Genomic DNA, 57,671 nt, shown 5'->3' on the forward strand with positions numbered 1-57,671 from the left:
AGCGCGCGCAGGTTCGCGCCGAGCCCGGCGTAGTCGAGCTTGTCGGCCCAGCCGGCGTAGTAGAAGAACCATGCGGCGACGAGCGGAACGTCGACGTCGCGGCTCTCCTTGATGGGCTTGCCGTTGTCGAGGCTCTCGGCCACGGCCAGCTCGCGTGCCCGCTCCTGCACGAGGCGCGCGATGCGGAAGAGGTACTTGCCGCGGTCGCGGCCGCTCATCTTCGACCACACCTTGTCGTAGGCGCGACGCGCTGCGCGAACGGCGGCATCGACATCCGCTTCGCTCGCCGATGCGATCGTCGCGATGTGGGATTCGTCGGCCGGGGAGATCGTGGCGAAGGTCTCGCCGGTGCCGGGGCGGAACTCGCCGTCGATGAAGAGTCCGTACTCGTCCTTCAGCGACAGGATCGAGCGGGACTCGGGTGCGGGGGCGTATTCGAGGAAACTCATGTCTGTCCTAGTCGATCGTCACGTAGTCGGCGCCGGTGTAGTGGCCGGTCGCGAGCTTCTGCCGCTGACGGAGCACGTCGTTGAGCAGGCTCGACGCACCGAAGCGGAACAGGTGCGGCTGGAGCCACTCCTCCCCCGCGATCTCGGCCACCGTCACGAGGTATTTGATGGCGTCTTTCGACGAGCGGATGCCGCCGGCGGGCTTCACGCCGATCTTCTCGCCGGTCGCGCGGTACCAGTCGCGCACGACCTCGAGCATCAGGAGGGTCGTCGGCAGGGTGGCAGCGGGCTGCACCTTGCCGGTCGAGGTCTTGATGAAGTCGCCGCCGGCGAGGATGGCCAACCACGATGCGCGCTTGATGTTGTCGTACGTCTTCAGCTCACCGGTCTCGAGGATCACCTTGAGCGACGCGTACGTTCCGTCCTCTCGACGGCAGGCCTGCTTGACACGGGCGATCTGATCGAAGACGAGGCCGTACCGCCCGGCGAGGAACGCCCCGCGGTCGATCACCATGTCGATCTCGTCGGCTCCGGCCGCGACGGCCTCCGCGGTGTCGGCGAGCTTGATGTCCATCGACGCGCGGCCGCTGGGGAACGCCGTCGCCACGGCCGCGACGCTCACTCCGCCGTCGTCCGGGTCGCCGTGCGCCGAGCCGAGGGCCTCGACGGCGTACGGCACCATGTCGCCGTAGACGCACACGGCGGCCACCCGCGGACACGCGGGGTCGGAGGCATCCGGGTTCAGCGCCTTCGCGACGAGCGAGCGCACCTTGCCGGGCGTGTCGGCGCCCTCGAGCGTGGTCAGGTCGATGAGCTCGATGATCTTGTCGAGAGCCCAGGCCTTGGACGTCGTCTTGATCGACCGGGTGCCGAGGTCAGCGGCGCGCTGCTCGAGACCCACGGCGTCGACGCCGGCGAGTCCGTGGAGGTAGCGGCGCAGCGTGGTGTCGTCGGGCTCCCCGCCGAGCAGCGCGACCGCCCGCTCGGGCAGCGTCTGCAGATCGGTGCGACTCATGGATTCCCCTCTGTCGGAAGCGGGGTGATCCCCCGCGATTCGCCCATGGCGGGCGGATGGCTCGCGTGTCGCAGCAGCACCACGACGCCGATGGCGACGACGACCGCGAAGGCGATCGTCAGCGCGAAGAATGCGAACCAGTTCGCATCGAGCGCCAGCACGATTCCGGCTGCCACGACCGCGATGGCCGCTGCGGCCAGTTTCGAGCCGAACTTCAATCCTACCGCCGGAGTCAGCTTTCCGGCGGGCGCGTCGTCCCGGGCGAGGATGAGGTCGGCGAAGGCGTCGAGGGTGGCGAGCAGCGCCGCCGAGTACGCGACCGCGCAGCCGAGGGCGCCCCAGAGGTTGACCGGCTTGGCCGTCGCGGAGACGTCGGCGACGAAGGTGACGAAGGCGGCGTCCACGTCTCGATCGTAGAGCGGGCCTCAGCGCGGGTCTACGGGCGTCGTCGGCATCCCGGGCGTCGGCGGTGCCTGCCCGAGGAGCTGGTCGAGCAGCTGGTCGGGCGTCAAGCCGCGGTGGGCGGCTTCGGCCTCGAGGCGCGACACGGCGGCGGACGAGGCCGCCGGACGCTCGCGGGGAGCGCGCAGGAGGAGCGACACGACGGGGACGATCACCGCGCCGAGTGCCGCGAGGATCGCGAACACGCCGACGACGCGGCCGAACGTGTCGCCTCGGATCGTCTCCGACCACCAGATCGCATACAGGGTCAGGCCGAGCACGATCGCGAACAGCGCGAGGGTGGCGACGAGGCCGATCCGGACGGCCGGCTGGTCGCGGTCGGCGAGCAGGAGTAGGAGTGAGGCGAACGCGAACGCGACGGTCAGAGCGATCCCGCTCCACGTGAGTTCCAGGAGCGCATCGAAGGGCGGGGTGAACGGGCCGCGATACCAGATCAGCCAGACCACGAGGCCCGCCGACAGCACCGACACGATCGCGCCGACGATCCCGAAGACGCGCAGGCGCCGCCCGGCGAGGGCCGCGCAGCACAGCACGGCGATGCTGAACGCGCCGATGACGGCCGTCGTGCTCAGGACGCGCCAGCCGTCGTCCCCCAGCGAACCGCCGAGCAGCACGACGATGCCGCCGAGGGCCGCGATACCGAATGACGCGATGATCACCGCGACGACGATCCTCCGGAACAGTCGCAGCCGGTCGCGCGGCGCCGAGCCCTCGCGGGTCATGTGAGAGCCCCGCGGACCCGGACGACGTCATCCGCCATCTGCGTCTTCAGCGCATCGATCCCCTCGAAGGCCACCATGCCGCGGACGCGGGAGACGAACTGCACCTCGACGAGGTGTCCGTACAGGTCGAGATCCGTCTCGTCGAGCACGTAGGCCTCGACTTGGCGCGCGACGATATCGTCGAACGTCGGGTTGGTGCCGACGCTGATCGCGGCGGGGTAGCGGATGCCGGGGCGCAGGCCATCGGCCGAGCCCTCGTCGATCAGCCATCCGGCATAGACGCCGTCGGCCGGGACGAACCCCTCGAGATCGACGGACAGGTTGGCGGTCGGGTAGCCGAGCTCCCGCCCGCGCTTCAGGCCATGGACGACCTCGCCCCAGACGTACGGCGCGCGGCCGAGCAGCTTCGCCGCCGTCGTGACGTCTCCGACGGCGAGAAGCTCGCGGATCCACGTGGACGACACCCGACGGTCGGCGTCGAGCGAGCGCACGTCGCCGACGACGTCGACGCGGAAGCCGAACTCGGCTCCCAGCTCGCGCAGCACGTCGGGGGTTCCCGCTCCGCCGCGGCCGAAGCGGAAATCCGCTCCCACGAGCACGCTGCGCGCTCCCAGTGCGCGGACGAGGATGCTCTCCACGAACTCCCGCGGGGTCAGGTTGGCGAGCGCTTCGTCGAAGCGCAGCAGCAGCGTCGCGTCGATGCCGGTCTCGCCGAGGAGCTGGATCTTCTGCGTCGCGCCGATGAGGCTCTCGGGGCACAGCTCGGGCCTCAGGAGCGCGAGCGGATTGCGGTCGAACGTGACCGCGACGACCTGGGCGTCGCCGGTGGCGGCCTCGACGCGCGCGCGTTCGAGGATGGCGCGATGGCCCGCGTGCACGCCGTCGAACTTGCCGATCGCGACCACCGACGGACCGAAGCCGGCCGGGACATCGGTCGGCTCGCGGAAGACGATCACCACGACACCCGTGCCGCGGGCTCCTCGGCCGGCGCCGCGGCGACGGCCGAGTGCGGCGGATGCGTCACGAGCCACCACAGTCCGAAGAAGGGCAGCACGAGGGGGATGAAGAGATAGCCGTAGCCGAACCACGACCACACCGTCGGGTGCTGGAAGATCGCCGGGAGCAGCAGCGACAGGGTGCCGATGATGAGCACTCCCGCGAGCTCGAACGAGATCGCGATCCACGCGACGAGGTACCACGTGCGCGACCCCGCGAACACGAGGGCGAGGGTCGCGACGATGTACACGACGGCGGCCACCGCCGAGAGCGTGTACGCGAGCGGCGCCTGGTCGAACTTCTCGACGATCTGGACGAACGAGCGCCCGGTCGCGGCGAGCGCCATGATGGCGTAGACGATCACGAGGACGCGGCCGATGCCGGACATGCGGCGGCGCGGAGCAGGGGGTGTGGAGGAGGACATCGCCTCACCAGCTTAGGACGGATGCCGTCGCCGGGGAGCGCCGGTCAGGCGACCTGGACCGTCCAGATGGCGTGCATCCGCCACACCATGACGGCGACCGCGAGAGCTGCGACACCCATGATCACCGTGCTCCAGCGGCTGCGCTCCAGAAGCGCCCAGACGACGGCCGCCGGGGGAAGCAGGGCCGCCGACACGAGGTAGACCCAGAACTCCAGGAGCGATCCGGTGGGCGGGTTCCCGGCGAGCGGGGCGACGATCGCGACGACGATCTGGGTGAGCAGCAGCACTTCGACGAGCCCGAGCGCCCCGACCGAGAGGTCGCTCGGACGCCGACCGGCGAATCCGAGGATGAGACACAGGAGCCCGGCGGCGACCGCGACGCCGACCTGGGCGATCGTGAACCAGAGGATCATCCGGATGCCTCCTCGGGCATGTTCATGGCGCTCTTGACGTCGTCCCCGCGCTTCTCGACGATTCCGACGAGGACGCCTGCGGGATCGACGGCCGCGGACGGCACGGACGGCAGCCTCGCCGCGGCACCGGCCAGTCGCTTGCCGTGGCGGAGATCCCGCGCCTCGTCGGCGGTCACCGCCAGTCGTCCCAGCACGGCCGTGGCAGCGTCGGCGGGGGCCAGTCCCTCTGCGACGGCGAGGTCGTCGAGGGATGCCGCATCCTGCACGTCGAATGGACCGATGCGCGTGCGCCGGAGGGCCGTGAGGTGCCCGCCGACACCGAGCGCCGCACCCAGGTCGCGGGCGAGGGCACGGATGTAGGTGCCGCTGGAGCAGTCCACGACGACGTCGACATCCACGACGTCACCGGCATCCGCCCGCACGTCGAGCACGTCGAACCTGGTCACCTCGACCTCGCGGGCCTTCAGCTCCACGTCTTCGCCGGCTCGCACGAGGTCGTAGGCGCGTCGCCCCGCGACCTTGATGGCCGACACGCTGCTGGGCACCTGGGAGATGCGGCCGCGGAGCGGAGCGATCGCGGCCTCGATCCGGTCCGTGGTGAGGGCGGAGACATCCGTCCGCCTGGTGATCTCGCCCTCGGCATCGTCGGTGTCGGTCGCCACGCCGAGGCGGATCGTCGCCTCGTAGGTCTTGTCGAGGCCCACGACGTAGGTCAGCAGGCGGGTCGCGCCCTCGACCCCGAGCACGAGGAGCCCCGTGGCCATGGGATCGAGCGTGCCGGCGTGGCCGATCTTGCGGGTGCCGAGGGCTTTGCGCGCGCGGGCGACGACGCCGTGACTGGTGATGCCACCCGGCTTGTCGACCAGGAGCACCGAGGCTGCGGCCATCAGCAGAAGTCCCGGAACGTGCGGCGCGGGGCGGCGACGTCGGTGTTGTCGACGATGGCGGATGCCGCGGCCCGCGGATCGCCGTCTCTCAGGTACAGGTCCATCCCGAGCCGGTAGCGGCGGTTCGACTCCGCGAGGAAGTCGGGGTCGCCGCCGTCGCGCGCGGCCATGCGCTCGAACGCGACGTCCGCGGGCGCATCGAGCCAGACCGACCAGTGCCAGATGCCTCGGAGCTCGGGACGGTTCAGGAAGATGCCGTCGACGATGAGCACGGCATCCTCGGGGCCGGTGACCCAGCGGGACTCGACCGGGATGTCGCGCTGCACGTCGAACGCCGCGAGCTGGAAGCCCGTGTCGGGCATCCGCGCCCCTTCGCGGAAGGGGTCGATCAGCACGCGGCGGAAGGTCGCGTAGTCGAACGAATCGCGGTAGAAGCCCTCCGGGCTCGTGCGCCCACGTGCGTAGCGCTCTTCGCGGGGACGGTGGAAGCCGTCGATGGAGGCGTGGAACACCGCCGAGCCGTCCTCCGCGAACACTCGGGCGAACGACTCGGCGAACATCGTCTTGCCCGCCCCGTCGCGCCCGTCCACCGCGACGATGATGCGTCCGCGCGGGTAGTCGCGCCGCACCTCGTCGCGCAGCTCGCGCTGGAGCGTCGTGACGGGGGTCGTGGGCTGGCGCATGCCTCCAGCCTAGAACGCCGGTGCACGTCGCCCGCGCCTAGGCTGATCCCCATGCCCGACCTCGCGACACCGCTCATCGCGTGGTACCGCGACAACGCGCGAGACCTGCCGTGGCGGCGACCCGGGTTCGGTGCATGGGGCACGCTCGTGAGCGAGTTCATGCTGCAGCAGACGCCGGTCGCGCGCGTCATCCCTCATCTGGATGCCTGGCTCGCGCGCTGGCCGACACCGACCGACCTGGCCGCCGACCCGCCGGCGGAGGCGGTGCGTCAGTGGGCGAATCTCGGCTACCCGCGACGGGCCCTGTGGCTCCACCGCGCGGCAGTCGAGCTGCGCGACCGGCACGGCGGCGAAGTCCCCCGCGACGTCGAGGCCCTGCTCGCCCTCACCGGCATCGGCGACTACACCGCGCGCGCCGTCGCCGTCTTCGCGTTCGGCGACCGGCATCCGGTCGTCGACACCAACACCCGACGGGTCCTCGCCCGTGCGATCGACGGGCGCAGCCATCCCTCGCCCCCGGGAAAGCGCGATCTCGCGGCCATGGAGGCGATCCTCCCGGCCGATGACGTCGATGCCGCGGTCGTCAACGCCGCCGCCATGGAGCTCGGCGCCGTCGTGTGCACGGCCCGCGCGCCCCGCTGCGAGGCGTGCCCGCTCGCCGCCCTCTGTGCCTGGCGGGCGGATGGATATCCCGACACGGGTGACGAGCGACGACGCCAGGCGAAGTACGAGGGCAGCGACCGGCAGGCCCGCGGTGCCGTCCTGAAGGTGCTGCGCGACGCCTCTTCGCACGAGGTGCCGCTCGACGACGTGATCGCCGACTGGCCCGATGCCCGCCAGCGCGACCGCGCGATCGACTCGCTCATCGCCGACGGACTCGCCGAGGCTTCGGCGGGAGCCCTCCGACTCCCCCGCTGAGCGCACGCGGAAGGGGCGGGGGGATCGCTCCCCCCGCCCCTTCGACGATTCACGCCTTGTCGGACTCCTCGTCCGTGCCGGCGACGACCTCGACCGGGTCGTCGCCGTCGTCGTCCTCGTCGAACTCGCGCGGCTTGACGTACGGATCGGCGTCTCCCGCGTACTGCGCGCCCGCGGCGAGGCCGGCGACGGCCTCATCGCGCTCGCGCGCTTCGCGCAGCAGGTCGGCGATGTGGCCGGCGCTGTCGGGGATCGCGTCGAGGATGAACTCGAGCGACGGCGTGAGGCGCACGTTCAGGTGCTTGCCCACTTCGCTGCGCAGCATGCCGGTCGCGGCCTTCAGCGCCTGGGCCGACGCGTCGCGCTCCTCGGCCGAGCCGAGGACCGTGTAGAACACGGACGCGTGCTGCAGGTCGCCCGTCACGCGCACATCCGTGATCGTGACGAACCCGAGCCGTGGGTCGCGGAGGCCCTTCTCCAGACGCTCCGCGAGGATGACCCTGATCCGGTCGCCCAGCCGTGCCTGACGTTCGTTTGCCATGACTCTTCCTTTCGACAGGTGAGGGGCGTCCGATGGACGCCCCTCACCGTTGTGCGATCAGCCGCGAGGCTTCTCGATCAGCTCCGTGGTCTCGATCTCGTCGCCGACCTGGATGTCGTTGTACTTGCCGAGGCCGATGCCGGCTTCGTAATCGGTACGCACCTCGGTGACGTCGTCCTTGAAGCGACGCAGCGACTCGATGGCCAGGCCGTCCGCGAGGACCACGCCGTCGCGGATGACGCGCGCCTTCGCGTTGCGCGTGATCGTTCCCGAGCGGACGATGACACCGGCGATGTTTCCGAACTTCGAGGAGCGGAACACCTCACGGATCTCGGCCACACCCGACTGGACCTCTTCGTACTCCGGCTTGAGCATGCCCTTGAGGGACTGCTCGACGTCGTCGATCGCGTTGTAGATGACGGAGTAGAAGCGCGTGTCGACGCCTTCACGCGAGGCGCGCTCGCGCGCCTTCGTGTCGGGACGCACGTTGAACCCGATGATGATCGCGTTGTCGATCGTCGCGAGGTTGACGTCGGACTCCGTGATCGCACCGACACCGCGGTGGATGATGCGCAGCTGCACGGAGTCGTCGACCTCGATCTTGAGGAGCGACTCCTCGAGCGCCTCGACGGCACCCGACACGTCGCCCTTGATGATGAGGTTGAGCGACTCGACCTTGCCCTCCTGGAGAGCGCGGGTGAAGTCCTCGAGCGAGATGCGCTTGCGGGCCTTGGCCAGCTGGGCGTTGCGCTCGGCAGCCTCTCGCTTCTCGGCGATCTGGCGGGCCAGGCGGTCCTCGTCGGTCACGATGAACGTGTCACCGGCGCGGGGCACGGAGTTCAGACCCTGCACCTGCACGGGACGCGACGGCCAGGCCTCGAGCACGGGATCGCCGTTCTCGTCGGCCATCGCACGCACGCGGCCGTAGGCCGTGCCCGCGACGATCGCGTCTCCGACGCGCAGCGTTCCGGACTGGATGAGCACCGTGGCCACCGAACCGCGGCCCTTGTCGAGCTTCGCTTCGATCGCGACACCGCGTGCGGCCTTGTTCGGGTTCGCCGTGAGGTCGAGACCCGCGTCCGCCGTGAGGAGGACCGCGTCGAGGAGCTCCTGGATGCCGAGGCCGTCACGGGCCGAGACATCCACGAACAGCACGTCTCCGCCGTACTCCTCGGCGACCAGGCCGTACTCGGTGAGCTGCTGGCGCACCTTGGCCGGGTTGGCGTCGGGCTTGTCGACCTTGTTCACCGCGACCACGATCGGCACGTTGGCGGCCTGGGCGTGGTTCAGCGCCTCCACCGTCTGCGGCATGATGCCGTCATCGGCGGCGACCACGAGGATCGCGAGGTCGGTCACCTGCGCACCACGGGCGCGCATGGCGGTGAACGCCTCGTGACCCGGGGTGTCGATGAAGGTGATGGCGCGCTCGATGCCGTCGTGCTCGGTCCAGACCTGGTACGCACCGATGTGCTGCGTGATGCCGCCGGCCTCGCCCGCGACCACGTTGGTCTTGCGGATGGCGTCGAGCAGGCGCGTCTTACCGTGGTCGACGTGACCCATGACGGTGACGACCGGCGGACGGATCTCGAGGTCGTCCTCGCTCTCCGCCTCCAGCTCGGCCTCGAGATCGAGACCGAAGCCCTCGAGGAGCTCCTTGTCTTCGTCTTCGGGAGAGACCATCTGGATCTTGTAGCCCAGCTCGGCGCCGAGCACCTCGAACGTCGCCTCATCGAGGGACTCGGTGGCCGTGGCCATCTCACCCAGGTTGAAGAGGATCGTCACGAGCGTGCCGGGCTGCACGGTGTAGCCGGTGATGGCCTCGATCTTGTCGGCGAAGTCGGCGATCGATGCGCCGCGGCGCATGCGGATGATCTCGCCGTTGCCTCGGGAGACGTTGACGCCACCGACGACCGGCGCCGACCGCATCTCGAATTCCTGCCTCTTCGCCCGACGCGACTTGCGCTGCTTCGACTTGCCGCCGCCCTTGCCGAAGGCACCCGCGGTGCCACCGCCGGGACCACGGCCACGGCCGCCGCCACCACCGGGACGACCGGCGAAACCACCGGCCGGAGCACCACCGGGCGCTCCACCGGGACGCTGGAAGCCGCCGCCGGCACCGCCGGGACGACCGGGACCGCCGGGGCGCTGCTGGAACGGAGCGCCCGGACGCCCGCCGCCACCGGGGCGACCCGCGCCACCGGGACGCGGAGCGCCGGGGCGAGGGGCACCGGGACGCGGCGCCTGCGGACGGGGGATGTTGCCGGGAGTCGGGCTGGGGCGCTGGCCCATGCCCTGAGCCGAGGCGAAGGGGTTGTTGCCCGGCCGCGGGCCGGCGGGACGCTGTCCCATGCCCTGAGCCGAGGCGAACGGGTTGTTGCCGGGGCGCGGTGCGCCACCCGGTCGGGGTGCCGCCGGCGTCGCGCCACCGTCACCGGTGGACTGCGCTGCCGCCGGTGCAGCCGGAGCTGCGGGGGCAGGGGCGGGCGCCGCCGGAGCGGCGGGGGCCGGAGCAGCCGGCGCGGGAGCGGCCGGCGCCGCAGCGGCGGGAGCCGGCGCGGGAGCGGCCGGCGCGGGAGCCGGAGTCGCCGCAGGAGCGGCGGGGCGTGCGGGGCCCGGACGGGCGCCCGGGCGTGCGGGCGCTGCGGGGCGGGCTGCAGCGGGCGCTGCGGGCTTCTCAGCCGACTGGCTGGCACCGTCCGCCTCGAGGGCGGCGCGGAGCTTGCGGGCCACGGGGGGCTCGATCGTCGACGAGGGGCTCTTCACGAATTCGCCGAGCTCCTTGAGCTTGGCCAGTGCCACCTTGCTGTCGACTCCGAGCTCCGAGGCGATCTCGTGCACACGGGGTTTGGCGTTTGCCACAATTCTCCTGTCTGGGATCCACCCAGGCAGGGCAGACCGTTAGTCGCGGACGGGACTCATTTCGAGCCGTTCACTTTGATTCCATAGCCGTTCAGCCTTTTCGCTGCAGGTGCCGTTCGATGGTCTGCGTGTCGAGCTGGCCCGACACACGCAATGCACGCACGAAGGCGCGACGCCGGATGGCGACATCCACGCACTCGGACGTCTCGTGCACCCACGCGCCCCGCCCCGAGAGCTTCGCGCCCACGTCGATGACGAGGGCCGAATCCACGGCGACCACTCTCAGGAGAGAGGATCGGGGAGCACGCGCGCGGCATCCGACGCACGTTCGTACAGGGACCATGTTATCACCGGGGCGGTACGCCCCGGACCCCCTTCGTCATCACCGGGGCGGTATGCCCCGGACCTCCTTCGTCATCACCGGGCGCCGCGCGCAGGACGCCCGATCAGGCGTCTTCGAGGATGCTGTCGGGCTGGATGTCGATCTTGGCGCCCGTGAGCTTGGCGGCGAGACGCGCGTTCTGCCCCTCCTTGCCGATCGCGAGCGACAGCTGGTAGTCGGGCACGAGCGCCCGCACGGCCTTGGTGTTCGCGTCGAGGATGAAGCTCGAGGTGACCTTGGCGGGAGACAGCGCGTTCGCCACGAACTTGGCGAGCTCGGCGTCGTAGTCGACGATGTCGATCTTCTCGCCGCTGAGCTCCTCGGTGACGGCGCGCACGCGGCGGCCGAGCTCGCCGATGCAGGCGCCCTTGGCGTTGATGGTCGGGTCGTTGGCCTTGACGGCGATCTTGGTGCGGTGACCGGCTTCGCGGGCGAGCGAGACGATCTCGACGAGACCGTTCGCGATCTCGGGCACTTCGAGTGCGAAGAGCTTGCGCACGAGGCCCGGGTGCGTGCGCGAGACGGTGATCTGCGGGCCCTTGGTGCCCTTGGAGACCGAGGTGACGTAGACGCGGAGACGCGAGCCGTGCGGGTACTGCTCCCCCGCGACCTGCTCCTCGGGGGGCAGGATCGCCTCGACGGTGCCGAGGTCGACGTGCACCATGCGCGGGTTCGGACCCTGCTGCACGACGCCGGCGACGATGTCGCCCTCCTTGCCGCGGAACTCCCCCAGCACGGCGTCGTCGGCGATGTCGCGCAGACGCTGGCTGATGACCTGCTTCGCGGCGAACGCGGCGATGCGGCCGAAGTCCTCGGGGGTGGACTCCTCTTCTCCGATGACGATCTCATCCTCGTCGAGCAGCGGCACGAACACGGCGACGTGACCGGTCTTGCGGTCGAGCACCGCCCGCGCGCCCGCCGGAAGCTCGCCCGTGGGCGACGTGTGCTTGGCGTAGGCGGTCAGAATCGCCTGCTCGATGATGCTGACGAGCTCCTCGAAGGGGATCTCCTTCTCGCGCTCGACCGTTCGCAGCAGACCCAGATCGATGTCCATGGTGACCTTCCCTATTCAGCTCTCGCCCGGCGTTGTCTCCGCCACGGCATCCACACAACGTTACCCGATGCCGGCCCTCGGATCACCGGGAGCGGGTCAGCGCGTGCAGGAGTCGATGTCGGTCGTCGCGGGCGTGAAGCGCAGCTCGGTCCACCGCAGCAGCACCGGCACGAGGGGCGACGACGGCTGCAGGACGTCCTGATGGATGCGGTCGGGGTACTCCGTGGCGCGCAGCGGCTGACCGGCCTCGCAGAGCTTGTCGACGAAGTCGCGCTGCGACGACGGCGGGATGACCTCGTCCTCGGCGCCCCATGCGATGAACAGGGGCGCCGTCCACGGGCCCGTCGGCACGTTCTGGGCGAGGCGGCGCCCCAGGGTTCCGCTGGTGAGGTCGCCGGAGTAGAGCGGGCGGTCCTCCGAGACCCCGAGCGCCGTGAGCGCCGAGACCATCACGCCCGGTTCGCTGAGGCATCGGGCCGTCATCTCGCGCACGATCGTGCGGGCTCCGGGGGTGACGTAGTCGTCGAGGTCGATCTCCGGGTACGTGTCGGCGTACGGGACGAGCACCCACGACACGAGCACCGACAGGAGCGCGCCGGCGTCGCTCTGCGAGAGCTCCTCCGCCAGAGCGACCGGGTCGGCCGCCGGGGCGATCGCGGCGGTTCCCACGACGGTCAGGCGCGGCGCGTACTCCGCTGCGATCTGCGAGGTCCACAGCGCCGCGTGGCCGCCCTGCGAGTGGCCCCACACCGCGATCCGGCTCATCGGGTGCAGCCGCGGCAGCTCGCGCAGCGCCAGCGCGGCATCCAGCGCCGACCGCGCCTCGCCCTCGCCGATGAGGTACGGGAAGATGCCGGGAGCGCCCTGGCCCGAATAGTCGGGGGCCACGACGATCCATCCGCGCGCGATCGCCTCGTCGAGACCGGGGATCGCCCACTGCGTCGCCGTGCCGTCGCTGAGGCTCGGAGCGCAGCCGCGCGCGACTCCGGTGGTGCCGTGGTTCCACACCACCACCGGCTGAAGGCCCTGCTCCGGCGGCTCGGCCGGTGCGATCACCATCGCGCTGCCGACCGCCGGCCGGCCCAGCGCATCCTGCGTCGTGTAGAGGATGCGGCGCACTTCGGCGCCCTGCGGCGCGCGGCCGGTGTAGGCATCCGTCCGGATGATCCGGCCGTGATCCGCGGGCACCTCGCTCGGCGGGTTGTAGAAGCTGTCGACGACCGGCGCGCCGGCCTCCAGCCAATCGCTCAGGAGCCATCCCCCGGCGGCCGTCGCCACGAGCAGCATCGACAGGGCGATGCGGCCGACATCCGCCCAGACGCGGCGTGCGCGGGATGCCGCGCGCTTCGTCGTCTCTGCGGATGACCGACCGACCGCGGCCAGCGCCGTGCCGCCGCGCACGAGGAGCGCCGCACCGAAGACGATCGTGCGCACTCCGAAGACGACGGCGACGACCAGCACGGTGACGTCGGGCCACGTCAGGGCCAGGATGCCGAAGACGATCTGCGACCCGCCCCACGTCGCCGAGAGGATGCGCTGGCTGAACCGCCCCCGCGACACGGCCTGACCGAGGGAGGCGAGCCCCGCGAGCATGAGCAGCACGCCGAGGGTGGGCGGGAGGTTGTCGATGTCGCGGCCGAGCCAGATCAGCAGCGCGATGCCGCCCACCACCCAGCCCGCCGCGAGCGCCCGGCGCCATCTCGATCCTTCGGCGCCGGCGAAATCGAGGACACCGGCGACGATCGCGCTGAGGCCGAGGTACACGCCGAGGAGGGCCAGCGAGGTCAGCGGCCGGAAGACGATCAGGATGCCGAGCACGACGATCACGAACCCGATCGCGATGAGCAGCGGAGGCCTTGCCGTGCGATCGAGCAGCCGCGGCAGCGCGCTCCGTCGCGGAGCGCGCTGATGGGACTGCGCCGCCTCCGTCACTCCGTCATTTTATTCGGCCCCTCCCCGGGAGGACGCCGCGAGCGCGCATGGCGAGGCCGTACGCTGGGTCGCGTGATGCGCACCGAGGCCAAGCGGGCGGCACGCGCGGCCGAATCGTCGGCGACATTCCGCGTCCTGGCACGGTCGGGCTTCGCGGCGAACGGCCTCGTGCACATCCTGATCGGTGTGATCGTCCTGGTCGCCGCCCTCGGCGGGCGCGGCGAGTCGGATCAGGCCGGCGCCTTCAAGGCCATCGCCGCGGCACCCCTCGGGTTCGTCGTGCTCTGGGTGATCGCCGTCGCCCTGTGGGCGCTCGCCGTCTGGCACTTCGCTGAAGGACTGCTCGCGCGTGCCCCGGGGTCCGACGCGACCGACGTCGCGAAGAAGTGGGGCCTGCGGGTGTCGGAGTGGGGCCAGGCCGCCGTCTTCGCGGCACTGGGCGCGATCTCGGCCGCCGTCGCGCTCGGCGCCCGTCCCGACGCTGATGAGGCCGCACAGGTGACCAGCCGCGGCGTGCTCTCCCTCCCGGGCGGGGTGTTCCTGCTGGGCGCGGTCGGGCTGGGCGTCCTCATCGCCGGGATCGCGTTCTTCGTGATGGGCGTCCGCCGCAGCTTCCGCACCAAGGTCGAGATCCCCTCCGGCGGTCTCGGACGCGGGATCGAGGCCCTCGGCGTCGTCGGATTCGTCGCGAAGGGCGTGGCGCTCGCCATCATCGGCGTGCTGCTGCTGATCGCGACGGTGCGTCTCGATCCGGATACCGCGGGAGGCCTCGACGGCGCGATCGATGCGCTCCTCGCCCTCCCGTTCGGACCCGTCCTGGCGGGGATCGTCGGCGTGGGGTTCCTCGCGTACGGCGTCTTCTGCGGATTCCGCGCGCGGTACGCGAAGCTCTGACCCTCGGTCGCTGCGTAGTTCGCGGCATCCGTCTTGTCAATCCCGTGACGTCGCCGCCGGTCGTGGGCGACGCTCGGAGTATGACGGAGATCACAGGAACAGAAGCGGCCGCGAAGGCGAAGGAGCTCGTGGAGGACATCGACTTCACGATGCTGACGACACAGGACGGCGACGGGAACCTCGTGAGCCGGCCCATGAGCACACGCCAGATGGACGAGAACGGCGACATCTGGTTCTTCACCTCCGAAGACACCAAGAAGGTCGAAGAGGCCAAGGCCGACCGCGACGTAGGGCTGTCGTACTGCGACGCGAAGGGGATGCGCTACGTGTCGGTCGCCGGGAAGGCGAGCATCGTGCACGACGAGGCGAAGATGAAGGAGCTCTACACGCCGAGCCTCGACATCTGGTTCGAAGAGGGCCTGGACACTCCCGGGATCGCACTGCTGCGCGTGACGCCGGTCGAGACCGAGTTCTGGGAGCCCGCCCACGGCAAGATCGTCATGGCGGCGGGCATGCTGAAGTCGCTGTTCACGAAGGACACACCCGACGACGACATCATGAATCACGGTCGCATCGTCGGCTGACCGCTTCGTCACTTCGCGAGAGCGCGCCCTCCGGGTGCGCTCTCCAGTGCGTTGACGGCACGGATGAGGTGGAACAGCGAACCGACGTCGAACTGGTCGTACTCCATCACGAGCCGAGGAAGACCGAGGCGGTCGTCGTCACGTCGTTCGGCCGCGAGCGGTCCGCTCCGCTCGATGCGACCGCCCGTCAGCAGGTGACCGAACCGCGCGTTGAGGTCGTCGACCTCGGCATCCGTCGGCTCCGAGCGGAGCCTCAGCACGAGGCGCCTGCCCACCCACCGCAGCGAGTCGTAGTTGCGCCAGAACTCGGTGACGGCGTCGGCCGCGACGGTGACCGAGTCGGTGGTGAGCACGCGATCGAGGTCATCCGGCGAGATGACACCCGAGGGGATGAGCTGATCCTGCACGTACTGCCGGAACCCGGTCCAGAACGTGCCGCCGGGGGCATCGAGCAGCACGATCGGCGTCGGCTCCGCCTTGCCGGTCTGCTGCAGCGTGAGCAGCTCGAAGAGCTCGTCGAGCGTGCCGAAGCCGCCGGGCACGCAGATGAACCCATGGGATTCCTTGATCAGCATGAGCTTGCGGGTGAAGAAGTACTTCATCGCCACGACCTTGTCGCTCTCGGCGATCAGCGCGTTGGGCTTCTCCTCGAACGGCAGCCGGATCGACACCCCGATCGAGAAGGCCGGACCCGCCCCCTCCGCCGCGGCCTGCATGATGCCCGGCCCCGCGCCCGTGACGACCATCCACTCCCGCTCGGCGAGGGCGCGTGCGACATCCGCGGCCGCCCGGTACAGCGCGTCGTCGGGACGCGTGCGGGCGGAGCCGAAGATCGTGACCTTGGGCACGTCGCGGTACGGGGCGAAGAGGCGGAACGCCGCGCGCATCTCCGTGAGAGCGGCGGACGTGATCTTCAGATCGAGCCGCGACGTGGTGTCGAGACCGAGCCCCACGCCGGTGGCGAGGATGCGCGCGACGAGGTCGACCTCATCGGTGATGCCCGCATCGGCGATGAGCCTGCGGATGTCGTCGGTGACCTCGGACGGGATGAGGGAGTTCTCCGGCATGCCTCCAGCGTCGCATGTCCGCACGCGCCGTGGGCGACGGCGCGGTGAACGGATGCCCCGAACGGCCGGAGCCGCTACGCGGTGAGCCGCGCGACCGCCTCCGCCACCGCCACGGTCTCGCGATCGCCGGTGCGACGGTCCCAGAGCTCGACTTCGCCGTCGGCAGCGCCACGGCCCGCGATGACGATCTGCGGAACGCCGATCAGTTCGGCATCCGCGAACTTCACGCCCGGCGAGACCTTCACGCGATCGTCGAACAGCACGTCGCGACCGGCGGCCTCGAGGTCTGCGGACAGCGCCGCGGCGACCTCAGATGCCGCGGCATCGCGGCCCGCCGCGATCACGTGCACGTCGAACGGCGACACCGACGCGGGCCAGATGAGGCCCTTGTCGTCGTTGTTGAGCTCGGCGATGATCGCGAGGATGCGGGTCACGCCGATGCCGTACGAGCCCATCGTGACCGTGACGAGCTTGCCGTTCTCGTCCAGCACCTTGAGGCCGAGCGTCTCGGCGAAGAACCGGCCGAGCGCGAAGACGTGGCCGATCTCCATGCCGCGCGCGAGTTCGACCGGCCCCGACCCATCGGGAGCGGGGTCGCCGGCGCGCACGTTCGCGACCTCGACGAACCCGTCGGCGGTGAAGTCGCGACCAGCGACGAGCGAGTGCACGTGCTTCTCGTCGATGTTGGCGCCCGTGATCCACGACGTGCCGTCGACGACGCGGGGATCGAGGAAGTACCGGATGCCGGTGGCCGACTCCTCGCCGAGGATCGGACCCTGCGCCGACCAGGGGCCGATGTAGCCCTTGACCAGCAGCGGGTGCTTCTCGAAGTCCTCAGGGGTGGCCGCCTCGACCGCGGCGGGCGCGAACGCGACCTCCACGCGCTTGTCGTCGACGTCGCGGTCTCCGGGGATGCCGACGATCACGAGCTCACGCGTGCCGTCGAGGTGCGTGAGCGCGAGGACGACGTTCTTGAGCGTGTCGGCGGCCGAGTACTCGCCGTCGAGGTGCGCGTTGGCGTGCGCGACGAGGGTCTCGATCGTCGGGGTGTTCGGCGAGTCGAAGATCACGGGGTCGGCCAGCCCGTCGAACGGGATCGGCTCGGGCGCCAGCGTCGTGAAGGCCTCGACGTTCGCGGCGTACCCGCCGGCGGAGCGCACGAACGTGTCTTCGCCGACCGGGGTGGGGTGGAGGAACTCCTCCGAGCGCGCGCCGCCCATCAGGCCGTTGTCGGCCGCGACGATGACGTACTCGAGTCCGAGACCGGTGAAGATCCGCTCGTACGCGTCGCGCTGCGCCTGGTACGAGGCATCCTGGCCTTCGTCGGTGTAGTCGAACGAGTACGCGTCCTTCATCGTGAACTCTCGACCCCGCAGGAGCCCTGCGCGGGGGCGCGCCTCATCGCGGTACTTGTCCTGGATCTGGTAGATCGACAGAGGCAGATCCTTGTACGACGAGTACAGGTCCTTCACGAGGAGCGTGAACATCTCCTCGTGCGTCGGAGCGAGGAGGTAGTCGGCGCCGCGGCGGTCCTGCAGGCGGAAGATGCCGTCGCCGTAGGAGGTCCACCGGCCCGAGGCCTCGTAGGGCTCGCGCGGCAGAAGAGCCGGGAAGTGCACCTCGTACGCGCCGGCGTTCGCCATCTCGGCCCGGATGACGGCCTCGATGCGCGCCTTGACCTTGAGCCCGAGCGGCAGCCACGTGAAGATGCCCGGCGCAGCGCGCCGGATGTACCCGGCGCGGACGAGCAGCCGGTGACTTGTGACCTCGGCATCGGCCGGGTCTTCGCGGAGCGTGCGGAGGAAGTAGTGCGAGAGACGGGTGACCACGAGGGTCAAGCTTAGTTCTCGCGCCGCGCGGAGATCGTGCGCAATAGGCTGGCCCCGTGCCCGCCCGTCGCTCGCGCCTGGTCCCGTCGGCCGTGAGCGGTCAGCTCGCCGCCTCCCTGGCCGCCCTGCGCGGCGAGCTCGATCTACCGACCGGGTTCGCACCCGATGTGCTCGCCGAGGCCGAGGATGCGGCCCACCGCGTGTCGACGAACCCGGATGCCGCCCACCTCGCGGATCTGCGCGACATCGAGTTCGTCACGATCGACCCCGCCGGCTCCACCGACCTCGATCAGGCGCTGCACCTCGAGCGCACTCCTGAGGGTGCCGTGCTCCACTACGCGATCGCCGATGTCCCCGCCTTCGTGCGGCCGGGCGGAGCGGTGGATGCCGAGGCCCGCCGCCGAGGGCAGACGATGTACGCGCCGGACGGGCGCGTGCCCCTGCATCCCGAGACGCTGAGCGAGGATGCCGCCTCTCTCCTGCCCGACCAGGACCGGCGGGCCTACGTCTGGCGGTTCCTGCTCGATGACGGAGCGCGGCCCGTCGAGACGACCCTGACGCGTGCGGTGGTGCGCTCTCGCGCCCAGTGGAGCTACCGCGACGCGCAGCGCGCGATCGACGACGGGTCTGCGCCGGCTTCCCTCCGTGCACTCCCCTGGTTCGGCGCCGAGCGCGCGGCGCGGGAGAGCGAACGCGGCGGCGCGAGCTTGAACATCCCCGACACCGAAGTCGTGGCCGAGGACGGAGGCTACCGCCTCGTGCGCGGTCCCTCGCTCCCCGTGGAGGAGTGGAACGCCCAGGTGAGCCTTCTCACGGGCATGGCTGCGGCCGAGATCATGCTGGCGGGCGGCATCGGGATCCTGCGCACGATGCCGCCGGCGTCGGACGACGACCTCGCGGCGTTCCGCGTGGAGACCGTCGCGCTCGGCATCCCCTGGCGCTTCGACATGTCGTACGGAGAGTTCCTCCGCAGTCTCGACCGTGACGATCCCGCCGCCCTGGCGGTGAAGGATGCCGCGGCGGGCCTCTTCCGCGGCGCGGGCTATCTCGCGTTCGACGGAGACGTGCCGGACGACCCCCTGCAGGCGGCGATCGCGGCCCCCTACGCGCACACGACGGCGCCGCTGCGGCGACTCGTGGATCGCTGGTCGCTCGTGGTGTGTCACGCCCTGGCGTCGGGCGAACAGGTTCCGGACTGGGTCCGGGCGAGCCTTCCTGAGCTGCCGAAGCTGATGGCCCGCAGTTCGTCGATCTCCAGTCGACTGACCGGCGCGGCGATCGACCGCGTCGAGGCCGCCGTCCTGAGCGGCCGCGAAGGCGACGTCTTCACGGGCGCCGTCCTCGGGCGGAGAGGGAATGGGGTCAGGGTTCAGCTCGTGGATCCGCCGGCCCAGGTCACCGTCGCGGGCCTCGAGACGGCGTCGGGCTCTCTCGTGCGCCTGAGACTCGACCGCACAGACATCGCGACGGGAACCCTCGATTTCACCCTCGTCGACGGGGCCTGACGCTCAGCCCGCGGGTAGCGTGGGCCCATGACGACCGTGCTCCTCACCGGATTCGAGCCGTTCGGCGGCGACGCCGTCAACCCGTCGGGCGAGGCCGTCCACCTCGCGGCCGCCCAGTGGAGCGGACCGGAGGTGCTCGTGACGGCCGTGCTGCCGGTCACGTTCGATGGTGCGGCCACGGCGCTCGACGAGCTGCTCGACGAGCACGAGCCCGACGTCGTCATCGCTGTGGGGCTGGCAGGCGGACGCTCGGGCATCACCGTCGAGCGCGTGGCCCTCAATCTCGTCGACGCCCGCATCCCCGACAACGACGGCGCGCAGCCGATCGACGAGCCGTCGTTGTCCGATGCCCCCGCGGCGGTCTTCTCATCGCTGCCGGTGAAGGCGATCGTTCAGGATGCCGTCGCCGCCGGCATCCCGGCCAGCCTCTCCACGACGGCCGGGACGTTCGTGTGCAACCACGTGTTCTTCCGCGCGGCGGTGTGGGCGGAGGATTCCGGCCGCCGGGCGGGCTTCGTGCACGTGCCGTGGGGAACGGGTCAGGCCCCCGCCGACGAGCCCGAGCTTGCGGTGTCCGACATCGCACGGGCGCTGCTCATCGCGATCCGCACGACCCTCGACAGCGAGTCCGACGTGCAGGCCGTGGGCGGTTCGCTGCACTGAGCAGCTCAGGTGACGCCCGCGACGTCGGAGATTCTCGCGAAAGTCGGAGGATTCGAGACGAATTCTCCGACCGAAGCGCGTTTCTCCGACCGAACGCGCCAGCGAGCTCGAACAGGTCAGGCGGTGACGACCTGAGCGGTGCCGAGCGGAGCATCCGGGCCCATCTCGTCGGCGAGGCGGTTGGCCTCTTCGATGAGTGTCGCGACGATGTCGGCCTCGGGCACCGTCTTGATGACCTGGCCCTTCACGAAGATCTGACCCTTGCCGTTGCCCGACGCGACGCCGAGGTCGGCCTCGCGGGCCTCGCCCGGTCCGTTCACGACGCATCCCATGACCGCGACGCGCAGCGGGACGGACATGTCCTTCAGGCCTTCGGTCACGTCGTCCGCGAGCGTGTAGACGTCGACCTGCGCACGGCCGCACGACGGGCACGAGACGATCTCGAGCTTGCGCTCGCGGAGGTTGAGCGACTGCAGGATCTGGTGGCCGACCTTGACCTCTTCGGCGGGCGGCGCCGAGAGCGAGACGCGGATCGTGTCGCCGATCCCTTCGCCGAGCAGGATGCCGAAGGCCGTGGCGGACTTGATCGTTCCCTGGAACGCCGGGCCCGCCTCGGTCACGCCGAGGTGCAGCGGCCAGTCGCCCATCTGAGCCAGCAGTCTGTAGGCCTTCACCATCACGACGGGGTCGTTGTGCTTGACCGAGATCTTGAAGTCGTGGAAGTCGTGCTCCTCGAACAGCGAGGCCTCCCAGCGTGCGCTCTCCGCGAGCGCCTCGGGGGTGGCCTTGCCGTACTTCTGGAGGAGCCGCGGGTCGAGCGATCCGGCGTTGACGCCGATGCGCAGCGACACGCCGGCATCCTTCGCCGCCTTCGCGATCGCACCCACCTGGTCGTCGAACTTGCGGATGTTGCCGGGGTTGACGCGCACGGCCGCGCAGCCCGCGTCGATCGCCTGGAAGACGTACTTCGGCTGGAAGTGGATGTCGGCGATCACGGGGATCTGACTCTTCTTCGCGATGATGTGCAGAACGTCGGCGTCGTCCTGCGACGGCACCGCGACGCGCACGATCTCGCAGCCGGATGCCGTCAGCTCGGCGATCTGCTGCAGCGTCGCGTTGATGTTCGTCGTCGGCGTCGTGCACATCGACTGCACACTGATGGGCGCATCGCCGCCGACGAGCACCTTGCCGACCTTGATCTGGCGGCTCTTGCGACGGGGGGCGAGGACATCGGGCACTTTGGGCATCCCGAGATTCACAGCTGGCACTCCCCCAGCCTACGGCCCGCGACGCGCGGACGGCGGGTCCTCACTGTGGATCCGCCGGGTGAGGCAGGGCTCACGTCGTCTTCGCGACCCCGTCGCCGTCTCGGTGTACCTTGGTGCGCCATGAGCCTGAGCCATCGACTCGCCCGCATGACCGGCCGCGACACGAACGAGTCGCACCGGGCCGCGACACCGCTCGAGCTGCTGTTCGACCTCACGTTCGTGATCGCGTTCAGCCAGGCCGGATCCCAAGCCGCTCACCTGCTCGAGCTGGGGCACGTCGGCACCGGTGTGCTCGGGTTCGGCATCTCGATGTTCGCGGTCACCTGGGCCTGGATCAACTACTCCTGGCTGGCGAGTGCGTACGACAACGACGACCTGTTCTTCCGCCTCGCGACGCTCGTGCAGATGATCGGCGTCCTGGTGATGGCGCTCGGCTTCCCGCAGTTCTTCCACTCGCTCGACGAAGGACGCTACGTCGACAACTCGATCATGATCGCGGGCTACGTGGTCATGCGGTGCTCGACGATCGCGCTGTGGCTGCGCGCCGCCAAGCACGATCCGAGTCGGAGGTCGACGACCCTGACGTACGCCGTCTGGCTGTCGATCGTGCAGGTCGGCTGGCTCGTCGTGCTCATCGCCCATCAGTCGACGCCCGTCGCGCTCGCTCTCATGACGCTGCTCGTCGTGGCCGAGATGCTGGGCCCGTGGATCGCCGAGCGGAAGGGCCAGACTCCCTGGCACGCGCATCACATCGCCGAGCGCTACGGGCTGCTCGTGATCATCACGCTGGGTGAGGTGCTGCTCGGCACGATCCTCGCCATCTCCGCCGTCGTCGAGGTCGAGGGGTGGAGCGTGCAGGCGGTGCTGGTCGCGTTCGGCGGCACCGTGCTCGCATTCGGGATGTGGTGGTCGTACTTCGTGCTCCCCTCCGGCAGCATCCTGCATCGCCACCGGGGCCGCGCCTTCTTCTGGGGCTACGGCCACATCGTGCTGCTCGCGGCGATCGCCGGCGTGGGCGCGGGCCTGCATGTCGCGGCGAACGTCCTGTCGGACGAGGCGCACGTCGACGCCGTGTTCGCCCTCCTGTGCGTCGCGATCCCCTTGCTGATCTTCGAGCTGACGCTGTTCACGGTCTACTCGGTGCTCGTGCGGGAGTTCGATCCGTTCCACCTGTGGCTGCTGCTGGGTGCGCTCGTCGTGCTCGCCTCGAGCATCGTCGTCGCGCTGCTGGGCGGCTCGATCGGGGCCTCCATCGTCGGGCTGGCGATGTCGCCGGTGGTCATCGTCGTCGGGTACGAGCTGGTCGGACACCGTCACGAGGAGGAGGTCCTGCGTCGCAACGGCGCGCTGCCGTGAGCGGGGCCTGTGGTAGTTTCGGCGCATGCCCGCGAACATCACCTGGTGGCCCGCCTCCTAGGCGGTCGTTCGCGCGAACACAGACCGCTTCCGGGCGGTCTTCTTCGTTTCCAGGCTGACCGCCCGCCTGACGAAAGAACTTCGATGACCGGGTCCGCACCCCTCCCGATCCGCGAGCTCGCCGCGCGCGGCATCCCGTTCGCCCTCCTCGCCCGCGACGGAGACACCGTCGAGCTGCTGACGGGCGACGTCGTCGACGTCGAGCTCCTCGCCGACATCCCGCTCGTGGATGCCGGCGGAGTCGCCCGCGAGGTCCTCGCGCTCGTGCCGTTCCGTCAGGTGCGCGAGCGCGGGTTCGAGTGCCACGACGACGGCGCGCCGCTGCGGTGCCTCGTGGTCGACGCGCACACCGCGCTCCCGCGCTCCGAGGTCGTGGCGGAGCTCCCCTCGGCACCCGTTCCCCTGGAGGACGCGGGCTTCGACATCGCCGACGACGACTACGCCGACATCGTGCGCCGCGTCATCGCCGACGAGATCGGCCGCGGCGAGGGCGCCAACTTCGTGATCCGGCGCGATTTCACCGCATCGGTCGAGACGGATGCCGTCACGGCCGGCCTCACCTGGTTCCGGGCGCTCCTCGAGCACGAGCGCGGGGCGTACTGGACGTTCCTGATCTCCACTCCGGGTCACGTCGCGGTCGGGGCGAGCCCGGAGGCGCACGTGAGCGCGGAAGGGGATGTCGTGACGATGAACCCGATCTCGGGCACGTTCCGCCACCCCGCGGGAGGCGCGACGGCCGAGACCCTGACGGAGTTCCTGAGCTCGACGAAGGAGACCGAGGAGCTCTTCATGGTCGTCGACGAGGAGCTCAAGATGATGAGCGCCGTGTGCTCGGACGGCGGGCGCATCACCGGCCCCCATCTCAAGGAGATGTCGCGCCTCACCCACACCGAGTACGTGCTCCGCGGCCGCAGCCGACTGGACCCCCGCGACATCCTGCGCGAGACGATGTTCGCGCCGACGGTGACGGGCTCGCCCATGCAGAACGCGTGCACCGTCATCACGCGACACGAACGCTCGCCGCGCGGGTACTACTCCGGAGTGGCGGCGCTGTTCACTCCGCGCCCGTCGACACGCTCGGCGACCGCAGACGAGGGCTCCGGCTCCGATGCCGGATCGGCCGACGCGCCCACGCACGATCTCGATGCCCCGATCCTCATCCGGACGGCCTACCTCGTGGACGGTCGCCTGCGGGTGCCCGTCGGTGCGACGCTCGTGCGCCACTCCGATCCGTACGGAGAGGTCAGCGAGACGCACGGAAAGGCCGCGGGCGTGCTCGGCGCGATCGGCGCAGTCCCCCGCGACCAGCCGATCGAGGTCGACGAGGACGCCCCGGCGGCCGAGCCCGCCGTGCTCGCCGACGACCCCACGATCGCCGCCCTGCTCCACTCGCGCAACGCCCGGCTCGCCCAGTTCTGGCTCAACCCGCAGGACGCGACCGGAGAGGGTCCCTTCGCGGGCCGCTCCGCGCTCGTCGTCGACGCCGAGGACCGCTTCACCACGATGCTCGGCCATCAGCTGCGCCACCTCGGGCTCGACGTCGACATCGTGCACTGGAGCGATGTGACCGACGCCCAGGTGGATGACGCCGAGCTCATCGTCTCCGGCCCCGGCCCCGGAGACCCCCGCGATCCCGGGAGCGCGCGGATGCGCCGGATGCGCGAGGTCGTCGGCCGCCGACGGGAGGCCGGCCGCCCGCTCCTCGCCGTGTGCCTGAGCCACCAGATCCTCGCCGATTCGCTCGGCATCGATCTGGCACCGCTGGACGCCCCGCACCAGGGCCTGCAGAAGACGGTGGACGTCTTCGGCACGCCGGCCTCGATCGGCTTCTACAACACCTTCACGGCCACGGTGCACCCCGGCACCGCAGCGGCCGGGGAGACCGAGATCGCCGCGGACACGGAGACGGGCGCCGTCTACGCCCTGCGCGGTCCCGGGTACGCGTCGGTGCAGGGCCACCTCGAGTCGATCCTCTCGCGGGACGGCATGACGACCCTCGAGCGCCTGGTCGCGCACGCCCTGGCCTGACCGTCGCGGCGGTCACCGCCCCCGCTACGGAGAAGAGTCGACCCGCCGCGCGAGCAGCCGCCGCTCGGCCTCGTTGGCGGTCAGCTCGAGCGCCGCGAGGTCGGCGGCCATCGCGTCGTCGTCGCGCCCGAGGTCGCGGAGCACGGCGGCGCGCACCGCGTGCCACAGGTGGAACCCCGACAGCGCGGCGGCGAGCGCATCCAGCTCGGCGAGAGCGGCATCCGGACCCTCCACCCGCAGGAGTGCGACGGCGCGGTTGAGTCTCACGACCGGTGAACGGTCGTAGGCCAGCAGCATGTCGTACAGGGTCAGGACCTGCAGCCAGTCGGTGTCGGATGCGGAGGCGGCGTCGGCGTGGCATGCCGCGATGGCCGCCTGCAGCTGCCAGCGGCCGGGACGGCGGAGCATCGCCGCCCGCTCCAGGCGCCCGCGGGCCTCGCTCAGCATCGCCTCGTCCCAGCGGCGGCGGTCTTGCGCCTCGAGCAGCACCAGGTCGCCGTCGACCGCGCGGGCGTCCTCCCGCGCGCGGTGGAAGAGCAGGAGCGCGACAAGTCCGTGCGCCTCGGCTTCCCGGGGAAGGGCATCCGAGACCACCCGCGCGAGCCAGAGCGCGTCGTCGGCGAGATCGCGGTCGGCGGCGGCATCCGCCCCGGCGAGAAGATGGGCCTCGCTGTACATCACCGAGACCACCGTGAGCACGATGTCGAGCCGGTCGCGGCGCTCAGCGCCCTCCGGGACGCGGATCGGGATGCCGGCGGCGCCGATCTTGCGCTTGGCGCGCACGATGCGCTGGGCGGTGGCCTGCTCGGTCGACAGCGTCGCGCGGGCGATCTGAGTCGTCGTGAGGCCGCAGATCGCGCGCAGCGTCAGCGCCAGCTGCGCGTCGGCCGACAGCGCCGGATGACAGCATCCGAACAGGAGCGGAAGGCGCTCGTCGGCGTCCGCGGCTGCCGGCTCGGGGGCGACATCCGGTTCGGCGATCAGCACGAGCTTCGAGCGGTATGTCTTCTCGCGCCGCATCCGGTCGAGGGCGTTGTGCCTCGCCGTCTGCATCAGCCAGGCCCCGGGGCGGGGCGGGATGCCGCGCACCCGCCACTCCCGCAGGGCGTCCTCGACCGCCTCGGCCACGGCTTCCTCCGCGAGGTCGAGGCTGCGCAGCGACGCCGTCAACGACGCGACGATGCGACCGACCTCGGCGCGCACGACACGCGCGAGGAGCTGATCGGATGCCGCGGACCCGACCGGCGGGCCGCTGTCCGCGGCATCCGGTCCGCTCACTGCTCGAACTGGCTGTAGTCCGTCACCATCGGACGAAGCTCGACGGAGGTGCCTTCGAGCTCGAGCATCGGCCAGCTCTTGGCCAGCGCGATCGCCGCATCGATGTCGGGGACGTCGATGACGCTGAAGCCGCCGATGACCTCCTTCGCCTCGGAGAACGGGCCGTCCACGACGACCGGGCCGCCCGCCGAGTACTTGACGCTCGTCGCGGTGTCGTGGGGCATGAGCTCGGCGCCGGAGTCTGCGATCACGGCGCCGTGCTCCTCGTACCACTGGAAGATCCGCCCGTAGACCTCCTGCATGCGCTCCGGCGGCACGGCCGCATCGAGCTCAGGGGTCGAGGTGAACATGATGACGTACTTCACGGTCGTGTCCTTTCGTCAGAGGAACCGTTTCACCTCATCAGCGAACGGGCAAGCCCGTTCTCGACACGTCCGGAGAAATCAGTTCAGGATCGACACCGGGTTGAACAGATCGGCGAGGATCAGGACCGCCCCCATGACGATCAGCGCGATCACGACGACGAAGGTCAGCGGCACGAGCTTGGTCGCATCGACCGGCTTCGGCGGCGGCCGACGGAAGACCTTCGCCCACGTCCGCTTGATGCCCTCCCACAGCGCCACGACGACGTGTCCTCCATCGAGCGGCAGCAGCGGCACGAGGTTGAAGACGAACAGCGCGATGTTCAGCGACGCGAGGAGTCCGAGGAATCCCGCGACCCGATTGAGGATCGGCGCATCCACCGACGCCACCTGGCCCGACAGGATGCCGGCGCCGACGACGCTGAGCGGTCCGTCCGGATCGCGCTCCTGACCCGTGAAGAGGTCGACGGCGGTGTCGTACACCTTGACCGGCAGCTGCCAGATGACGTTCGCGACCGCCCCGACGTTCTCCACCGCGGTCTGCGCGCCGACCCAGATGGGCTGGCGGACGTACTCGGCGGTGGGACGGATGCCGAGGAATCCGATGTCCTGCGTCGCGCCGTCCTCCCCCGCCGCCTGGATGGTCGCCGGCGTCACGGTGACGGTGCGCTCGACACCGTCACGGGCCACCACGAGCGACAGCGGACTGCCCGGCGAGGCCTGCACCAGCTCGGAGACCTCGTCGAACGTGGAGACCGGCGTGCCGTCGACCGAGACGATCGTGTCGCCGGGCTCGAGGCCCGCGGCCGCCGCGGGGGCAGGCGCCGCATCCGCCGCGCACTCCGACGTGCCGGCGACCGGCACGCACTCGCTGAGCTGCGACACCGTCGGGACGGCCGTCTGCAGCCCGACTCCGGAGAACAGGATCGTGAACAGCACGATCGCGAACAGGAAGTTCATGATCGGTCCGCCGAGCATGATGACGACGCGCTTCCAGACGGGCAGCTTGTAGAAGACGCGGTCGTCGTCCCGGCCCTCGAGCGTCTCGTCGTTGGCGGACCGTGCGTCCTGCACCATCGTGGCGAAGAATCCGCCGCCGGCGCGGCCGTTCTGGGTGCCGGCGGCCTCTGCGGCGAGCTCCTTCGGCGACGGGGGGTACATGCCCGCCATCGAGATGTAACCGCCGAGCGGAATGGCCTTGACACCGTACTGCGTCTCTCCGCGGCGCTTCGACCACAGCGTCGGGCCGAATCCGATCATGTACTGCCCCACGCGCACGCCGAACTTCTTCGCGGGCCACAGGTGGCCGAGCTCGTGCAGAGCGATGGAGACGGCGAGGCCCACGACCATGAGCAGGATGCCGATGATGAAGGCGAGGACGGTCACACGCACACGCTACCCTCGCGATGCTCCGAACACGCCCAGCGAGGGCTGGGCGTGCGCCCAGCGCGTCTCCCCGCCTCCCGAACGAGAGTCGGGACGCGACGTGGGTGCAGAGCGCGCCGGATGAGATGATGGTTCGGCCATGCCGACCGCCGCACCCTCGAACCTCCCGCCCGTGCTCCGACCGGAGCATCCGCCGGTGCGTTCCCTCGACGATCTCGCCGCCCGCTTCTCCGGAGAGGTGCACGGGGATGCCTCCGGGGTGACCCTGTCGGGCATCACGCTCGCCACCGCCGATCTGCGCGCGGGCGAGGCGTTCGTCGCGATCCGCGGAGCGACCCGGCACGGTGCCGAGTTCGCCGCGCAGGCCGCCGAGAAGGGCGCCGTCGCGATCGTCACGGATGCCGAGGGAGCGGAGCTCGCGGCATCCGCGGGGCTTCCCCTCGTCGTCGTCGACCACCCGCGCGGGCTCCTCGGCGAGCTCTCGGCCTGGGTCTACGGCACCGGCGCCGACGACGAGCTCCCGCTGATGTTCGGAACCACCGGCACGAACGGCAAGACCAGCGTGTCGCACCTGCTCGAGGGGATCCTGGGCCAGCTCGGCGTGGTCACCGGACTGTCGTCGACGGCAGAGCGGCACATCGCCGGCCAGGTCATCGTGTCGCGGCTCACGACACCCGAAGCATCCGAGTTCCACGCGCTGCTCGCCCTCATGCGCGAGCGCGGTGTCGAAGCCGTCGCCGTCGAGGTGAGCGCGCAGGCCCTGAGCCGCCACCGCGTCGACGGACTCGTGTTCGACGTCGCGGGCTTCACCAACCTGTCGCATGACCACCTCGACGACTACGCCGACATGCGCGAGTACTTCGAGGCCAAGCTCCCGCTCTTCCGCCCCGACCGCGCCCGCCGCGCCGTCATCTCGCTCGACTCCGCACCCGGGGCGGAGGTCGCGGCCCGGTCCGAGATCCCGTACGTCACGATCATCACGCCCGACATCGCCGCCGATCCCACGGCGGATGCCGATTGGACCGTCGCGATCGGCGAAGAGCGCCAGAACGGCACGGAGTTCACCCTCACGGCGCGCGACGGTCGGTCGCTGTCGACCGTGGTGCCCGTCATCGGTCCGCACATGGCCGCGAACGCCGGACTCGCGATCGTGATGCTGCTCGAGGGCGGCTACACCTGGGAGGCCCTCGTGGCGGCCCTCGACGGCCGACGGGTCGAGGCCTACCTCCCCGGCCGCACCCAGCTCGTCTCGGGCGACCGGGGTCCCGCCGTCTACGTCGACTTCGGGCACTCCCCCGACGCGTTCGAGAAGACGCTGGCCGCGGTCCGCCGTGTGACGCCCGGCACGGTCGTCATGCTCTTCGGCGCAGACGGCGACCGCGACGCGACGAAGCGCCACGACATGGGTCGCACCGCCGTCGAGGGCAGCGACATCCTGATCGTCACCGACCACCACCCGCGGTTCGAGAACCCCGACACGATCCGCGAGACGCTCGTGGAGGGCGCGCGGCTCGCGCGGCCGGATGCCGAGATCCACGAGTACTCGCCGCCCGAACGCGCGATCATCGAGGCCGTGAAGCTCGTCGGCGAGGGCGACGCGATCCTGTGGGCCGGCCCGGGTCACCAGGATTACCGGGATGTGCGCGGTGTCCGCACCCCCTACTCGGCCCGGGAGCTCTCCCGTCGAGCGCTGATCGCCGCCGGCTGGCCGGCTCCGGATCCGGTCTGGCCCGTTCCCTATCCCGACGACGAGACGCCTCTGTCCGACCCGACGCGCGAGTGGCGCTGAGACCGCCGCAGGCCGTTCCGGCGGTGTGGTGAGGCCACGAAGAGGGGATGCTCCGGCATCCCCTCTTCGTCGTTCCGGAGGGCCTGGGCATGACGGGACCTTCGACCCCTTGCATGTGGTCTGACCACAGGAGTAGCGTGAAGGCGTACTCCCCCGAGGAGGAAGGAAGCGAACCCCATGTCCACCATCATCGAGACCCACGAGGCCGACGCGATGCCCGCCGCCTGGAACGGCTTCACCGCCGGTCCCTGGCAGGACGCGATCGACGTCCGGGACTTCATCCAGCGCAACTACACCCCCTACGACGGCGACTCCGCCTTCCTCCAGGGCGCCACCGCCCGCACGACGCGGATGTGGGACACCCTCTCGGCGATGTTCCCCGAAGAGCGCGAGAAGGGGATCTACGACGTCGACACCCACACGCCCGCCGGCATCACCGCGCACGCGCCCGGGTACATCGCGAGAGACGACGAGCTCATCGTGGGCCTCCAGACCGACGCGCCCCTCAAGCGCGCCATCATGCCCAACGGCGGATGGCGCATGGTCGAAGGCGCACTGGACACCTACGGCTACGAGATCGACGAGAACCTCCGCGAGGTGTTCACGAAGTACCGCAAGACGCACAACGAAGCGGTCTTCGACGCGTACTCGCCGAACGTGCGCGCGGCCCGCTCGTCGCACATCATCACGGGCCTCCCCGACGCGTACGGCCGCGGACGCATCATCGGCGACTACCGCCGCGTCGCTCTCTACGGCGTCGACGGACTCATCGCCGCGAAGAAGCTCGACAAGCTCGAGCTCGACACGACGCCGTTCACGGAAGAGGTCGTGCGCATGCGGGAGGAGCACGCGGAGCAGATCCGCGCGCTCGGAGAGCTGAAGCAGATGGCGGCCTCCTACGGCTTCGACATCTCGCGTCCGGCCGCCACCGCCCGCGAGGCCGTGCAGTGGCTGTACTTCGCGTACCTCGCCGCCGTCAAGGAGCAGAACGGCGCGGCGATGTCGCTGGGCCGCACCTCGACCTTCCTCGACGTGTTCATCCAGCGCGACCTCGAGGCCGGCATCCTGAGCGAGATCGAGGCTCAGGAGATCATCGACGACTTCGTCATCAAGCTGCGCATCGTGCGGTTCCTGCGCACTCCCGAGTACGACGCGCTGTTCTCCGGCGACCCGACGTGGGTCACCGAGACGATCGGCGGCATGGGCGAAGACGAGCGACCGCTGGTCACGAAGAACTCGTTCCGCTTCCTGCAGACGCTGTACAACCTGGGGCCCGCACCCGAGCCGAACATGACGGTCTTCTGGAGTCCGGCGCTGCCGCAGGGATTCAAGGACTACTGCGCCCAGGTCTCGATCGACACCTCCGCGGTGCAGTACGAGTCCGACGAGACGATCCGCTCGGCGTGGGGGGATGACGCCGCCATCGCGTGCTGCGTGTCGCCCATGCGCATCGGCAAGCAGATGCAGTTCTTCGGCGCGCGCGTCAACCTGGCCAAGACCCTGCTGTACGCCATCAACGGCGGCAAGGACGAGGTGTCCGGCAAACAGGTCTCCCCGGTCGCGGCTCCCGTCGCCGACGCACCGCTGGACTTCGACGACGTGATGGAGAAGTTCGACAAGACCATGGACTGGCTGGCCGAGACGTACGTCGAGGCACTCAACTGCATCCACTGGTCGCACGACAAGTACGCCTACGAGCGCATCGAGATGGCGCTGCACGACAAGGACGTGCTGCGCACGATGGCCTGCGGGATCGCCGGCCTGTCGGTCGCCGCCGATTCGCTGTCGGCCATCAAGTACGCCACCGTCACGCCGATCCGCGACGAGCGGGGCATCGTGGTCGACTACGCCACCGAGGGCGACTTCCCGTCCTACGGCAACGACGACGACCGCGCGGACGACATCGCGGTGGACCTCGTCGAGCGCTTCATGGCGAAGATCCGGCGTCACCCGATGTACCGAGACGCCCTTCCGACGCAGTCGGTGCTGACGATCACGTCCAACGTGGTCTACGGCAAGGCGACGGGCAACACCCCGGACGGCCGCCGCGCCGGCCAGCCCTTCGCCCCGGGAGCGAACCCGATGAACGGACGCGACACCCACGGGATGCTCGCCTCCGCCCTGTCTGTGGCCAAGCTGCCCTACGACCAGTCGCAGGACGGCATCTCGCTGACGAACACCGTGGTGCCGCAGGGACTCGGCCGCACCCGCGACGAGCGCATCGCGAACCTCGCGGGGCTCCTGGACGCCTACATCGGCGCCCACGGCTACCACATGAACGTCAACGTGCTGAACCGGGAGACCCTCGAGGACGCCATGGCGCACCCCGAGAACTATCCGCAGCTGACGATCCGGGTGTCCGGCTACGCCGTGAACTTCGTCCGGCTCACGCGCGAGCAGCAGCTCGACGTGCTGTCGCGCACGTTCCACGCGGCGTGACTCCGAAGCACCGAGCCGAACAGAGCCGATGACATGGCCGCGATGATGATCCGGGTGTCCCCGCCCGGGGCGGGGAGCGCACCGCTCCCCGCCGATGCGACGCGCCTCGACGCCCCCGCCTCGCGCGGACGGGGCGTCGGGCGCGCGCCGTCGGCACCGCGCGCCGGCCACGGGCTCGACGGGCTCGACGTCGTCGAGGTGGAGCGCGCTGAGCGCCTCGCCGCGATGCGATCGGGCGAGCTCGGCTCGGTGCATTCGTGGGAGCTCGTCACCGCGGTCGACGGCCCGGGAACCCGCCTCACGACGTTCCTCAGCGGCTGCCCGCTGCGCTGCCTCTACTGCCACAACCCCGACACGTTCGCGATGAAGGACGGCACGCCGGTCACGGCGGAGGAGCTGCTGTCGCGGATGCGTCGCTACCTCGGCGTGTTCCAGGCCACGGGCGGCGGGATCACCCTCTCGGGAGGCGAAGTGCTCATGCAGCCCGCCTTCGCCGCACGGATCCTGCACGGGGCGCACGAGCTCGGCATCCACACGGCGATCGACACGTCGGGCTATCTCGGGGCGAACGCGAGCGACGACCTGCTCGACGACGTCGACCTCGTGCTGCTCGACGTCAAGGCGGGCGACGAGGAGACGTACGCGCGGACGACGAGCCGCGAACTCCAGCCGACGCTCGACTTCGGGCGACGACTGGCGGCGCGCGGACTCACCGGGCACGGCCCGGAGGTGTGGATCAGATTCGTCCTGGTGCCGGGACTCACCGACGCGTGGGAGAACGTCGAGAGGATCGCGGAGTACGCGTCGTCCCTGAACGGCATCCGCCCCGGAACCGTCACGCGCGTCGAAGTGCTGCCGTTCCACCAGATGGGCCGCTCCAAGTGGGAGGCCATCGGGCGGGACTACGAGCTCGACGGCACGGCTGCCCCGAGCGTCGAGCTCACCGAGCGGGTGCGCGTCCAGTTCCGCGCGCACGGCCTCACGACCTACTGACCGCGGCTTCCCCACCCGCGGTCGAGGAGCCCAACGGCGGGCTGTTCCGACCGGCCTGCTCGCGATCGCTTCGTGAGCGGGCCGGTCGATGCTCTCCCGGCCGCGTCAGAGGTGGCGGACGCGAGGCACTCCCTTCGCGATCGCCTGATCCGCCGCATCCCGAGCCCATGTCTCGGCCTCGGCGAGGGACTCGCGAGTGAGCTCACCCGGGGCCTCGTGCTGGTCGACGACATGCTCGACCGCGGCGACGATGCCGAGGAACGGCAGGCGCCCTTCATGGAAGGCGTTGACGGCCTGCTCGTTCGCCGCATTGAACACGGCGGGGTAGGTGCCGCCCGCGCGTCCGACGCGCTTGGCGAGGCGGACCGCGCCGAAGGCATCCTCGTCGAGGGGCTCGAACGTCCACGACGAGGCGATCGTCCAGTCCAGCGGCGCGCCCACCCCGGGCACCCGGTGCGGCCAGTCGAGCCCGAGCGAGATGGGCAGCCGCATGTCGGGCGGAGAGGCCTGCGCGATCGTGGATCCGTCGACGAACTCCACCATGGAGTGCACGATCGACTGCGGATGCACCACGACGGCGATGTCGTCGTAGGGCACGCCGAAGAGCAGATGCGCCTCGATGACCTCGAGCCCCTTGTTCACCAGGGTCGCCGAGTTCGTCGTGACGACCCGGCCCATGTCCCACGTGGGGTGCGCGAGCGCCTCCGCCGGGGTGACGTTCTCCAGCTCGTAGCGCTTGCGTCCGCGGAACGGTCCGCCCGAGGCCGTCAGGACGAGCCGTCCCACTTCGCCGTGGACGCCCGAGCGCAGGGCCTGCGCGATCGCGGAGTGCTCGGAGTCGACCGGGACGATCTGCCCGGGTGCGGCGAGCGCGGTCACGAGATCGCCGCCCACGATGAGGGACTCCTTGTTGGCGAGGGCGAGCGTGCGCCCGCACTCCAGGGCCGCCAGGGTGGGGCCGAGCCCGACGGAGCCAGTGATGCCGTTGAGCACGACGTCGGCCTCGACATCCCGCACCAGCTGCTCCGCCTCGGTTGCGCCGAGCGCCGTGTGCTCGACGCCGAACTCCTCGGCCTGCGCCTGGAGAGCCTCGCGGTTCGATCCCGCCGAGAGCCCGACCACCTCGAATCGATCCGCGTTGGCCCGGATGACGTCGAGCGCCTGCGTTCCGATCGAGCCTGTCGAGCCGAGGATCAGTACGCGTCGCATCCTCCGAGCCTACCGAGCGCGACGATCGAGGCCGCTTCGGGAAGCCGGGCTGTATCAGCGTCCCCGCGACTCCGCTCTTCCCCGTGACGCCCGCGACCGCGCGGACGGATGGGAGACGCAGTCATGGCAACGAGCAGCATCCTCACGGTCCACGTCACGGCGATGGACGGCGCGCCCGTCTCGGGAGCCCGGGTCACGCGCACGGACGCCGAGCGCTCCCGGGTCACCGTGGAGACGGATGCGCGGGGCAGAGCCGTGTTCGACGCGCTGCCGACCACGCCGGCGTCGATCTCGGTCATCGCCGACGGGCTGGCTCCCGATGCGCGTGACATCGGCGGCGGCTATCCGCACCGAGACGACGGCGTGGAGCAGTTCGTGCTCGGCCCGGTCGGATGGCCGTCGTACTTCCGGGGGCGCGTGCGCGTGCCGTTCCGCCCCGTGCTCGACGCGATCGGCGTGCGCACGGTGTCACCCGACGCCGCGGCCCCCGATGCGCCCGGGATCGAGGTCGTCGAGTTCGCCGACCCGACGATCAGGGCGCTGCGCATCGCCGACCTGGAGAGCGAGCCGGATGCCGATGAGCCCGGTGCATTCTCCCGCCGCGCGCGGGCGATCGACGACGCCGTGCGCGACATGATCCGTCGCACGGCCGACGCGCCCGGTGTCGAAGAGGTCGGGGCCTTCGTGCAGCTCTCCGACCGATCGGCTTCGTTCCTCACCGGCACCGTGCACGTGTCCCTGCTCCCGGGCGAGGCCGATGCCGTCGACCTCGCCGCCCGGCACGGGTTCGAGGTCGTCAAGCGCTTCTCGGCCCTGCCGAACACCTACCTCCTCCGCTCGCCGGAGGGCGGAGGCTACGACCTGCTCGCGAAGGTCGAGCGGCTCGCCGCCGAACCCGGCGTGCGCTATGCCGAGCCCGACCTCGCCTCCACGGTGATCCCCGACACGGTCACCCCGAACGACTTCCTCTTCCCGCAGCAGTGGGACTTCCCGCTCGAGGGGATCCCCGATGCCTGGCAGGTCCTCCGCGACCTCGACCCCTCGCGCACGTTCGGCGACCCCGACCTCATCGTCGCCGTCGTCGACAACGGCGTCGACCCCGGACATCCCGCGATCGGGGGAACCGTGTCGGACGGCCGCGACAAGATCGTCCAGCTGTTCGACTTCGGTCTCATGGTCGACAACCACAACGCCACGAACGCCGGCGTCTCCCCCGATCACGGCATGTGCTGCGCATCGGCGATCACCGGCCGCGACGACGACGCCACCGGGATCTCGGGGGTGGCGGGAAACACGCGGCTGCTGGCGACGCGGCACCCGGGAACCGAGGCGCGCTACGCGGAGGTCTACCTGTGGCTCGCCGGGCTCGATGCCGACAGCACGGCGACCGGCTTCCCGGCGCAGCTGGCGCAGGGGGCCGCCGTCATCACCAACAGCTTCGGCTTCAGCGTCGACGCGCCGATCTCCGCGCTCATGCAGGACACGTTCGATGCCGTGACCGACGACGGCCGCGACGGTCTCGGCACGCTCCTGTTCTTCTCGGCCGGCAACGACACCGTCGACCTCGACGGCAGCACCACGGCGGCCTTCGACGGCCCGAACCGCCGACCCTGGAGCATGTACCCGCGCTGCTACGGCGTGGCCGCGGCCTCCATCGAGCCCGACGGTGTCACCCAGCGCAAGACCTGGTACAGCAACTGGGGCTCCACCGTCGACTTCTGCGCCCTCTCGAACGACGCCGAGATGCCCGGCCACAACCCTCCGGGCAGCTGGGGCGCGTTCACCGCGACGCACCGCACGACGCCCGGCGGCACGGCCGTTCCCGGTACTGCCGCCTCCGCCACGACGCTGCGTGCAGCGAGCGCCGCGGGCGCGACGACCATCGACGTCGACAGCGTCGCAGGGGCCGTCGTGGGCGGGTCTGTGCTCGTCGGACCGGCGAGTGCGATGACCTCGCGCGGCCGCACGATCTCGTCGGTCGATGCCGGCAACCGTCGGATCGGGCTGAACATGGCCCTGCCCGCCGGCTTCGCGAACGGTTCCCCCGTCGCTTTCGCCGACCGTGCGTGGCGGACCGACTTCGGCGGCACGTCGTACGCCACCCCCGTCACGGCCGGCGTCGCCGCGCTCATGCTGACCGCGAACCCGCAGCTCGACTGGCAGCAGGTGGGCGACATCCTCAAGGAGACGGCGGTGCACATCGACGCCGCCAACACGGACGCCGACGGCCGCTGGCGCGACGTCAACGGACTCGTCTCGACCGACGCGGGCTACCTCGGTCCGGCCTTCAGCGAGTGGTACGGCGCGGGGCGCATCGACGCGCTGGCCGCCGTCCGTCGCGCGGCCTGGACGGCGGACCTCGTGACGCAGACGCTCGACTTCAACGACATCCCCGAGGGCGAGACCACGTTCCGCGCCGTGCGCGTCGACGTGCACAGCCTCCACGCCTCCACGCTCTCGGTGGTGACGCCGCCGTCGGCTCCGTTCAGCCTCCCGCTGGGCTCCACCGACTCGCTCGCCGGCACCGCTCTCTACGCGATGCTCGAGGAAGGCCTCATCTGGGTCGCCTTCACCGGCACGACCGCGGGAGCCACGGCATCCGGAAGCATCACGGTGCGCCACGATCAGACCGATCAGACGTGGACGATCCCGATCCAGGCGAACACCGTCGCCCCCGTCACGGCCGCGGTGATGCTCGTGCTCGATCGCTCGGGATCGATGGATGCCGCATCCGGGGTCGCGTCGGCGACGCGCATGGACGTGCTGCACTACTCGGCGAACATCCTCGTGGACTACGTGCAGGAGGGGGATGCGGTGGGCATCGTGGCATTCGACACCGATGCCGCGCCCGTGCTCGTGCCGCCCGCAGGACCACTCGCCGCACCCGCGGCGGGCATCGACATCGCTCGCGACATGCTGCGCGACGAGATCGACCTCTTCACCACCAACACCGCGGGGATGACCTCGATCGGCGACGGCCTCGAGCTCGGGCAGAGCGAACTGAACCCGGTCACCGGCTACGACACGAAGTCCACCATCGTCTTCACCGACGGATTCGAGAACCGCGACAAGTTCCTCCGCGACGTCGCGGGCTCGATCACCGATCGCACGTTCGCGGTCGCGCTGGGTCGCGCGGAGAACATCAAGCCGGCCGCCCTCACGACGGTCACCGCAGGCACGGGCGGATACTGCGTCTTGACGGGCGATCTCGGCCCCGACAGCCGCTATCGACTGGCGAAGTACTTCCTGCAGGTTCTCGCCGGCGTCAAGAACCACGAGGTCGTCGTCGACCCGCCGGTCGCCGTCCTTCCCGGTCAGACGGTGGACGTTCCGTTCGCGGTCACCGAGACCGACATCACGCTGGATGTCGTGCTCCTCACGCGGTATCCGTGGCTCGTGTCGCTCACCCTCATCACGCCCGACGGCGACGTCGTCGACCCCGGATTCGTCGACGGACTGGGAGGGCGCAACTACACGCGCGTCGGCGACGAAGTCGTCTACTACCGCGTCACCGTGCCGACGCCGATCGGCTCCGGAGCGCACGAGGGAACCTGGCTCGCCCGTGTGGAGCTGCCGAAGGATGCCGTCCGCCGCGCGACGAAGCACGAAGGCGTCACGCGGGAGGAGCTGGCCGAGATCCGCCGCAGCGGCGTCGAGGGGATGCTCCTCGTGCACGCGTCGAGCAGCCTGCGCATGGCGGTCGACCTCCGGCAGGACTCGTTCGAGCCAGGAGCCAAGCTGCTCCTGCACGCGACGCTGACCGAGTACGGCATCCCCGTCGATGCGAGGGCGACCGTCACGGCGACCGTGACCGACCCCTCCGGTGCCGTGATCACGGTCGGTCTCGCCGAAGTCGCCCCCGGGGTCTTCGAAGAGGCGCTCGGCGCCCCGTTCCCGGGCGTCTGGACGGTGCTGTTCCAGGCGGAGGGCAAGACTCTGCGGGGCTCGCGGTTCACCCGTGAAGGGGTGCGGACCGCGGCGGTCTGGCGGGGCGGTGACACCGAGGAGCCGAAGGAGGGCGAGGAGCCCACGCCGAAGCGCCGGCGCGAACGCGAGGCCCTCCGCGCCCTCTTGCAGGATGCGAAGCTGCAGAGCGCCGTGCGACGCCGACTGACCGCCGTCGGGATCGCCGCCGACGACCTCGTCGACGACTGACGGTCCACAGGCGACGACGGCCCCGCGGATGCCGCGGGGCCGTCGTGGTGCGGTCGGTGACTACTGGGTCGCCGCGTGCTGCACGGCGAGGATGTCGACGACGAAGACGAGCGTCTCGAACTGCAGGGCGTCGCCCTCCTTTTCGCCGTAGCCGAACTCCGGCGGGATGACCACAAGCACCTGGGAGCCGACCTGCTGCCCTTCCAGAGCCTGACGGAATCCGGCGACCACGCCGGTCGTCTGGAACTGCGACGGGGTGCCGCGCTGCCAGCTCCCGTCGAACACGGTGCCGTCCGACCACTTCACGCCCTCGTATTGCACGACGACCGCGTCGCCTGCGGCCACGGTCTCGCCGTCACCCTTCTTGAGCAGTGCGATCTCGACGGTGGCGGGCGCATCGGCATCCGGGATCGTGATGGTGGGCTTGCCGTCCTCGTCGAGCGTGACCGCGGGCATCCCGGCGACGGGCTCCTGGTCGGCGCCGGTCGCGACGGTGGGCAGCGTCTCCTCGGCCTGCGCGACGACTACGACCGAGGCCGCACCTTCGCCGAGCATCGCACCGGGGATGGCGAGCACGGACTGCGATCCGAGCGGCGCACACTCGAGGGCCGCGACGAAGATCGACATCGCCTGCGGGTCGAGCAGCATGGGGACGATCTCGCCGTCGCCCGCGGGGCTGGTGGCCGAGTCCTCGAGCACCTCGCCGGTCGCGGCATCCACGATCTGGTAGGTCACGGTCACGAGGTCGCCGGCGACGATCTCCTCGCCGTCACCCTCCGACAGGACTGTGCGCTCGAGCTCGGCGAACTCCAGATCGGCAGGGACGGTCACGGTGGCCGCGGCGCCGACGCCCTCGACCTCGATGGCGTCGGACGTGGCTCCCGACGGAGCGCCGAACGTGCACTCGCCTGCGGCTGGCGTCTGGGTGCCGGATGCATCGGGCTCGCTCGCGCCGGAGCATCCGGCCAGGAGAAGCACCGACAGGGCGGCGACGGACAGAGCGGCGAGCGGACGGATGCGCACGGTGGAAGACCTCACGAAATGGGGAAGGAAGACTCCCCATCCTGCCGTACGCAACCTCCGTCCCCGCTGGGAGACGTCATGCCGACGAAGGAATGGAATCGGGAGTAGCCTCGATCGGGTGACTTCCGAGGAGACATCTGCCGAACCGGCTCCTCCGGCATCCTCCGCCGCAGCCGATGCGCCCGAGACCGCGATGGGCCTCACGTACTTCGTGGGGCGGATGATCCTCACCCCGCTGGCGCGGCTGGTCTATCGACCCCGCATCGAGGGCAAGGCGAATGTGCCGAAGTCGGGGCCGGTCATCTTCGCGAGCAATCACCTGTCGTTCATCGACTCGATCGCCATCCCCGTCACCGCCCCCCGCCCCGTGCACTTCCTGGCCAAGTCGAGCTACTTCGACGGCACGGGCTTCTCGGGCTGGGTGTCGCGGGAGTTCTTCACCGCGATCGGCGCGATCCCCGTGCAGCGCGGAGCGGGCCAGGCGGCGATGGACGCCCTGGGTCAGCAGCGCCAGCTGCTCGAGGCCGGGAAAGCCGTCGCACTGTATCCCGAGGGCACGCGCTCGCTCGACGGTCGCCTCTACAAGGGCCGCACGGGCGTCGCCTTCCTCGCCCTCCAGACCGGCGCACCTGTCGTCCCGGTGGGTCTGATCGGCACCAACGACGTCATGCCGGTCGGCGCGAAGATGCCGTCGCTGAAGCACCGCATCACGGTGAAGTTCGGCGAACCCCTCGATCTGGCCCACCACGGCCCCGCGGAGTCGGGCAAGGCCCGCCGCCTCGCCACCGACGACATCATGGCCGCGATCCACGGCCTCTCGGGCCAGGAGCTCGCGAACGCTTACAACGAGGTGCCGGCGCAGAACCCGATCGACCGCATCAAGCAGGTCCTCCCGCACGAGCGCCGCTGAGCGGCCGCGCCGTCACTCGGCGACGACGACCGTCGGCTCGTGCCGCACCGGGAAGTTGACCGAGTTCGCGATGAAGCACCACTCGCGCGCCTGCGCATGGGCGGCGGTGGCGGCATCCGTCATCGAGGCGTCGGCGACGGTCACCCGAGGGCGGAGCACGACCTCTCGGAACGCCCCTCCGCCACGGCCGTCTTCGACCATGACACCGGATGCGTCGTCGCGGTACGCGACGACGACGACGCCGGCCGTCACGCACGCGTGCAGGTACGACAGCAGATGGCACTCGCTGAGCGATGCGAGGAGGAGGTCTTCGGGATTCCACCGCGTCGGATCGCCGCGGAACGGCTTGTCGGACGAGGCGAGGAGCGTCGGCTTCCCCTCGACGGCGATCTCCACCGATCGGTCGTAGTCGCGATAGCCGCTCGTGCCGCTCCCCCGGTTTCCGGTCCACGTCGAAGCCAGTGCATAGCGGTGCTCGCCGATCATGCGGTCAGTCTGTCACGCCACGCCGACAGCGGGCCCGGCAGTAGGCTGGACCGGTGCCCGAGACCTTCGCCGTGACGGATGCCGTCGAACTCGCCGTCGTCGATCGCAGCGGATTCATCGAGTCCCGTCACGCCGGATCCGCCCTCGTGCTGAACCCGGCCGGAGAGATCGTGACCCGCCTGGGCGACGTGACCGCGCCCTTCCTCCCCCGCTCGAGCCTGAAGCCCGTGCAGGCGCTCGCCTGCCTGTCGGCCGGCGCCTCGCTCGAGGGCGAGCGCCTGGGCCTGGCCACCGCGAGCCACGCCGGCACCGACCGCCATGTCGCCGTCGTCCGCGACATCCTCGCCGCCGCGCGCCTCGGCGAGGAAGATCTCGCCTGCCCGCCCGCGTGGCCGACCGACACCGCGACCCGCGACGAACTCGTGCGGGAGCGCTCGGAGGTCGCCCGCATCCGCATGAACTGCTCCGGCAAGCACGCCACGATGCTGCTCACGTGCGTCGTGAACGGGTGGGACACCGCCACCTACCTCGACCCGCAGCATCCGCTCCAGCTGCACATCCGCGAGACCGCGGAGCGACTGACGGGAGAGAAGTTCCCCGTCACCGCCGTCGACGGCTGCGGCGCCCCCGTGTTCGCGATGAGCCTGTTCGGCCTGGCCCGCGCCATCCACCGCATCGGCAACTCGAAGGCGAACTCGCCGTTCGCGCTCCACCGCAGCGCCGGCGAGCTCGTGCAGGCCGTGCGCGAGAACCCGTGGACCATCGACGGACCGGGCCGGCCCGACACGATCGCGATCGAGCGGCTCGGCGTCTTCTCCAAGGGCGGCGCCGAGGGCGTGCAGGTCATGGTCGCACCCGACGGCACGACGGTCGCCCTGAAGATGCTCGACGGGTCGAACCGGGCAGCCACCGCGGTCGCCCTGCGGCTGCTCGAGCGCGCCGGCGCCCTCCCCTCTTCCGATGTCGCCGACGCGATGTCGAAGCTTCCGCTGTCGATCTCCGGCGGCGGGCGCGACGTGGGGGCGATCCGCCCCACCGTCTAGAGCGGTTCCCACAAGGAACGGATGCTCCCCCGGGAGCGGAAAGGAGCCATCGATGAGGATCGGCGTCCCCACCGAGATAAAGAACAACGAGTACCGCGTCGCGCTTACCCCTGCGGGCGTGCACGACCTGGCCGCCGCGGGCCACGAGGTGGTCGTGCAGCGGGGCGCCGGTGACGGCTCGTCGATGCCGGATGCCGAGTACGCGGCCGCCGGCGCGGTCATGGTCGAGACCGCCGACGAGGTCTGGGCGACCGCGGAGCTTCTGCTGAAGGTGAAGGAGCCGATCGCCTCGGAATACCGTCATTTCCGCGACGACCTCGTGCTCTTCACGTACCTCCACCTCGCCGCCGACCGGCCCCTCACCGACCGCCTGATCGCCGACGGCGTGACGGCGATCGCGTACGAGACCGTCCAGCTCGTCGGGGGCGGCCTTCCGCTCCTGGCGCCGATGAGCGAGGTGGCCGGACGCCTGGCACCCATGGTCGGAGCATCCACCCTCATGCGCTCGGCCGGAGGGCTCGGCCTGCTCATGTCCGGCGTGCCCGGCACGCGGCCCGCGCGCGTCACGGTGATCGGCGGCGGTGTCGCCGGTGCGAACTCCGCTGTCATCGCGGCCGGCATGGGCGCCGACGTCACGATCTTCGACACCAACATCCAGCGTCTCCGCTTCCTCGACGACCACTTCCAGGGCCGGGTGAAGACGGCGGCCTCGAACCCGCTCGACCTCGACCGCGCGGTCGTGGACTCCGATCTGGTGATCGGCTCGGTCCTGATCCCCGGAGCGAAGGCGCCCAAGCTCGTCACGAACGACATGGTCGCGCGGATGCGTCCGGGATCGGTGCTGGTCGACATCGCGGTCGACCAGGGCGGATGCTTCGAAGACACCCACCCGACGACGCACGCCGATCCGACCTTCACCGTGCACGGGTCGGTGCTGTACTGCGTGGCCAACATGCCCGGCGCGGTTCCGAACACCTCGACGTCGGCGCTGACGAACGCCACGCTGCCCTACATCCGCCAGATCGCCCGCCGAGGGTGGAAGGACGCCCTGCGCGCCGACCCGGCTCTCGCAGCCGGGCTCAACACCGTCGGCGGCGCCGTGGTCAACGCGGGGGTCGCGACGGCCCACGGTGTCGAGGTCGGGTCGCTCGAGGCCGCCCTCGTCTGAGCTCGGACCCGACGACCCGGCAGGGCGGATCCGTCCTGCCGGGTCGTCGTCGGCGATCTCAGACGAGTCCGCCGTCGATGGACCGGCCGAACGTGTCGGTGTCTTCCGGCACGAGCACCGGCGTCTCGCGATTGAGGCTCTCTCCCCGGAAGAATCGCTTGGCCCGCGGGAACAGGAACCAGATGAACATCAGGACGACGCCCAGCAGGAGCGACCCGATGCCGACGACGAACGTGCCGCCGATGCCGAGGAGGACGGTGTAGCCGTAGTCGACGTCGTACATGTCGATCGCGGACTGCACGAAGGCGAGGGTGAGCATGAGCGCCCCGAGCAGCGGCAGGATGCCGCGGTACACGAGGTTGCGGCCCGACGTGAACAGGTCCTTGCGGAAGTACCAGACGCAGGCGTAGCCGGTGATGGCGTAGTAGAACGCGATCGCGAGGCCGAGCGACAGGATCGAGTCCTGCAGGATGTTGTCGCTGATGAGCGACATCCCGACGTAGTACGCGATCGCCACGATGCCCATGACGAGGGTGGAGAACGACGGGGTCTTGAACCGCGGGTGCACGTCTTTGAACTTCGCCGGCAGCGCCCGGTACACACCCATCGCGAGGGTGCCGCGGGCGGTCGGCAGGATCGTGGTCTGCGTGGACGACACCGCCGAGATGAGCACGGCCACGACGAGCACCCAGCCGAAGGGACCGAGCAGACCGTCCTTGATCGCCAGGAAGAAGTCGTCGGCGTTCGCCTCGTTGCCGAGGCCCGTGCCGTCTTCACCGAGACCGGCGTACATCATCGCGGCGACGGTGACGGCGACGTAGGTGAACAACAGGATGACGGTGGTCAGCAGCGCCGCCCGCCCGGGGGTGCGCTTGGGGTCCTTCGTCTCCTCGTTCAGCGCGAGACACGTGTCCCAGCCCCAGTAGATGAAGAGCGCGAGCAGGATGGCCTCGGTGAAGCCCGACCAGTCGGTGAAGGCGGCCGGGTTGAACCACTGCCAGTCGAACGGCGTCGGGTTCGGGGCGGAGCCGGTGAAGTACTGCCACATCGCGGCGACGACGAAGACCGCGAGGGCCAGGTACTGGATCGCGAGCAGGACGTTCTGGATCTTCTCGCCGATCTCGACGCCGCGGTACGACACCCACGTCATCGCGGCGATGAACGCCACGGCGACCAGGAGGACACGCCAGTCGTTGTTCGCGAACGCGAGGCCGAACAGGTCCCAGAAGTAGATCGACGCGATCTGGGCGAGGTTGGCCAGCACGACCATCCCCGCGACCGCGACGCCCCAGCCGCCCATCCAGCCCACCCACGGCCCGAACGCCTTCGTGCCCCACGTGAACGTCGTGCCGCAGTCGGGCACGGCGTTGTTGAGCTCTCGGTACGCGAACGCGATGAACAGCATCGGCACGAAGGCGATGATGAACGCGATCGGGGCCTGGGCGCCGACGGCGAGGACGACGAAGCCGAGGGTCGCGACGAGGGAGTAGACGGGCGCGGTCGACGCGAGGCCGATGACGGTGGAGCCCCACAGTCCGAGCGAGCCGGTCGCCAGCCCCTTGCCGTCGGGTCGGTCAAGGCGGATGGGCGTTGTTGCCATGACGTGACGCTAGCGCACACCGGGCCGCCGTGGCGAGAGGCGCCGAACCGGTCGTATCGGCGCGTCGCGCCCGTCCACGGCCGCATCCGCCACCACTCGTCCGGCGGACGGCTCGCGCGTCATGTCGCGGGCCTGTCGGCGGCGGTTCGACCGGCTCCCGCGGGCAGCGCGATGCGCTCGGGCGCTCCGCCCGCGCGGATGAGCCAGGCGCGTCGCCGCCCCGGTTCGCAGTACGGCGGAATCTGCCTGTCGGCCGCCAGGAGGCGGAACTCGGCGGCGCACCCGGCATCGATCACCAGGGCGTGCTCGTCGCGCAGGAGCCCGAGCAGCCTCCACTGCCTCTGCCACTCGTCGGGATCGCCGACCACGACGAGTGGCCCGTCCGCCGCGAGCGCTCCGACCTCCGCGACGCGTGCGGCGTCATCGACCGAGACCACCCGGACGCCCTGCTCCCCCCACGCCTCGGTCGCCGCACGCAGCGCAGACCGACGCGCGACGAGTCCGGTCACGGACGTCTGCGGCGCCCACTCGATCACGCTCGGGGCCTGAGCCGCGGGGAGCGACCCTGCGACGGCGACCTGAACGGCCCGCCCGGACAATCGTCCACGCCCCGGTGGGGCCGTCGGGGTGTAGTGGTCGGGGTCTCCGCCGAGGGACACGTGGTCGGCCCGTGACGCCACCCCGAGCACGAGGCGGCGCGGGAGGAGATCGGCCAGGCGCGCGGCGGCCCCCGTGAGTCGCTGAGCGGATGCCGCGACGAACAGTCCCGTCTCGCCGGATGACCGGAGAACGCGCTCGAGGCGCTCCAGGACGACCTGGGCGTGATCGCCCGGCAAACGTGCGGCGAGCGCGTCGAGGTCGTCGATCACCAGCATCCCCCCGTCCCCGGGCCACCCGTCCGCCAGACGCGAGACGGCATCCCAGATCCCCTCTCCGTCGGCCGGAAGACGCACGACCCCGCCCACCGCCTGGGTGGCGAGCGTCGCGAGAGCCGTCGTCTTGCCCGATCCCGGGCCTCCCACGACGAGCAGGCCGCGATCGGACGCCTCCAGCACGAGCGCACCCTGATGCTGCCGCTCGGGATCGTCGGCGAGACCCAGAACCAGACCGCGCTCGCCCGGTCGGCGCACGTCGGCCAGGTCGAGCCGGGTCGGCAGATCGGGCAGCCACGGGCGTCGCGGGCGAGGACCCACCGCCGCCGCGCCGATGCGCTCCGGATCGTCGGGGGACGACAGGGCGACGCGCACACGGCGCGGTGAGGAGTCCTGCGCCCGTCGCACGAGGGCGATGCCGGCCCCCGCGGCGCCGCCCGGCAGCGCGGCGGCTTCGTCGGTGCCGACGACGGCCCGACTGTCTCCGGCATCCGTCACGCGCAGGCTCAACCGGAGAGGGCAGTTCGCCAGCAGGGCGTCGCGCACGACGCCGACGATCCGCTGCGTCCCGAGCACGAGGTGCATCCCGAGTGCGCGTCCACGCGCCGCGACATCCGAGAACACCGCCTGCAGCTCGGGATGCTCGCCCAGAAGCGCGGCGAACTCGTCCACCACGATGACGAGCCGCGGGAGCTCGACGCGCGGATCGAGGATGTCTCGGGCGCCCGCCTTCGTCAGCTCGGCCTCGCGCCACCGCACCTCCGCCCGCAGGCTCTCGATCGCCCGTCGGGCGCCGGTGCCGTCGAGATCCGTGATGATGCCCGTGACGTGGGGCAGGCGGGAGAGAGCGTCGAACGCCGTCCCGCCCTTGAAGTCCGCGAGGAGGAAGCTGACCTCGCGCGTCGAGTGGGTGGCGCACAGCGCGAGGATCCAGGTGATGAGCAGCTCGCTCTTGCCGGATCCCGTGACACCGGCGACCACCGCGTGCGGCCCGTCGGCGACGAGGTCGAGCACCGCGCACTCGCCCGCCGCGAGGCCGACGACCGCGGGCAGGCCGCCCCGATACGGCGGCGGGGCCGTCGCCAGGACGGCGCCGAGAGTGACGGGGCCCTGGGCCGTCGTGATCCCGAGCACCCGTTCGGCGCGTTCGGCGAGATCGGCCACGATCGCCGCGACCTGGGACTCCGCGACGCATTCCACGGCGAGTTCGCGCACCTCTCCCCCGTGATCGAGGACCGCCGCACCCGGCGACGACACCGCGAGGACGGCGGCGCACCTCGGTGGCGGGGAGCCTGCGTCGGCCCGCGCGACGACGATGTCGGCCTCCGGCGGCACGGGGTCGTCGGGATCGAGTACGGCGAGGGCGAGTCCGGACGTCGCCCGATGGTGCGGAAGTCCGGCCGTCCACGCCGTGCCGCCCCGCGCGGGACCGACGAGGCGCAGCTCTCCCGGAGGCAGAGCGGAGCAGAGCTGCAGGACGATGCCCCGGACGACGGCTGTCGCGAGGACCGGTGGGCCGGTGACCGCCAGGCCCGCGGTGATCGGGACCGTCACGGGGGCGGCGTCCAGCATCGCGGCACGCGCACGCAGCGCGTCTGCGTCGGGGTCTCCTTCTCCACCCGAGAGGCGAACATCGCACACCGTGGGCCCGGTGCCGACGACGATCGCGCTCGCCCGACCCGGCACCGTGCGCCAGACCTCGCCCGTGCGGGTCACGAAGCGAGCGACATCCGGGTGTCGCGACCGGAGTCGCTCGCGCTCTTCGTCGTGCCGAGCCTCGAGCGCCTCCGCGACCCGCGCACGCGCCGCCGCGGCGTCGACCGCCGCACGTCGGCGCCCCGCACGAGTGGCACGGGCGGAATCCGCCACGGTGGCGACGGCGATGAGCGGCCCCAGCGCGGCCAGCCACAGGGCGAGCATCGACCCCGTGACGGCCCACAGCACCACTGCGCCGATGACGGGGACGACCGATGCCACGAGGGGCAGGGGCGGCCGGGGCGGCGGCGTCCACGCCGGCGGCAGTAGGAGGTCGGCGGTGGCGCGCGCCGGAGAAGGCGCCGCGGACGCAGCGGGCGGGGAGCCCGACGCCGAGAAGACGCGAGCGGCATGCGGGACGAAGGTCGAGGTCACCCCGACATGCAATCCTGCGGAGAGCCGCCGCACGGAGGCGGAGGCGACACCCGCGGAGACCGCGGCTCAGGCCTCGTCTGGGGAGGAACCGTCGGCGTCGAGGTTCGCCGCATCCGATGACCCGCGACCGGCGCCCGGTTCGGTGTCGGACCCGTCGCCGGGACGATGCACGTCGAGCACGATGATCGTGACGTTGTCACGGCCGCCGTTCTCGAGGGCCGCGTCGAGCATCGCCTTCACCGCGTCGGCGGGATCGCTGTTCTCCGCGAGGAAGTGCTGGATCCCGTAGTCCGTGAGCTCTTTCGTGAGCCCGTCGGAGCAGATCACGAAGCGGTCGCCGTCGACGACGTCGAGACGCACGTAGTCCGGCGTCACGCTGTCGCTGGGGCCCACCGCGCGGGTGATGACGTTGCCGTACGGGTGACTCTCCGCTTCTTCGGGGCTGAGCCGGCCTGCGGCGACGAGCTCCTGCACCACGGAGTGATCGGTCGTGATCTGCGCGATCGTGGAATCGCGGAGCAGGTAGACGCGGGAGTCGCCGATGTTCAGCGTGACCCAGTGCGGATCTCCCCCGCTGGTGTCGAGGTACACACCGGTGACCGTGGTGCCGGTGCCGTCATCCGTCGTCTCGGGATGCGACGCGATGTCTTTGACGGCGCGCGCGAGAGCCTTCTCGATGGTCTTCGCGTTCACGATGCCGGCCTCGGCCACGTCGCGCAGACGCTCGACGGTGCTCGCGCTCGCGATCTCTCCGCCGATGTGGCCGCCCATGCCGTCCGCGACGATGAAGAGCGGGAAGGTCGCGAACACCGCGTCCTGATTGGCGTCTCTGCGACGCCCCTTGTCGGTCACTTCCGCCCACGAGAGCTCGAGCGGACCATCGCGCAGAGCGACGGAATGGGTATGAGTGGATGCCTCGGTCATGGCCGCCTCCTCCCCTCAGTCGCGACCCGACGAACCGGTGCACGCACCGTCGTCGACGTGCTCACATCCTAGTGGGTTCCTCTGCGATCCCCTCGGCGGCCCCCTCGGTCGCCAGCAGGATCCCGGCGGTCGGAGGCGTCGGATTCGCGACGACCTGGACGCGTTCCGGCGCCTCCTGCTCCTCGGCCGGCGCCTCGAACTGCGCGTTGTAGAGCCGCCAGTACGCCCCCTTCGCGCGCAGGAGCTCGTCGTGCGAGCCCTGCTCGACGATCGTGCCGCTCTCCATCACGAGGATCAGGTCGGCATCGCGGATCGTCGACAGACGGTGGGCGATGACGAACGCCGTGCGGTCCTCCCGGAGGCGCGACATCGCCCGCTGGATGAGGAGCTCCGTGCGGGTGTCCACCGAGGAGGTGGCCTCGTCGAGGATCAGGATGCGCGGGTCGGCGAGGAACGCACGCGCGATCGTCACCAGCTGCCGCTCCCCCACCGAGAGGCTCGTCGCCTCGTCGTCGAGCAGCGTGTCGTACCCGTCCGGCAGGGCGTGCACGAAGCGGTCGACGTACGCGGCGGTCGCGGCATCCACCATCTCCTGCTCGGTGGCCTCGGGCCGCCCGTACAGGATGTTCTCGCGGATCGTCCCGGAGAACAGCCACGTGTCCTGGAGCACCATGCCCGTGCGCGAGCGCAGATCGTCGCGCGTCATGCGCAGCGTGTCGACGCCGTCCAGGACGATGCGGCCGGAATCGACGTCGTAGAACCGCATGATCAGGTTCACGAGCGTCGTCTTCCCCGCGCCGGTCGGGCCGACGATCGCGACGGTCGATCCGGGCTCCGCCTCGAGGGTCAGGCTCTCGATGAGCGGCTGGTCGGCGACATAGCGGAACGAGACGTCCTCGAAGCGGAGACGGCTCGCCGTCTCCGGCGCCGTCTCGGCCGGGTCGGCGTCGAGCGTCTGCTCGGCCTCGTCGAGGAGCTCGAACACCCGCTCGGCGCTGGCGACACCCGACTGCAGGAGATTCGCCATGGAGCCCAGCTGGCTGAGGGGCTGGGTGAACTGACGCGAGTACTGGATGAACGCCTGCACGCCGCCGATCGAGAGGGCGCCGGTGGCGACCTGCAGACCGCCGACCACGGCGATCGCGACGTAGACGAGGTTTCCGACGAACATCATGGCGGGCATGATGAGGCCGGACAGGAACTGCGCGCCGAAGCTCGCCCGGTACACCTCGGCGTTCTCGGCGCGGAAGTCGGCCTCCACCTCCTTCTGGTGCCCGAAGACCTTGACGACCGAGTGTCCGGAGAACGTCTCCTCCACCCGGGCGTTCAGCACGCCCGTCGCTGCCCACTGGGCGACGAACAGCTTCTGCGAGCGCTTCGCCACCGCCACCGTGATGCCGATCGTCAGCGGGATCGTGACGAGCGCGATGACGGCCAGCACGGGCGAGATGACGAACATCATGACGAGCACGCCGACGACCGTGAGCAGCGACACCACGACCTGCGACAGCGTCTGCTGCATCGTCTGACCGATGTTGTCGACGTCGTTGGTGACGCGGCTCAGCAGCTCGCCGCGCTGCACCCTGTCGAAGTACGACAGCGGCAGCCGGTGGATCTTGTCCTCCACCTGCAGGCGGAGGCGGTTCATCGCGCGCTGCACGACGCCGTTCAGGATACGGGCCTGCAGCCATCCGAAGATCGACGAGAAGAGGTAGACCGCGAGCACCGCGGCGAGGATCCATCCGAGCGTCGTGAAGTCGATGCCCTGCCCCGGCACGACGTCCATCGCGGCGAGCATGTCGGCCTGCTGCGTGTCGCCGCCGGCGATGAGCCGGTCGATGACGTCCTGCTTCGTCGCTCCGGCGGGCATCTGCTGGGAGACGAACCCCGCGAACACGACGTTCGTGCCCTGGCCGAGCGCCCACGGGCCGATCACCGACATCGTCACGCTCAGGATGCCGAGGACGAGCACGGCGATCAGCTGGGCCGTGTCGGCGCGCAGCGTCGAGAGGAGCCTCTTGGCGCTCGGTCCGAAGTTCTGCGCCTTCTCCCCCGGTCCCACCTGGCCCATCGGACCTCGGGACACCGGCATCCGGCGCGGCGAGGGCGTGACGACGGCCCCGGTGCGGGCGCCCGACGATGCCGCGCTCATGCCGCCGCCTCCACCGAGAGCTGAGATTCGACGATCTCCCGGTACGTCTCGCTCGACTCCAGCAGTTCGTCGTGCGTGCCGATCCCGACGATGCGGCCGTGCTCGAGCACGACGATCTGGTCGGCGTGCCGGATCGTCGACACGCGTTGGGCGACGACGAGCCGGGTCGCATCGGGGAGATGCGTGTCGAGGGCGCTTCGGAGCTCGGCATCCGTCTTCAGATCCAACGCCGAGAACGAGTCGTCGAAGATGTACGTGTCGGGGCGCTTGACCAGCGCACGAGCGATCGCCAGCCGCTGGCGCTGGCCGCCCGAGACGTTCGTCCCACCCTGCGCGATGGGAGCCTCCAGCCCTTCGGGCATCGCGGCGACGAAGTCCTTCGCCTGCGCGAGCTCGAGGGCCCTCCACAGCTCGTCGTCGGTCGCATCGGCTCCGCCGTAGCGGAGGTTGGAGGCGACCGTGCCCGAGAAGAGGAAGGCGCGCTGCGGGACCAGGCCGATCCGCCGCCACAGCACGTCGGGGTCGTAGTCCCGCACGTCGACGCCGTCGACGCGCACCGACCCCGCGGTCGCGTCGAACAGCCGAGGGACGAGGCCGATCAGGGTCGTCTTGCCCGAGCCCGTGGAGCCGATGACGGCCGTCGTGGTGCCCGGCTCCACGGTGAACGTCAGATCGTGGAGGACGGCATCGTCGGCGCCCGGGTAGGCGAAGCTCACGGCGTCGAACTCGATCCGGCCGCGCGCGGTGGGCGGTGCGGCCGGATCGGTCGGCGCGGCGACCGACGGCTCGGTGTCGAGCACCGCTCCGATGCGGTCGGCACACACGGCCGCACGCGGGATCATGACGAACATGAACGTCGCCATCATGACGCCCATCAGGATCTGCATGAGGTAGGTGAGGAAGGCGAACAGCGTGCCGATCTGCACGCCGCTGTTCTGCACCTCGAACGCTCCGAACCAGATCACTGCGACGCTCGAGACGTTCATCACGAGCATGACGGCGGGGAACATCAGGGCCATCAGGTTGCCCGCCCGCAGCGCGGTGTCCATGACGCCGTCGCTCGCGGATCGGAAGCGCGCGCGCTCCTCCGTCTCGCGGACGAAGGCGCGGATCACGCGGATGCCGCTCAGCTGCTCGCGCATGATCTGGTTCACGCGGTCGATGCGGGCCTGCATCTGCGTGAATGCGGGCACCATGCGCACGATGATCAGCGAGACGACCACGAGCAGGACGGGGATGGCGACGGCCATGAGCCATGACAGACCGGCATCCTGCTGCACGGCGAAGATCACGCCGCCGATCGCCAGGATCGGTGCCGAGACCATCACCGTCGCCGACATCTGGACGAGCATCTGCACCTGCTGCACGTCATTGGTGTTGCGGGTGATGAGCGACGGCGCGCCGAACTGACCGATCTCACGCTGGGAGAAGGCGACCACGCGGTGGAAGAGGTGATCGCGCAGATCGCGGCCCATGCCCATCGCCAGTCGTGAGCCGAAGTAGACCGCGACGATCGCGCAGACGATCTGCACGAAGCTGATCGCGAGCATGATCCCGCCGGTGCGCCAGATGAAGGCGATGTCGCCCGTCACCACGCCCTGGTCGATGATGTCGGCGTTCAACGTCGGCAGCAGCAGCGACGCGATCGACTGGGCCAGCTGGAAGACGACGACGGCGATGACGAGCGGCCACGCGGGCTTCAGGTATCGCACCAGGAGTGTGCCGAGCAACGGACATCCTTCCCTCGCACGGCGTTGACGACCGGGACACCCGGAGAACCGCGCACGAGATCAGACGCTACGCCCGGTCGCCGCGTGCCGACAAACGGCCACGTGCGCTCTGAGCGAACCGGATGCCTCTCCCCGAGCCGCGGTGGTGCTCTGCGTCCGCGTTGCGCGCATTCGCGCAGCGCGAGCAGGAGACGGACACGCGACCGGCGGTGAGGCCGTGCGCAGCATCCGGTCAGGCGGCGGGATCCGCGGGCAGCGGGAAGAGGGCGTCGATGGCCGCGAGCTCATCGGCCGACGGGGTCCAGGCCGTCGCCGCGGCGGCGTTCGAGCGCACCTGCTCGGGGCTCGTGGCGCCGGCGATGACGCTCGACAGCGACGGACGCGCGAGCAGCCATCCCATCGTGGCCTCGAGCATCGTGATGCCCCGCTCGTCGCAGAAGCCCTGCAGCGCCTCGAGGGCGTCCCAGGGGGCGTCGCGCCACAGGTGCGGGCGCACCGTCATGATGCGGCTCTCCTCCGGGCCGCCGTCGCGGGTGAACTTGCCCGTCAGCAGACCGTTGTGGAGCGGGAAGTACGGCAGGAAGCCCAGACCGAAGCGCTCGACGGCGGGGAGCACGTCGCGCTCGGCGCCACGGCGCAGCAGGCTGTAGTGGTTCTGCGCCGAGACGAAGGGCACAGCGGACCGCTCCTTCGCGACGTAGTGCGCCTCGGCGATCTCCCACCCCGCGAAGTTCGAGTGGCCGAGGTAGCGGACCTTGCCCTCGCGCACGAGGTCGCCGAGCGTGTCGAGGGTCTCGTCCACGGGCGTCGCCGGGTCGGGGAAGTGCAGCTGGTAGAGGTCGATCCACTCGGTCTGGAGACGGGTGAGGGATGCCTCCACCGCCGCCCGGATGTACGAGCGGGATGCCTTCGCTCCGGCCTGGATACCGGCGGGGAAGTCGCGGTGACCGAACTTGGTGGCCAGGACCACCTCATCGCGTCGACCGCGGAGGGCCTCTCCCATGAGCGTCTCGGACAGACCCGGCTCGCGGCCGTAGATGTCGGCGGTGTCGAGGAATGTCACGCCCGCCTCGATCGCGGCGTCGAGAACGGCCTTGGTGCCTTCGAGCGTCTCGGTGCGGGTGCCGGCGCGCCCGAAGTTGTTGCAGCCGAGACCGACGGCGGAGACGAGGAGACCGGAGGCGCCGACGCGGCGGAGGGGAACGGAGGTCATGTCGTCCACGCTAACGGCTGCGGACGGCAGAGACCCCGCACCGTCTCCGGTGCGGGGTCTCTGGGTGCGACGATCAGGCCTTGTCGTCGGACTTCGGCTCTCCGCCGAAGTCGATCGAGGGTCCGTCCGCGGCGGGCGGCGGCGTCACGGTCGGCGCCTGGTAGTCGGCCGACGGCGCCGGAGGGGCGGCCGGAGCGGCAGGAGGCTCGACCGGCGGGGCGGCCGGCGGCGTCACGGGAGGCGCGGCCGCGGCGGGCGGGGGCGCGTACCCCTGCGGCGCGGGCGGCTGGTATCCGGCGGGCGGCGGCGGGTAGGCGCCGGGGGCCTGCGGGTATCCGGGCTGGGTCACGGGGTTGCTCGGGAAGCCCCCCGACGGAACCTGGCTCGGGATGCCGGCCCAGACCGTGCGGTCGCCGAGGAAGGCGTTGCCCGCCCACGGAGCGGCCGGGACGGCCGTGTTCCAGCGCGACTTGTCGAACGCGTTGATGCCGAGCCACACGATGCTGAGGAAGAAGTACAGGATGACCCACACCGCCTCCTTCTGCAGCTTGAGCCCGACGCGCCACGCGGCGAGCAGGGTCACGACGAACGCCGCGACACCGATCAGCTGGCCGATGACAGGGAGCCAGGAGAGCAGGATCGACGCGCCGATGCCGTAGAGCACGAGCCACGGGCTCAGGTCGCCCAGCTTGCAGAACACCATGAAGTTGTAGACCGGGACCCAGGCCCGCCAGCGACCCTGCACCCCCGCCTTGTCGAAGATCTTCATGAGGAACCAGGAGCTGAGGATGTAGAACCCGAAGGCGAAGATGAGGCCGATGATCGTGGCGACGAGAGCCGCGACGAGACCGACGCCGTCGGAGTAGTCAGGTGACATGGGAATCCTTCCCGAGGTCGTGAGACGGCATGACGCCGCACGGGAACGACCGCCCCCGCGCCTCACATGCTAGCGATCTTGACGCCGCGGAGTGCAGAAGGCGCGTCACACTCGCCGACAGCGGGCCCGCATCGCTAGCCTGGCGAGGACGAAGGGACTCCCCATGAGCGATCAGGCACCTCCTCCGCTGCCGCCCCTCCCCCGCACGCCGGCGAGCGAAGCGGCTCGTGCGACGACGCCGGGGCAGACCCTCGACCCGGATGACACGGGCGTTCCCACCCTCACCGGCGACGTCGACGACATCGGCCGGGGATTCCTCGCAGCGCTGTTCGATCTGTCGTTCAAGACGTTCATCACGCGTCGCCTGGCGAGCGTGTTCTACCTCGCGGGACTCATCGTGATCGCGATCGGATTCATCGTCTACTTCGTCGGCGGGATCTGGCGCTCGATCGCCTTCATGCTGGCCTCGAACATCGGCGCGGGGATCGCGCTGCTGATCGCGACGCTGATCATCGTGCCGCTGGTGACCTTCATCTCCATCGTGGTGCTGAGATTCGTGATCGAGTCGGTCGTCGCACTCATCGCGGTCGCCGAGAACACGCAGCAGACCGCGAAGAACACCGACCGAACGGCGCGCTGACCGCGCCCTGCGGCCCCTGAGCCTGTCGAAGGGTCAGGCGAAGAGCTCGAGCTCGCCGTCCGCTCCCGGACGCACGCGGACGCCCGCGGCATCCGCCCACCGCACGAACCCCCGCACCGACGAGACGCGCGGACGGTCCTGAGCCAGCCGCCGGGTCAGCGCGCCCTTCGCATGCTTGTTGAAGTGGTTGAGCGCCCGTACGGCACCGTCCGGGCGCTCGCTCACGACCCGGACGTACACCGAGGCGATGGATGGCGGCACCGGCCCGAGGGCGGCATAGGCCTCGGAGCGGAGATCGAGCACGAACGACGGCGCCTCCGCGGCGAGGGCGGCGGTGACGGCATCCGCCCACACGCGCTGGGGCGAAGGGAGAGCGGGGAGCGAGACGGCGGCGCCGAGCCGGTAGGCGGGGATCTGGTCGAGCGCACCGACGAGACCGAACGGCGCACTGTGGATCGCCGCGTGCCGTCCGAGCCAGCGACGCTCCGTGCCGTCGAGGGATCCCGCATCCAGCGCGTCGAACAGCACGCCCGTGTAGCGATCGATCGCCGGCATCGTCGGCGCCTGGCGCAGCGCCGCGTTGACGGCGATCTCGCCGCGCTGGGTCGCGCCGAGCTTCAGCACGCGCGCCGCGCGGTCTTCGTCAGCCGACAGCGCCACGAGCGCGTCGACCACCGCGTCGCGCTGCGGGGCGAGCGCCGCGAAGGCCAGCGCCGAGGAGTCGAGCGGGCGGCCGCGGCCACCGGGCCGCTTGGTCTCTGAGGGGGGAAGCAGGATCAGCATGGGCATCCGGGAAAGACGGCGCGCCGCCCGGGAGACCCGAGCGGCGCGCGCGTGCGTGAGAAAGCGATCAGGAGATGAGGGCCGCGTTGCCGGCGACGATCGTCAGGACATCGCCTTCCATCGACAGGAACCCGTCCTGCGCGTTGGCGACGATCTTCGTGCCGCTCGGCTCGGTGATGCGGACCTGACCCTCGGCGAGGATCGCGAGCACGGGCTCATGACCCGTCATGAAGCCGATCTCGCCCTCGACGGTCTTGGCGACGACGAGCGACGCCTCCCCCGACCAGACCTCCGCGTCAGCGGAGACGAGGTGCACGTTGAGCGGCATGTCAGCCGTTCTCCTTCTGGATCTTCGCCCACTTCTCCTCGACGTCGCCGATGCCGCCGACGTTGAAGAAGGCCTGCTCGGCCACGTGGTCGAAGTCGCCCTTGACGATGGCGTCGAACGACTCGATGGTCTCCTTGATCGGAACCGTCGATCCCTCGACACCGGTGAACTTCTTCGCCATGTAGGTGTTCTGCGAGAGGAACTGCTGGATGCGGCGTGCGCGTGCGACGACGACCTTGTCTTCCTCGGAGAGCTCGTCGACACCGAGGATCGCGATGATCTCCTGCAGTTCCTTGTTCTTCTGGAGGATCTGCTTCACGGCCGTGGCGACACGGTAGTGGTCGGCGCCGATGTAGCGCGGGTCGAGGATGCGGCTCGTCGACGAGAGCGGGTCGACGGCCGGGTACAGGCCCTTCGACGCGATCTCACGGCTGAGCTCGGTCGTCGCGTCGAGGTGCGCGAACGTCGTCGCAGGCGCCGGGTCGGTGTAGTCGTCGGCGGGGACGTAGATCGCCTGCAGCGAGGTGATCGAGTGACCGCGGGTCGAGGTGATGCGCTCCTGGAGCACACCCATCTCGTCGGCGAGGTTCGGCTGGTATCCCACAGCCGAGGGCATGCGGCCGAGCAGCGTGGAGACCTCGGAACCGGCCTGCGTGAAGCGGAAGATGTTGTCGATGAACAGCAGCACGTCCTGCTTCTGCACGTCGCGGAAGTACTCCGCCATCGTCAGAGCCGAGAGGGCGACGCGCAGACGCGTCCCCGGCGGCTCGTCCATCTGGCCGAAGACGAGCGCGGTCTTCTCGAAGACGCCCGCCTCCTCCATCTCGTGGATGAGGTCGTTGCCCTCACGGGTGCGCTCGCCGACACCGGCGAACACCGACACACCGCCGTGGTCCTGCGCGACGCGCTGGATCATCTCCTGGATGAGCACCGTCTTGCCGACACCGGCGCCGCCGAACAGGCCGATCTTGCCGCCGAGCACGTAGGGCGTCAGCAGGTCGATGACCTTGATGCCGGTCTCGAACATCGTGGTCTTCGACTCGAGCTGGTCGAAGTTGGGAGCCTGGCGGTGGATGCCCCAGCGCTCCGTGATCTCGATCTCCTCGCCGGGCTTGGCGTTGAGCACCTCGCCCGTGACGTTGAAGACCTTGCCCTTGGTGACGTCGCCGACGGGGACCGTGATGGGCCCG

At 70.5% G+C, this 57,671-nt stretch carries 48 protein-coding genes (2 of these 48 running past the window's edge); 15 read left to right on the forward strand and 33 right to left on the reverse strand.

Annotated elements, in window-relative coordinates:
* The 9 genes in view from B0B14_RS09100 to B0B14_RS09140 are tightly spaced (at most 44 nt apart) and all read right to left on the reverse strand, a layout consistent with a single transcriptional unit that may run on beyond the window.
* Positions 1 to 449: the beginning of an aldehyde dehydrogenase family protein gene (locus tag B0B14_RS09100; protein ID WP_076681076.1), read on the reverse strand. The gene continues 994 nt to the left of window position 1, outside the view; only the first 449 of its 1,443 coding nucleotides appear in the window; its start codon is at positions 447 to 449; its stop codon lies off the left edge, out of view.
* A 7-nt stretch (positions 450 to 456) separates the two neighbouring features.
* Positions 457 to 1,464 (reverse strand): deoxyribose-phosphate aldolase, encoded by a 1,008-nt coding sequence (gene deoC / locus B0B14_RS09105; RefSeq protein ID WP_076681077.1) that lies wholly within the window; start codon positions 1,462 to 1,464, stop codon positions 457 to 459.
* On the reverse strand, positions 1,461 to 1,868 hold the full coding sequence (locus tag B0B14_RS09110) for a hypothetical protein (protein WP_076681078.1): 408 nt from the start codon (positions 1,866 to 1,868) through the stop codon (positions 1,461 to 1,463). The genes deoC and B0B14_RS09110 overlap by 4 nt, the downstream gene beginning before the upstream one ends.
* Before the next feature lie 21 nt (positions 1,869 to 1,889).
* Entirely contained in the window at positions 1,890 to 2,648 is a 759-nt protein-coding gene (locus tag B0B14_RS09115; RefSeq protein WP_076681079.1) for a hypothetical protein, read from the reverse strand.
* Positions 2,645 to 3,604 carry a bifunctional riboflavin kinase/FAD synthetase gene (locus tag B0B14_RS09120; protein ID WP_076681368.1) on the reverse strand — a complete coding sequence of 320 codons (960 nt, stop codon included), beginning with the start codon at positions 3,602 to 3,604 and terminating at the stop codon, positions 2,645 to 2,647. Before B0B14_RS09120 ends, B0B14_RS09115 begins: the two co-directional genes overlap by 4 nt.
* A complete protein-coding gene (locus B0B14_RS09125) occupies positions 3,601 to 4,068 on the reverse strand; it encodes a hypothetical protein (protein WP_076681080.1) in 468 nt (155 codons plus the stop codon). Before B0B14_RS09125 ends, B0B14_RS09120 begins: the two co-directional genes overlap by 4 nt.
* 44 nt (positions 4,069 to 4,112) lie before the next feature.
* Positions 4,113 to 4,481, reverse strand: coding sequence for a hypothetical protein (locus tag B0B14_RS09130; RefSeq protein ID WP_076681081.1), 369 nt, complete (start codon positions 4,479 to 4,481; stop codon positions 4,113 to 4,115).
* Positions 4,478 to 5,368, reverse strand: coding sequence for a tRNA pseudouridine(55) synthase TruB (gene truB / locus B0B14_RS09135; RefSeq protein ID WP_076681082.1), 891 nt, complete (start codon positions 5,366 to 5,368; stop codon positions 4,478 to 4,480). The genes B0B14_RS09130 and truB overlap by 4 nt, the downstream gene beginning before the upstream one ends.
* Positions 5,368 to 6,051 carry a nucleoside/nucleotide kinase family protein gene (locus B0B14_RS09140; protein ID WP_076681083.1) on the reverse strand — a complete coding sequence of 228 codons (684 nt, stop codon included), beginning with the start codon at positions 6,049 to 6,051 and terminating at the stop codon, positions 5,368 to 5,370. The genes truB and B0B14_RS09140 overlap by 1 nt, the downstream gene beginning before the upstream one ends.
* Before the next feature lie 51 nt (positions 6,052 to 6,102).
* Between B0B14_RS09140 and B0B14_RS09145 the strand changes: the two genes are divergently transcribed.
* Positions 6,103 to 6,969 (forward strand): HhH-GPD family protein, encoded by an 867-nt coding sequence (locus B0B14_RS09145; RefSeq protein WP_076681084.1) that lies wholly within the window; start codon positions 6,103 to 6,105, stop codon positions 6,967 to 6,969.
* A gap of 49 nt (positions 6,970 to 7,018) precedes the next feature.
* Here the strand turns inward: B0B14_RS09145 and rbfA are convergent, their stop codons facing one another.
* From rbfA to B0B14_RS09170, 5 genes are all read right to left on the reverse strand, one after another.
* A complete protein-coding gene (gene rbfA, locus B0B14_RS09150) occupies positions 7,019 to 7,510 on the reverse strand; it encodes a 30S ribosome-binding factor RbfA (RefSeq protein ID WP_076681085.1) in 492 nt (163 codons plus the stop codon).
* Between the two features lie 57 nt (positions 7,511 to 7,567).
* Positions 7,568 to 10,348 (reverse strand): translation initiation factor IF-2, encoded by a 2,781-nt coding sequence (gene infB, locus B0B14_RS09155; RefSeq protein ID WP_076681086.1) that lies wholly within the window; start codon positions 10,346 to 10,348, stop codon positions 7,568 to 7,570.
* Between the two features lie 112 nt (positions 10,349 to 10,460).
* The gene (locus B0B14_RS09160; protein WP_076681087.1) at positions 10,461 to 10,712 is read right to left on the reverse strand and encodes a YlxR family protein; all 252 of its coding nucleotides are present in this window, start codon (positions 10,710 to 10,712) and stop codon (positions 10,461 to 10,463) included.
* A gap of 103 nt (positions 10,713 to 10,815) precedes the next feature.
* Positions 10,816 to 11,805 (reverse strand): transcription termination factor NusA, encoded by a 990-nt coding sequence (nusA, locus tag B0B14_RS09165; RefSeq protein WP_076681088.1) that lies wholly within the window; start codon positions 11,803 to 11,805, stop codon positions 10,816 to 10,818.
* A gap of 96 nt (positions 11,806 to 11,901) precedes the next feature.
* On the reverse strand, positions 11,902 to 13,737 hold the full coding sequence (locus B0B14_RS09170) for an alpha/beta fold hydrolase (protein ID WP_076681089.1): 1,836 nt from the start codon (positions 13,735 to 13,737) through the stop codon (positions 11,902 to 11,904).
* A 75-nt stretch (positions 13,738 to 13,812) separates the two neighbouring features.
* Between B0B14_RS09170 and B0B14_RS09175 the strand changes: the two genes are divergently transcribed.
* Positions 13,813 to 14,631 carry a DUF1206 domain-containing protein gene (locus B0B14_RS09175; RefSeq protein WP_076681090.1) on the forward strand — a complete coding sequence of 273 codons (819 nt, stop codon included), beginning with the start codon at positions 13,813 to 13,815 and terminating at the stop codon, positions 14,629 to 14,631.
* An 80-nt stretch (positions 14,632 to 14,711) separates the two neighbouring features.
* Complete coding sequence (locus tag B0B14_RS09180) at positions 14,712 to 15,215, forward strand: pyridoxamine 5'-phosphate oxidase family protein (protein ID WP_076681091.1); 504 nt, start codon at positions 14,712 to 14,714, stop codon at positions 15,213 to 15,215.
* A gap of 8 nt (positions 15,216 to 15,223) precedes the next feature.
* Here the strand turns inward: B0B14_RS09180 and B0B14_RS09185 are convergent, their stop codons facing one another.
* Both B0B14_RS09185 and B0B14_RS09190 read right to left on the reverse strand, forming a co-directional pair.
* Entirely contained in the window at positions 15,224 to 16,282 is a 1,059-nt protein-coding gene (locus B0B14_RS09185) for an LOG family protein (RefSeq protein ID WP_076681092.1), read from the reverse strand.
* Positions 16,283 to 16,356: 74 nt separating this feature from the next.
* On the reverse strand, positions 16,357 to 18,111 hold the full coding sequence (locus B0B14_RS09190; protein ID WP_076681093.1) for a proline--tRNA ligase: 1,755 nt from the start codon (positions 18,109 to 18,111) through the stop codon (positions 16,357 to 16,359).
* A 56-nt stretch (positions 18,112 to 18,167) separates the two neighbouring features.
* Between B0B14_RS09190 and B0B14_RS09195 the strand changes: the two genes are divergently transcribed.
* Together B0B14_RS09195 and pcp are read left to right on the forward strand one after the other, a co-directional pair.
* The gene (locus B0B14_RS09195; protein WP_076681094.1) at positions 18,168 to 19,616 is read left to right on the forward strand and encodes an RNB domain-containing ribonuclease; all 1,449 of its coding nucleotides are present in this window, start codon (positions 18,168 to 18,170) and stop codon (positions 19,614 to 19,616) included.
* A 27-nt stretch (positions 19,617 to 19,643) separates the two neighbouring features.
* Positions 19,644 to 20,279, forward strand: coding sequence for a pyroglutamyl-peptidase I (gene pcp, locus B0B14_RS09200; RefSeq protein ID WP_179085279.1), 636 nt, complete (start codon positions 19,644 to 19,646; stop codon positions 20,277 to 20,279).
* Positions 20,280 to 20,395: 116 nt separating this feature from the next.
* On the opposite strand, the gene ispG is transcribed toward pcp, so the two are convergent.
* The gene (ispG, locus tag B0B14_RS09205; protein WP_179085280.1) at positions 20,396 to 21,547 is read right to left on the reverse strand and encodes a flavodoxin-dependent (E)-4-hydroxy-3-methylbut-2-enyl-diphosphate synthase; all 1,152 of its coding nucleotides are present in this window, start codon (positions 21,545 to 21,547) and stop codon (positions 20,396 to 20,398) included.
* Between the two features lie 147 nt (positions 21,548 to 21,694).
* Between ispG and B0B14_RS09210 the strand changes: the two genes are divergently transcribed.
* Entirely contained in the window at positions 21,695 to 22,903 is a 1,209-nt protein-coding gene (locus tag B0B14_RS09210) for a low temperature requirement protein A (RefSeq protein WP_256714317.1), read from the forward strand.
* Between the two features lie 144 nt (positions 22,904 to 23,047).
* Positions 23,048 to 24,991 carry an anthranilate synthase family protein gene (locus B0B14_RS09215; protein WP_076681096.1) on the forward strand — a complete coding sequence of 648 codons (1,944 nt, stop codon included), beginning with the start codon at positions 23,048 to 23,050 and terminating at the stop codon, positions 24,989 to 24,991.
* A 24-nt stretch (positions 24,992 to 25,015) separates the two neighbouring features.
* Here B0B14_RS09215 and B0B14_RS09220 read toward each other — a convergent pair whose 3' ends face one another.
* The 3 genes from B0B14_RS09220 to B0B14_RS09230 form a co-directional block, all read right to left on the reverse strand.
* The gene (locus tag B0B14_RS09220) at positions 25,016 to 26,269 is read right to left on the reverse strand and encodes an RNA polymerase sigma factor (RefSeq protein WP_076681097.1); all 1,254 of its coding nucleotides are present in this window, start codon (positions 26,267 to 26,269) and stop codon (positions 25,016 to 25,018) included.
* Positions 26,266 to 26,634 (reverse strand): YciI family protein, encoded by a 369-nt coding sequence (locus B0B14_RS09225; protein WP_076681098.1) that lies wholly within the window; start codon positions 26,632 to 26,634, stop codon positions 26,266 to 26,268. The genes B0B14_RS09220 and B0B14_RS09225 overlap by 4 nt, the downstream gene beginning before the upstream one ends.
* A gap of 78 nt (positions 26,635 to 26,712) precedes the next feature.
* Positions 26,713 to 28,017, reverse strand: a complete 1,305-nt coding sequence (locus B0B14_RS09230; RefSeq protein ID WP_076681099.1) for a M50 family metallopeptidase — start codon at positions 28,015 to 28,017, stop codon at positions 26,713 to 26,715.
* 139 nt (positions 28,018 to 28,156) lie between these two features.
* Between B0B14_RS09230 and B0B14_RS09235 the strand changes: the two genes are divergently transcribed.
* The 3 genes from B0B14_RS09235 to pflA all read left to right on the forward strand — a co-directional run bounded on the left by B0B14_RS09235 (position 28,157) and on the right by pflA (position 33,238).
* On the forward strand, positions 28,157 to 29,806 hold the full coding sequence (locus tag B0B14_RS09235; RefSeq protein WP_179085281.1) for a Mur ligase family protein: 1,650 nt from the start codon (positions 28,157 to 28,159) through the stop codon (positions 29,804 to 29,806).
* A gap of 177 nt (positions 29,807 to 29,983) precedes the next feature.
* Positions 29,984 to 32,245 carry a formate C-acetyltransferase gene (gene pflB, locus B0B14_RS09240; RefSeq protein ID WP_076681100.1) on the forward strand — a complete coding sequence of 754 codons (2,262 nt, stop codon included), beginning with the start codon at positions 29,984 to 29,986 and terminating at the stop codon, positions 32,243 to 32,245.
* 45 nt (positions 32,246 to 32,290) lie between these two features.
* Positions 32,291 to 33,238, forward strand: a complete 948-nt coding sequence (pflA, locus tag B0B14_RS09245; RefSeq protein ID WP_256714343.1) for a pyruvate formate-lyase-activating protein — start codon at positions 32,291 to 32,293, stop codon at positions 33,236 to 33,238.
* A gap of 105 nt (positions 33,239 to 33,343) precedes the next feature.
* On the opposite strand, the gene dxr is transcribed toward pflA, so the two are convergent.
* Positions 33,344 to 34,447 carry a 1-deoxy-D-xylulose-5-phosphate reductoisomerase gene (gene dxr, locus B0B14_RS09250; protein WP_076681102.1) on the reverse strand — a complete coding sequence of 368 codons (1,104 nt, stop codon included), beginning with the start codon at positions 34,445 to 34,447 and terminating at the stop codon, positions 33,344 to 33,346.
* Positions 34,448 to 34,570: 123 nt separating this feature from the next.
* On the opposite strand from dxr, the gene B0B14_RS09255 reads away from it, so the two are divergent.
* On the forward strand, positions 34,571 to 38,602 hold the full coding sequence (locus B0B14_RS09255) for a S8 family serine peptidase (RefSeq protein ID WP_076681103.1): 4,032 nt from the start codon (positions 34,571 to 34,573) through the stop codon (positions 38,600 to 38,602).
* Positions 38,603 to 38,662: 60 nt separating this feature from the next.
* Here B0B14_RS09255 and B0B14_RS09260 read toward each other — a convergent pair whose 3' ends face one another.
* Entirely contained in the window at positions 38,663 to 39,640 is a 978-nt protein-coding gene (locus tag B0B14_RS09260; protein WP_256714318.1) for an FKBP-type peptidyl-prolyl cis-trans isomerase, read from the reverse strand.
* A 178-nt stretch (positions 39,641 to 39,818) separates the two neighbouring features.
* Between B0B14_RS09260 and B0B14_RS09265 the strand changes: the two genes are divergently transcribed.
* Entirely contained in the window at positions 39,819 to 40,535 is a 717-nt protein-coding gene (locus tag B0B14_RS09265) for a lysophospholipid acyltransferase family protein (protein WP_083710518.1), read from the forward strand.
* A gap of 12 nt (positions 40,536 to 40,547) precedes the next feature.
* On the opposite strand, the gene B0B14_RS09270 is transcribed toward B0B14_RS09265, so the two are convergent.
* Entirely contained in the window at positions 40,548 to 41,021 is a 474-nt protein-coding gene (locus B0B14_RS09270; RefSeq protein ID WP_076681106.1) for an OsmC family protein, read from the reverse strand.
* 53 nt (positions 41,022 to 41,074) lie between these two features.
* On the opposite strand from B0B14_RS09270, the gene B0B14_RS09275 reads away from it, so the two are divergent.
* Positions 41,075 to 42,064, forward strand: a complete 990-nt coding sequence (locus B0B14_RS09275) for an asparaginase (protein ID WP_076681107.1) — start codon at positions 41,075 to 41,077, stop codon at positions 42,062 to 42,064.
* A 52-nt stretch (positions 42,065 to 42,116) separates the two neighbouring features.
* The gene (gene ald, locus B0B14_RS09280; protein WP_076681108.1) at positions 42,117 to 43,232 is read left to right on the forward strand and encodes an alanine dehydrogenase; all 1,116 of its coding nucleotides are present in this window, start codon (positions 42,117 to 42,119) and stop codon (positions 43,230 to 43,232) included.
* A gap of 58 nt (positions 43,233 to 43,290) precedes the next feature.
* Here ald and B0B14_RS09285 read toward each other — a convergent pair whose 3' ends face one another.
* The 7 genes from B0B14_RS09285 to B0B14_RS09315 form a co-directional block, all read right to left on the reverse strand.
* Positions 43,291 to 44,832 carry an APC family permease gene (locus tag B0B14_RS09285; protein WP_076681109.1) on the reverse strand — a complete coding sequence of 514 codons (1,542 nt, stop codon included), beginning with the start codon at positions 44,830 to 44,832 and terminating at the stop codon, positions 43,291 to 43,293.
* Between the two features lie 119 nt (positions 44,833 to 44,951).
* Positions 44,952 to 47,834, reverse strand: a complete 2,883-nt coding sequence (locus B0B14_RS09290; protein WP_083710422.1) for an FtsK/SpoIIIE domain-containing protein — start codon at positions 47,832 to 47,834, stop codon at positions 44,952 to 44,954.
* A gap of 66 nt (positions 47,835 to 47,900) precedes the next feature.
* Positions 47,901 to 48,758 carry a PP2C family protein-serine/threonine phosphatase gene (locus B0B14_RS09295; protein ID WP_076681110.1) on the reverse strand — a complete coding sequence of 286 codons (858 nt, stop codon included), beginning with the start codon at positions 48,756 to 48,758 and terminating at the stop codon, positions 47,901 to 47,903.
* 61 nt (positions 48,759 to 48,819) lie between these two features.
* Positions 48,820 to 50,910 carry an ABC transporter ATP-binding protein gene (locus B0B14_RS09300; protein WP_143733657.1) on the reverse strand — a complete coding sequence of 697 codons (2,091 nt, stop codon included), beginning with the start codon at positions 50,908 to 50,910 and terminating at the stop codon, positions 48,820 to 48,822.
* The gene (locus tag B0B14_RS09305) at positions 50,907 to 52,640 is read right to left on the reverse strand and encodes an ABC transporter ATP-binding protein (protein ID WP_076681111.1); all 1,734 of its coding nucleotides are present in this window, start codon (positions 52,638 to 52,640) and stop codon (positions 50,907 to 50,909) included. Before B0B14_RS09305 ends, B0B14_RS09300 begins: the two co-directional genes overlap by 4 nt.
* A gap of 232 nt (positions 52,641 to 52,872) precedes the next feature.
* A complete protein-coding gene (locus tag B0B14_RS09310; RefSeq protein ID WP_076681112.1) occupies positions 52,873 to 53,853 on the reverse strand; it encodes an aldo/keto reductase in 981 nt (326 codons plus the stop codon).
* 73 nt (positions 53,854 to 53,926) lie between these two features.
* Entirely contained in the window at positions 53,927 to 54,730 is an 804-nt protein-coding gene (locus B0B14_RS09315) for a DUF5684 domain-containing protein (RefSeq protein ID WP_076681113.1), read from the reverse strand.
* Positions 54,731 to 54,893: 163 nt separating this feature from the next.
* Here B0B14_RS09315 and B0B14_RS09320 point away from each other — a divergent pair, with 163 nt between their 5' ends.
* Positions 54,894 to 55,370, forward strand: coding sequence for a DUF4282 domain-containing protein (locus tag B0B14_RS09320; RefSeq protein WP_076681114.1), 477 nt, complete (start codon positions 54,894 to 54,896; stop codon positions 55,368 to 55,370).
* A gap of 33 nt (positions 55,371 to 55,403) precedes the next feature.
* Here the strand turns inward: B0B14_RS09320 and B0B14_RS09325 are convergent, their stop codons facing one another.
* The 3 genes from B0B14_RS09325 to atpD all read right to left on the reverse strand — a co-directional run.
* Complete coding sequence (locus tag B0B14_RS09325; RefSeq protein WP_076681115.1) at positions 55,404 to 56,153, reverse strand: YaaA family protein; 750 nt, start codon at positions 56,151 to 56,153, stop codon at positions 55,404 to 55,406.
* A gap of 67 nt (positions 56,154 to 56,220) precedes the next feature.
* Positions 56,221 to 56,481 carry a F0F1 ATP synthase subunit epsilon gene (locus tag B0B14_RS09330; protein ID WP_076681116.1) on the reverse strand — a complete coding sequence of 87 codons (261 nt, stop codon included), beginning with the start codon at positions 56,479 to 56,481 and terminating at the stop codon, positions 56,221 to 56,223.
* A gap of 1 nt (position 56,482) precedes the next feature.
* Positions 56,483 to 57,671, reverse strand: partial view of a F0F1 ATP synthase subunit beta gene (atpD, locus tag B0B14_RS09335; protein WP_076681117.1) — the 3' portion only. Its footprint extends 263 nt past the window's final position; only the last 1,189 of its 1,452 coding nucleotides appear in the window; its start codon lies beyond the right edge, outside the window — the gene reads right to left on this strand; its stop codon occupies positions 56,483 to 56,485.

The organism is Microbacterium sp. RU33B, assembly GCF_900155915.1.
In the GTDB taxonomy this organism is placed as follows: domain Bacteria; phylum Actinomycetota; class Actinomycetes; order Actinomycetales; family Microbacteriaceae; genus Microbacterium.

Bases quoted from the DNA above. Each gene is read 5' to 3' on its own strand.
- deoC (WP_076681077.1), bottom strand. From the start codon at position 1,464: ATGAGTCGCACCGATCTGCAGACGCTGCCCGAGCGGGCGGTCGCGCTG.
- B0B14_RS09115 (WP_076681079.1), bottom strand. From the start codon at position 2,648: ATGACCCGCGAGGGCTCGGCGCCGCGCGACCGGCTGCGACTGTTCCGG.
- B0B14_RS09125 (WP_076681080.1), bottom strand. From the start codon at position 4,068: ATGTCCTCCTCCACACCCCCTGCTCCGCGCCGCCGCATGTCCGGCATC.
- B0B14_RS09130 (WP_076681081.1), bottom strand. From the start codon at position 4,481: ATGATCCTCTGGTTCACGATCGCCCAGGTCGGCGTCGCGGTCGCCGCC.
- truB (WP_076681082.1), bottom strand. From the start codon at position 5,368: ATGGCCGCAGCCTCGGTGCTCCTGGTCGACAAGCCGGGTGGCATCACC.
- B0B14_RS09140 (WP_076681083.1), bottom strand. From the start codon at position 6,051: ATGCGCCAGCCCACGACCCCCGTCACGACGCTCCAGCGCGAGCTGCGC.
- B0B14_RS09145 (WP_076681084.1), top strand. From the start codon at position 6,103: ATGCCCGACCTCGCGACACCGCTCATCGCGTGGTACCGCGACAACGCG.
- rbfA (WP_076681085.1), bottom strand. From the start codon at position 7,510: ATGGCAAACGAACGTCAGGCACGGCTGGGCGACCGGATCAGGGTCATC.
- B0B14_RS09160 (WP_076681087.1), bottom strand. From the start codon at position 10,712: ATGGTCCCTGTACGAACGTGCGTCGGATGCCGCGCGCGTGCTCCCCGA.
- nusA (WP_076681088.1), bottom strand. From the start codon at position 11,805: ATGGACATCGATCTGGGTCTGCTGCGAACGGTCGAGCGCGAGAAGGAG.
- B0B14_RS09175 (WP_076681090.1), top strand. From the start codon at position 13,813: ATGCGCACCGAGGCCAAGCGGGCGGCACGCGCGGCCGAATCGTCGGCG.
- B0B14_RS09180 (WP_076681091.1), top strand. From the start codon at position 14,712: ATGACGGAGATCACAGGAACAGAAGCGGCCGCGAAGGCGAAGGAGCTC.
- B0B14_RS09185 (WP_076681092.1), bottom strand. From the start codon at position 16,282: ATGCCGGAGAACTCCCTCATCCCGTCCGAGGTCACCGACGACATCCGC.
- pcp (WP_179085279.1), top strand. From the start codon at position 19,644: ATGACGACCGTGCTCCTCACCGGATTCGAGCCGTTCGGCGGCGACGCC.
- B0B14_RS09210 (WP_256714317.1), top strand. From the start codon at position 21,695: ATGACCGGCCGCGACACGAACGAGTCGCACCGGGCCGCGACACCGCTC.
- B0B14_RS09215 (WP_076681096.1), top strand. From the start codon at position 23,048: ATGACCGGGTCCGCACCCCTCCCGATCCGCGAGCTCGCCGCGCGCGGC.
- B0B14_RS09235 (WP_179085281.1), top strand. From the start codon at position 28,157: ATGCCGACCGCCGCACCCTCGAACCTCCCGCCCGTGCTCCGACCGGAG.
- pflB (WP_076681100.1), top strand. From the start codon at position 29,984: ATGTCCACCATCATCGAGACCCACGAGGCCGACGCGATGCCCGCCGCC.
- pflA (WP_256714343.1), top strand. From the start codon at position 32,291: ATGATCCGGGTGTCCCCGCCCGGGGCGGGGAGCGCACCGCTCCCCGCC.
- dxr (WP_076681102.1), bottom strand. From the start codon at position 34,447: ATGCGACGCGTACTGATCCTCGGCTCGACAGGCTCGATCGGAACGCAG.
- B0B14_RS09255 (WP_076681103.1), top strand. From the start codon at position 34,571: ATGGCAACGAGCAGCATCCTCACGGTCCACGTCACGGCGATGGACGGC.
- B0B14_RS09265 (WP_083710518.1), top strand. From the start codon at position 39,819: ATGGGCCTCACGTACTTCGTGGGGCGGATGATCCTCACCCCGCTGGCG.
- B0B14_RS09270 (WP_076681106.1), bottom strand. From the start codon at position 41,021: ATGATCGGCGAGCACCGCTATGCACTGGCTTCGACGTGGACCGGAAAC.
- ald (WP_076681108.1), top strand. From the start codon at position 42,117: ATGAGGATCGGCGTCCCCACCGAGATAAAGAACAACGAGTACCGCGTC.
- B0B14_RS09285 (WP_076681109.1), bottom strand. From the start codon at position 44,832: ATGGCAACAACGCCCATCCGCCTTGACCGACCCGACGGCAAGGGGCTG.
- B0B14_RS09295 (WP_076681110.1), bottom strand. From the start codon at position 48,758: ATGACCGAGGCATCCACTCATACCCATTCCGTCGCTCTGCGCGATGGT.
- B0B14_RS09300 (WP_143733657.1), bottom strand. From the start codon at position 50,910: ATGAGCGCGGCATCGTCGGGCGCCCGCACCGGGGCCGTCGTCACGCCC.
- B0B14_RS09310 (WP_076681112.1), bottom strand. From the start codon at position 53,853: ATGACCTCCGTTCCCCTCCGCCGCGTCGGCGCCTCCGGTCTCCTCGTC.
- B0B14_RS09315 (WP_076681113.1), bottom strand. From the start codon at position 54,730: ATGTCACCTGACTACTCCGACGGCGTCGGTCTCGTCGCGGCTCTCGTC.
- B0B14_RS09320 (WP_076681114.1), top strand. From the start codon at position 54,894: ATGAGCGATCAGGCACCTCCTCCGCTGCCGCCCCTCCCCCGCACGCCG.
- B0B14_RS09325 (WP_076681115.1), bottom strand. From the start codon at position 56,153: ATGCTGATCCTGCTTCCCCCCTCAGAGACCAAGCGGCCCGGTGGCCGC.
- B0B14_RS09330 (WP_076681116.1), bottom strand. From the start codon at position 56,481: ATGCCGCTCAACGTGCACCTCGTCTCCGCTGACGCGGAGGTCTGGTCG.